General features: G+C 71.0%; 41 protein-coding genes (1 of these 41 cut by a window edge). 28 read left to right on the top strand and 13 right to left on the bottom strand.

Going from position 1 to position 57,671, the window contains the following annotated elements; translation table 11 throughout:
- Window positions 1-18 precede the first annotated feature (18 nt).
- Window positions 19-639 (top strand): hypothetical protein, encoded by a 621-nt coding sequence (locus LDL49_RS29640; RefSeq protein ID WP_225295624.1) that lies wholly within the window; start codon window positions 19-21, stop codon window positions 637-639.
- 8 nt (window positions 640-647) lie between these two features.
- Here the strand turns inward: LDL49_RS29640 and LDL49_RS29635 are convergent, their stop codons facing one another.
- The gene (locus LDL49_RS29635) at window positions 648-1,856 is read right to left on the bottom strand and encodes an ice-binding family protein (RefSeq protein WP_225295622.1); all 1,209 of its coding nucleotides are present in this window, start codon (window positions 1,854-1,856) and stop codon (window positions 648-650) included.
- 391 nt (window positions 1,857-2,247) lie between these two features.
- On the opposite strand from LDL49_RS29635, the gene LDL49_RS29630 reads away from it, so the two are divergent.
- Genes LDL49_RS29630 through LDL49_RS29600 form a run of 7 tightly spaced genes read left to right on the top strand, consistent with a single transcriptional unit; the run spans window position 2,248 to window position 9,755 of the window.
- The gene (locus LDL49_RS29630; RefSeq protein ID WP_225295641.1) at window positions 2,248-3,423 is read left to right on the top strand and encodes an ROK family transcriptional regulator; all 1,176 of its coding nucleotides are present in this window, start codon (window positions 2,248-2,250) and stop codon (window positions 3,421-3,423) included.
- Window positions 3,423-4,208 carry an ABC transporter permease gene (locus tag LDL49_RS29625; RefSeq protein ID WP_225295620.1) on the top strand — a complete coding sequence of 262 codons (786 nt, stop codon included), beginning with the start codon at window positions 3,423-3,425 and terminating at the stop codon, window positions 4,206-4,208. Before LDL49_RS29630 ends, LDL49_RS29625 begins: the two co-directional genes overlap by 1 nt.
- The gene (locus tag LDL49_RS29620) at window positions 4,205-4,990 is read left to right on the top strand and encodes an ABC transporter ATP-binding protein (RefSeq protein WP_225295618.1); all 786 of its coding nucleotides are present in this window, start codon (window positions 4,205-4,207) and stop codon (window positions 4,988-4,990) included. The genes LDL49_RS29625 and LDL49_RS29620 overlap by 4 nt, the downstream gene beginning before the upstream one ends.
- A complete protein-coding gene (locus LDL49_RS29615) occupies window positions 4,987-5,958 on the top strand; it encodes an aliphatic sulfonate ABC transporter substrate-binding protein (protein ID WP_225295614.1) in 972 nt (323 codons plus the stop codon). Before LDL49_RS29620 ends, LDL49_RS29615 begins: the two co-directional genes overlap by 4 nt.
- Window positions 5,955-7,424, top strand: coding sequence for a sulfatase family protein (locus LDL49_RS29610; RefSeq protein ID WP_308016206.1), 1,470 nt, complete (start codon window positions 5,955-5,957; stop codon window positions 7,422-7,424). The genes LDL49_RS29615 and LDL49_RS29610 overlap by 4 nt, the downstream gene beginning before the upstream one ends.
- Window positions 7,421-8,836, top strand: coding sequence for a sulfatase family protein (locus tag LDL49_RS29605; protein ID WP_225295612.1), 1,416 nt, complete (start codon window positions 7,421-7,423; stop codon window positions 8,834-8,836). The genes LDL49_RS29610 and LDL49_RS29605 overlap by 4 nt, the downstream gene beginning before the upstream one ends.
- 1 nt (window position 8,837) lies before the next feature.
- Complete coding sequence (locus tag LDL49_RS29600) at window positions 8,838-9,755, top strand: formylglycine-generating enzyme family protein (RefSeq protein WP_443689890.1); 918 nt, start codon at window positions 8,838-8,840, stop codon at window positions 9,753-9,755.
- A 25-nt stretch (window positions 9,756-9,780) separates the two neighbouring features.
- On the opposite strand, the gene LDL49_RS29595 is transcribed toward LDL49_RS29600, so the two are convergent.
- Together LDL49_RS29595 and LDL49_RS29590 are read right to left on the bottom strand one after the other, a co-directional pair.
- A complete protein-coding gene (locus tag LDL49_RS29595; protein ID WP_225295607.1) occupies window positions 9,781-11,145 on the bottom strand; it encodes a sulfatase family protein in 1,365 nt (454 codons plus the stop codon).
- Between the two features lie 31 nt (window positions 11,146-11,176).
- Entirely contained in the window at window positions 11,177-12,178 is a 1,002-nt protein-coding gene (locus LDL49_RS29590) for a LacI family DNA-binding transcriptional regulator (protein ID WP_225295606.1), read from the bottom strand.
- 281 nt (window positions 12,179-12,459) lie between these two features.
- On the opposite strand from LDL49_RS29590, the gene LDL49_RS29585 reads away from it, so the two are divergent.
- The 3 genes from LDL49_RS29585 (at window position 12,460) to LDL49_RS29575 (ending at window position 14,374) form a co-directional block, all read left to right on the top strand.
- Entirely contained in the window at window positions 12,460-12,957 is a 498-nt protein-coding gene (locus LDL49_RS29585; RefSeq protein WP_225295604.1) for a DUF5994 family protein, read from the top strand.
- A gap of 51 nt (window positions 12,958-13,008) precedes the next feature.
- A complete protein-coding gene (locus tag LDL49_RS29580; protein WP_225295602.1) occupies window positions 13,009-13,791 on the top strand; it encodes a GAF and ANTAR domain-containing protein in 783 nt (260 codons plus the stop codon).
- A gap of 223 nt (window positions 13,792-14,014) precedes the next feature.
- Complete coding sequence (locus tag LDL49_RS29575) at window positions 14,015-14,374, top strand: hypothetical protein (RefSeq protein ID WP_225295600.1); 360 nt, start codon at window positions 14,015-14,017, stop codon at window positions 14,372-14,374.
- Between the two features lie 40 nt (window positions 14,375-14,414).
- Here the strand turns inward: LDL49_RS29575 and LDL49_RS29570 are convergent, their stop codons facing one another.
- Window positions 14,415-15,683, bottom strand: a complete 1,269-nt coding sequence (locus tag LDL49_RS29570; RefSeq protein ID WP_308016205.1) for an alpha/beta hydrolase — start codon at window positions 15,681-15,683, stop codon at window positions 14,415-14,417.
- A 223-nt stretch (window positions 15,684-15,906) separates the two neighbouring features.
- Here LDL49_RS29570 and LDL49_RS29565 point away from each other — a divergent pair, with 223 nt between their 5' ends.
- Window positions 15,907-17,946 carry a M14 family zinc carboxypeptidase gene (locus tag LDL49_RS29565; RefSeq protein WP_225295598.1) on the top strand — a complete coding sequence of 680 codons (2,040 nt, stop codon included), beginning with the start codon at window positions 15,907-15,909 and terminating at the stop codon, window positions 17,944-17,946.
- Between the two features lie 51 nt (window positions 17,947-17,997).
- Here LDL49_RS29565 and LDL49_RS29560 read toward each other — a convergent pair whose 3' ends face one another.
- Together LDL49_RS29560 and LDL49_RS29555 are read right to left on the bottom strand one after the other, a co-directional pair.
- Window positions 17,998-19,428: a PepSY-associated TM helix domain-containing protein gene (locus tag LDL49_RS29560; protein ID WP_225295597.1), complete on the bottom strand. Its 1,431-nt coding sequence runs from the start codon at window positions 19,426-19,428 to the stop codon at window positions 17,998-18,000.
- Window positions 19,429-19,717: 289 nt separating this feature from the next.
- A complete protein-coding gene (locus LDL49_RS29555) occupies window positions 19,718-20,266 on the bottom strand; it encodes a hypothetical protein (RefSeq protein WP_225295595.1) in 549 nt (182 codons plus the stop codon).
- Between the two features lie 163 nt (window positions 20,267-20,429).
- Between LDL49_RS29555 and LDL49_RS29550 the strand changes: the two genes are divergently transcribed.
- Window positions 20,430-21,269, top strand: a complete 840-nt coding sequence (locus LDL49_RS29550) for a universal stress protein (RefSeq protein ID WP_225295593.1) — start codon at window positions 20,430-20,432, stop codon at window positions 21,267-21,269.
- 11 nt (window positions 21,270-21,280) lie between these two features.
- On the opposite strand, the gene LDL49_RS29545 is transcribed toward LDL49_RS29550, so the two are convergent.
- A complete protein-coding gene (locus LDL49_RS29545) occupies window positions 21,281-22,120 on the bottom strand; it encodes a L,D-transpeptidase (RefSeq protein WP_225295590.1) in 840 nt (279 codons plus the stop codon).
- A 268-nt stretch (window positions 22,121-22,388) separates the two neighbouring features.
- On the opposite strand from LDL49_RS29545, the gene LDL49_RS59315 reads away from it, so the two are divergent.
- Window positions 22,389-23,555, top strand: coding sequence for an ice-binding family protein (locus LDL49_RS59315; RefSeq protein WP_225295589.1), 1,167 nt, complete (start codon window positions 22,389-22,391; stop codon window positions 23,553-23,555).
- A gap of 166 nt (window positions 23,556-23,721) precedes the next feature.
- Here LDL49_RS59315 and LDL49_RS29535 read toward each other — a convergent pair whose 3' ends face one another.
- Window positions 23,722-24,684: a 2-hydroxyacid dehydrogenase gene (locus tag LDL49_RS29535; protein ID WP_225295587.1), complete on the bottom strand. Its 963-nt coding sequence runs from the start codon at window positions 24,682-24,684 to the stop codon at window positions 23,722-23,724.
- Between the two features lie 163 nt (window positions 24,685-24,847).
- Entirely contained in the window at window positions 24,848-25,708 is an 861-nt protein-coding gene (locus LDL49_RS29530) for a phytanoyl-CoA dioxygenase family protein (RefSeq protein ID WP_225295585.1), read from the bottom strand.
- 72 nt (window positions 25,709-25,780) lie between these two features.
- On the opposite strand from LDL49_RS29530, the gene LDL49_RS29525 reads away from it, so the two are divergent.
- The 3 genes from LDL49_RS29525 (at window position 25,781) to LDL49_RS29515 (ending at window position 29,633) form a co-directional block, all read left to right on the top strand.
- On the top strand, window positions 25,781-26,653 hold the full coding sequence (locus LDL49_RS29525; RefSeq protein WP_225295583.1) for a helix-turn-helix transcriptional regulator: 873 nt from the start codon (window positions 25,781-25,783) through the stop codon (window positions 26,651-26,653).
- A gap of 129 nt (window positions 26,654-26,782) precedes the next feature.
- Entirely contained in the window at window positions 26,783-28,060 is a 1,278-nt protein-coding gene (locus LDL49_RS29520) for an ABC transporter substrate-binding protein (RefSeq protein ID WP_225295581.1), read from the top strand.
- A gap of 127 nt (window positions 28,061-28,187) precedes the next feature.
- Window positions 28,188-29,633, top strand: a complete 1,446-nt coding sequence (locus LDL49_RS29515; protein WP_225295579.1) for an N-acetylmuramoyl-L-alanine amidase — start codon at window positions 28,188-28,190, stop codon at window positions 29,631-29,633.
- A gap of 69 nt (window positions 29,634-29,702) precedes the next feature.
- Here the strand turns inward: LDL49_RS29515 and LDL49_RS29510 are convergent, their stop codons facing one another.
- On the bottom strand, window positions 29,703-30,476 hold the full coding sequence (locus LDL49_RS29510; protein WP_225295577.1) for a FadR/GntR family transcriptional regulator: 774 nt from the start codon (window positions 30,474-30,476) through the stop codon (window positions 29,703-29,705).
- A 101-nt stretch (window positions 30,477-30,577) separates the two neighbouring features.
- On the opposite strand from LDL49_RS29510, the gene LDL49_RS29505 reads away from it, so the two are divergent.
- Genes LDL49_RS29505 through LDL49_RS29490 form a run of 4 tightly spaced genes read left to right on the top strand, consistent with a single transcriptional unit; the run spans window position 30,578 to window position 35,658 of the window.
- Complete coding sequence (locus LDL49_RS29505; protein ID WP_225295575.1) at window positions 30,578-31,948, top strand: ABC transporter substrate-binding protein; 1,371 nt, start codon at window positions 30,578-30,580, stop codon at window positions 31,946-31,948.
- Window positions 31,949-31,959: 11 nt separating this feature from the next.
- Complete coding sequence (locus tag LDL49_RS29500; protein ID WP_225295573.1) at window positions 31,960-32,832, top strand: carbohydrate ABC transporter permease; 873 nt, start codon at window positions 31,960-31,962, stop codon at window positions 32,830-32,832.
- Window positions 32,822-33,712: a carbohydrate ABC transporter permease gene (locus LDL49_RS29495; RefSeq protein WP_225295571.1), complete on the top strand. Its 891-nt coding sequence runs from the start codon at window positions 32,822-32,824 to the stop codon at window positions 33,710-33,712. The genes LDL49_RS29500 and LDL49_RS29495 overlap by 11 nt, the downstream gene beginning before the upstream one ends.
- Before the next feature lie 14 nt (window positions 33,713-33,726).
- On the top strand, window positions 33,727-35,658 hold the full coding sequence (locus LDL49_RS29490) for a DUF8034 domain-containing protein (protein ID WP_225295569.1): 1,932 nt from the start codon (window positions 33,727-33,729) through the stop codon (window positions 35,656-35,658).
- Here LDL49_RS29490 and LDL49_RS29485 read toward each other — a convergent pair.
- The 3 genes from LDL49_RS29485 to LDL49_RS29475 all read right to left on the bottom strand — a co-directional run bounded on the left by LDL49_RS29485 (window position 35,575) and on the right by LDL49_RS29475 (window position 40,261).
- Window positions 35,575-37,500 carry a bifunctional copper resistance protein CopD/cytochrome c oxidase assembly protein gene (locus LDL49_RS29485; protein WP_225295567.1) on the bottom strand — a complete coding sequence of 642 codons (1,926 nt, stop codon included), beginning with the start codon at window positions 37,498-37,500 and terminating at the stop codon, window positions 35,575-35,577. The two genes, LDL49_RS29490 and LDL49_RS29485, sit on opposite strands and share 84 nt — an antisense overlap.
- A 104-nt stretch (window positions 37,501-37,604) precedes the next feature.
- Window positions 37,605-39,173 (bottom strand): M28 family peptidase, encoded by a 1,569-nt coding sequence (locus LDL49_RS29480; protein WP_225295565.1) that lies wholly within the window; start codon window positions 39,171-39,173, stop codon window positions 37,605-37,607.
- Window positions 39,174-39,322: 149 nt separating this feature from the next.
- Window positions 39,323-40,261 carry a methionyl-tRNA formyltransferase gene (locus tag LDL49_RS29475; RefSeq protein ID WP_225295563.1) on the bottom strand — a complete coding sequence of 313 codons (939 nt, stop codon included), beginning with the start codon at window positions 40,259-40,261 and terminating at the stop codon, window positions 39,323-39,325.
- Between the two features lie 82 nt (window positions 40,262-40,343).
- On the opposite strand from LDL49_RS29475, the gene LDL49_RS29470 reads away from it, so the two are divergent.
- The 7 genes from LDL49_RS29470 to LDL49_RS29435 all read left to right on the top strand — a co-directional run.
- Window positions 40,344-41,669: a lysine N(6)-hydroxylase/L-ornithine N(5)-oxygenase family protein gene (locus LDL49_RS29470; RefSeq protein ID WP_225295561.1), complete on the top strand. Its 1,326-nt coding sequence runs from the start codon at window positions 40,344-40,346 to the stop codon at window positions 41,667-41,669.
- Between the two features lie 23 nt (window positions 41,670-41,692).
- Window positions 41,693-42,751, top strand: a complete 1,059-nt coding sequence (locus LDL49_RS29465; protein WP_225295559.1) for a FecCD family ABC transporter permease — start codon at window positions 41,693-41,695, stop codon at window positions 42,749-42,751.
- 98 nt (window positions 42,752-42,849) lie between these two features.
- On the top strand, window positions 42,850-43,914 hold the full coding sequence (locus tag LDL49_RS29455; protein ID WP_225295556.1) for a FecCD family ABC transporter permease: 1,065 nt from the start codon (window positions 42,850-42,852) through the stop codon (window positions 43,912-43,914).
- A 95-nt stretch (window positions 43,915-44,009) separates the two neighbouring features.
- Window positions 44,010-44,255: an MbtH family protein gene (locus tag LDL49_RS29450; RefSeq protein WP_225295555.1), complete on the top strand. Its 246-nt coding sequence runs from the start codon at window positions 44,010-44,012 to the stop codon at window positions 44,253-44,255.
- Between the two features lie 53 nt (window positions 44,256-44,308).
- Window positions 44,309-46,198, top strand: a complete 1,890-nt coding sequence (locus LDL49_RS29445; protein WP_225295553.1) for an ABC transporter ATP-binding protein — start codon at window positions 44,309-44,311, stop codon at window positions 46,196-46,198.
- Window positions 46,195-48,063, top strand: a complete 1,869-nt coding sequence (locus LDL49_RS29440) for an ABC transporter ATP-binding protein (RefSeq protein WP_225295551.1) — start codon at window positions 46,195-46,197, stop codon at window positions 48,061-48,063. Before LDL49_RS29445 ends, LDL49_RS29440 begins: the two co-directional genes overlap by 4 nt.
- A 5-nt stretch (window positions 48,064-48,068) precedes the next feature.
- On the top strand, window positions 48,069-57,671 hold the start of the coding sequence (locus LDL49_RS29435; protein ID WP_225295549.1) for a non-ribosomal peptide synthase/polyketide synthase. The gene runs 14,136 nt beyond the window's last position; the window shows 9,603 of its 23,739 coding nt (coding positions 1-9,603); it begins with the start codon at window positions 48,069-48,071; its stop codon lies off the right edge, out of view.

Genomic DNA, 57,671 nt, shown 5'->3' with positions numbered 1-57,671 from the left:
ACAACGGAGGAACGAACGATGTCCAGTCACGTAGTGCCCAGCAACGTCAACCCCAACGAGCCCGTGGCGGACCGGCGCACCGTGAACCCGGCTCGCATCCGGCTCTCCGGGCTGTTCCTGGCCGTCGGGGCCACGGCCTGGGCGGCCGGCACCGTCATCGTGGGGGACAAGATCCAGGAGGGCGTCCAGACGCTCGACACCATCACCGGGATGCTGTTCGTCCTGGGGCTCTTCGCCTATGTCTGGACGGTGCTGTCCACTCGCGGTGCCGGTGACGGGTGGACCCGGGTGATCCCGGCGGGGCTGCTCGTGCTGCTGCCCGGCGCGTTTCTGTTCAACGCGCTGTCCTTCGGCTACGTCGGCTACGACGACATCCCGCTGCCGCTGATGATCCTGGACGCCTGCTGGCCGCTCAGCCAGCTCGGCACGCTGGTCCTGGGCATCACCATCGCGGTCAAGGGCCGCTACCAGGGCGCGTTCCGCTGGCTGCCGCTGCTCATGGGGATGTGGTTCCCGGTGGCCATGGTGGCCCAGATCTTCGGCGGCTCCACCTTCTCGGTGTACGTCAGCGCGGCCTGGCTGCTCGGCATGCACACACACCTGGGCGTACGGCTCGCCGCCCGGCCCATCAAGCTGTGACGAAGGCACTAGGCGGCCGAGTGGGTGATGGCGCCGGTGTAGGTCCCGGCGACGACATCGGCCGGCAAGGCCACGGTGATCGTCGGGTTCCAGGTGGCGGAGTTGTTCCCCGCGCCGTCGGCGGCGGAGAAGGCGATACGCGCGGAGCCGAGGCTGCCGGACGTTCCGGGAGTGAATGTCGCGCTACCGGTCGTGTTGATGGCCGGGCCCGGGGAGTAGTCGACGGATCTCTTCGCGATGGTCTCGGCGGCGGTGGTGCCGCCAGTGGTGAAGTCCGTGGAGTCGACGGTCGCGGTCCAGACGGCGTTCGGGTCACCGCGGGTGTCGGTCACAGTGATCTCGCCGAGCGGGCCCGACACGTTGGCGGCGCCGGCTGCCGCGGAACCCGGGTCCGCGCTGCCGGGCACGTTGATGGACAGTCCGCCGGTGGACCGGCTGATGGCGTTGGTGTCCAGGGTGACGGCGCCGTTGCGGGCCAGGACGCGACCGTTCACGTTCACGCCGGTGGTCACGGTGATCGAGGTCAGCGCGAGGACGTTCCCGGCCAGGCTGGAGCCGGTGCCCAGCGTGGCCGAGCTGCCGACCTGCCAGATGACGTTGGCGGCCTTGGCGCCGCCGGTGAGGATCACCGCGCTGGATGACGCGGTGATAAGAGTGGAGGCCGCCTGGAAGATGAAGACCGCGTCCGGGTCTCCCTGCGCGTCGAGGGTCAGGTTTCCGGTGATCCCGAAGGTGCCCGCGGCGGAGTTGTAGACCCCTGGTTTCACGGTGGTCCCGCCGAGCTCTGTCCCGATGGTGGTGGCGGGAGTACGAGAGGCGGCGTCGTTGTAGGCGGCGGTCAGGTCGACCTGGGCGTGGGCGGCGGCGGTGTCGGCCACGTGGATGGCACCGCCGACCACGGTGCCGGGCGGGAAACCGGTGACCGACGTGCCCGGGCTCAGTCCGAGGTCGCCGGTGATGACGGTCTCGCCGGTGTTGGTGACGGTGCTCGCACCCAGAACCGCGAAGTTCGCGGCGCTGCCGAGCCCCACCGGCTCGTCCGGGGTGCACGCCCTGGCTTGCGCGGTTAGGAGCATGGTCATGACGGGAATGAGCGCGAAACCGGCCGCCAGCCGGGAAGAGCCGGGGAAGCCGATCTGTGGCGGGGCGGCCACACCGGTGGTCGCGAAGGTCGAACCCCTGGCATATCGCAGCATCGCCGAGACAAGTCTGTTCATACGTCCCTCACTTATGGACGGAGTTGTGGATAGTGATCTTGTAGTCCCCACATCGGCCCGGCGCGGGGGTGGCGTGCCACGTGGATGACAAGACTTCTTTCCTTGATCACTGACACGGGATACAAGACAGTCGGGGTTCACCGGGATCAGCCCAAACCTTGGGATGGCTATGATGCCGAAGCCGCCCGCTGGTGGGCCGATCTTGACGGGTCCGGTGGACGGGGGAGGCGATAGGTTCCTCCATCGAGGCGCCGACAGATCCCCGTTGCCAGTAGGCCCGACCCGTAAGCGCTGGTCAGAGGTTTTCGTCGGTCCGATGACAGATTTCCGGATTCTTTCTGCCGGAAGGTTGACGGAAAAAATGGACGAACCATAAGTTTCCAGCGTGTCAATGCCCCCTGGAGCGCACGCACTCGTCCGCCGGTCCCACGAGGAACGCGTGCTGCGCCTGCTGCGCCAGCACGGCGCGCAGAGCCGTAACGAGATCGCGACGCGGGTCGGCCTGTCGCGGACCACGGTCTCCGAGATCACCAGCGACCTGCTCGGCCGCGGCGCGATCCGGGTCGTGGCCACCGACGCCGTCGAGCGCGTCGGCAGCGGCCGGCCGGCCGAGCGGCTCGCGCTGGATCCGGGTTCGGGGCAGTACATGGGCGTCGACTTCGGCCACCGGCGGGTGAACGTCCTGGTGGCCGACGCGGCGCACGACATCATCGCGTCCGGCACCTCGCGCTACGAGGAGTCGGCGCAGTGGCCTGAGCGGGTCCAGGCCGGGCTGGCGCTGATCGACCGGCTGAGCGCCGACACCGGCGTCCACTACGGCGCCCTCCAGGCCATCGGGATCGGCGTGCCGGGCTGGGGGGACCGGTCGCGCGCCGACGGGGTGGCGGAGCTGTTCGCCGGGCGCTTCCACACCGCCGTGATCGTCGACAACAACGTGCGCTTCGCGGGGCTGGCCGAGGCGCTGCACGCCCAGTCGGACTCCGTACGCGACCTCATCTACCTGCGCCTGTCCGACGGCGTCGGCGGCGGGCTGGTGGTGGGCGGCCAGCTCGTCCGAGGCTCCAAGGGCTACGCCGGAGAGCTCGGCCATGTGACCGCCGTGCCCGGCGGCGCGCAGTGCCGGTGCGGCAAGCGCGGCTGCATGGAGACCGTCGCGTCGGTCCCGGCGATCCTCGGGCGCTGCCGCGAGCTGGGCCTGCCGATGGAGACGCTCGACGACCTGCGGGCCGCCGTGGAGATCGCGCACCCGGTCGTCGACCAGGTGCTGCGCGCGGCCGGAGCGGCGGTCGGCCGGGTGCTCGGCACCGCCGCGATGACGCTCAACCCCAGCGAGATCGTGCTCGCCGGCGAGATCGTCGCGATCGCGCCGACGCTGGTGCAGCAGGTCGCGGCCACCATCACGTACGAACTGTCGTGGCTGACCGACGCGGCGCCGGTGATCCGCACGGCCCTCCTGTCGGACGACGGCGGGGCGCGCGGCGCCATCGCGGCCCTGTTCCACGAGTCCCCGCTGCTGGCCGGATACGAAGCGAACGTCACAACGGACGGAGGCCGAAGGTGGCCGTGATGACTACGGAAGCCACGGAGACCACGAAGGTTCGGCCCCGAAAGAGCCGGACCCTGCTGATGCTCAACATCGGCTCGGTGGTGGCCGGGCTGGCGATCTGGTGGGTGCTGTCCCTGACCGGGATGCAGTTCCCCACCCCGGGCGAGGTCGTCGCGGCCGCCTGGCGGATGCTGCTGGACGGCACGCTCGTCACCGACGTCGGCGCCTCGCTCGGCCGGGTGCTGGCCGGGTTCGCCCTCGGCTCGGTCGCGGCGGTCCTGATCGGCTTCCTCATGGGGTGGTACACGGTCGCGCGCGGCCTGTTCGAGCCGTGGATCCAGTTCTTCAGGACCATCCCGCCGCTGGCGATGCTGCCGCTGGTGCTGGTCCTGATGGGCATCGGCGAGAGCCCGAAGATCTTCGTCATCTTCCTGGCGGCGTTCCTGGCCTGCGTCATCTCGACCTACCAGGGCGTGGTGAACGTGGACCGGACCCTGGTCAACGCCGCGCGGGTCCTCGGCGCGGGGGACGGGACAATCTTCGCGCGGGTGGTGGTGCCGGCCTCGACGCCGTTCATCCTCGTCGGGATGCGGGTCGGGCTCGGCTCGGCCTGGGGCACGCTGGTGGCCGCCGAGCTGCTGGCCGCGCAGGCCGGGCTCGGGCACCGGATGCAGAACGCGCAGCTCTACTACGACCTGCCGACGATCTTCGTCGGCATCATCGCGATCGGGATCCTCGGCCTGATCATGGACCGGCTGCTCATGCTGGCCGGCAACAAGCTGACGGCCTGGCAGGAGAGCCGATGACCACCCCCAAGATCTCCGTACGCGACATCCAGAAGGTCTACCCCGTCGGCAAGGAGGACTTCGTCGCCCTCGGCGGCGTCTCGCTCGACATCGCCGACAACGAGTTCGTGACCGTCGTCGGGCCCTCCGGCTGCGGCAAGAGCACGCTGCTCAACATCCTCGCCGGGCTGGAGGAGCCCACCGGCGGCACCGCGCTCGTCGACGGGGTACCGGTCTCGGGTCCCGGTCCCGAACGCGGCGTGATCTTCCAGCAGTACGCGCTGTTCCCCTGGCTGACCGTCCGCGAGAACGTCGAGTTCGGCCTGCGCACCGCCAAGGTGCCCAAGGACGAGCGGCGCCGGCGGGCCGAGCACTTCATCGGCCTGGTCGGCTTGGAGCGGTTCGCCGACGCGCTGCCCAAGACGCTGTCCGGCGGCATGAAGCAGCGCTGCGCCATCGCCCGCGCGTACGCGGTCAACCCGTCGATCCTGCTCATGGACGAGCCCTTCGGCGCGCTGGACGCGCTGACCCGGGTGCGGCTCCAGGAGCAGCTCCTGGAGACGTGGAGCCAGGAGCGGCGGACGGTCATGTTCATCACCCATGACGTGGACGAGGCGGTGTTCCTCGCCAACCGGGTGATCGTCATGGCCGCGCGGCCCGGCCGCATCGCCGACGTCATCGACGTCGACCTGCCCTATCCACGCGACGAGGACATGCGGCTGAGTCCCGAGTTCGGGAACCTGCGCAACCGCGTCTGGCATTCGATGTACCACCAGCGGCAAGCCAAGGAGCCCGCGCAATGAGGAAGACATCCATCGCCGCTGCCGCCGTCATGCTGGCGCTCGGCACGGCAGCCTGCTCGTCGGGCGACGCCGGCACCCACGTCGACTTCGGCTACATCGGCGACTTCAACGGCGCCAGCCTGCTCGCCGTCGCCGACGAGCAGGGCCTGTGGAAGAAGCACGGCATCGACGCCAAGGCCAGCGTCTTCACCAACGGCCCGCTGCAAATCCAGGCGCTGGGCACCGGCGACCTCGACTTCGGCTACATCGGGCCGGGCGCCATGTGGCTGCCCGCCACCGGCAAGGCCAAGGTCGTCGCGATGAACACGCTCGGCAACGCCGACCGCGTCATCGCCCAGGCCGGCACGGGCACGATGGCCGATCTGAAGGGCAAGACGATCGGTGTGCCCGAGGGCACCTCCGGCGACATGATCCTCACGCTCGCCCTGAAGAAGGCCGGGCTGACGAAGACCGACGTCAAGATCGTCCCGATGGACGCGGCGACGATCGTCTCGGCGTTCACCTCCAAGCAGATCGACGCGGCCGGCTTCTGGTATCCGGCGATCGCCACGATCAAGAAGGCCGTCCCGGACCTGGTCGAGCTGGCCAAGAACGAGGACTTCGCCGACACGGTGTCGTTCCCGACCGCGTTCGTGGCCGGCAACGACGTCGTCGCCAAGGACCAGGGCAAGACGCAGAAGGTCATCGCCGTGCTCCGCGACGCGATCCAGTACCGCAGCGACCACCTCGACGAGACCATCGCCGCGACCGCCAAGATGCTCAACCAGCCGGCCGAGCAGGTGAAGGCCGACGCCGCCAACTCCAAGGTGCTATCGCTGTCCGAGCTGGACGGCTACACCAAGGACGGCACGATCGACAAGTGGCTGACCGGCATGAACGACTACTTCGTCGGCGCGGGCAAGCTCACCGGCGCCGTCGCCCCCAAGACCTACTACACCGCCGACCTGTTCACGGGCGTCGCCAAGTGAACATCCTGTTCCTGATGACCGACCAGCACCGCGTCGACACCCTCGGCGCGTACGGCAACCGGCTGGCCGCCACCCCCGTCCTCGACGAGCTGGCCAGGACCGGAACCCGGTTCGACCGCTGGTACACCCCCACCGCGATCTGCACGCCCGCGCGGGCGAGCCTGCTCACCGGGCAGGCGCCGTTCCGGCACAAGCTGCTGGCCAACCACGAGCGGAACGTCGGCTACATGGAGGACCTGCCCGACGGGCAGTACTCCTTCTCCGAGGCGCTGCGGGAGGCCGGATACAACTGCGGGCTCATCGGCAAGTGGCACGTCGGGCACCACCGGCGGGCGGCCGACTTCGGCTTCGACGGGCCGGACCTGCCGGGGTGGCACAACCCCGTGGACCACCCCGACTACCTGGACTACCTGGCGGAGGGCGGGCTGCCGCCGTACGAGATCCACGACCACATCCGCGGGACGCTGCCCAACGGCGGGCCGGGCAACCTGCTCGCCGCGCGGCTGCGCCAGCCGGTCGAGGCGACGTTCGAGCACTACCTGGCGACGCGGACGATCGAGATGCTGGAGCGGTACGCGGCCGAGCCTCAGCCCTTCTTCCTGCAGCTCAACTTCTTCGGGCCGCACCTGCCGTACATCGTGCCGGACGAGTACTTCGACATGTTCGACCCCGAGCTGGTCGAGCTGCCCAAGTCGATCGCCGAGACCTTCGCCGGCAAGCCGCCGGTGCAGGCCAACTACAGCGCGCACTGGACGTTCGACACCATGCCGCTGGAGGTGACGCGCAAGCTCATCGCCGTCTACTGGGGGTACGTCGCGCTCATCGACGCCCAGATCGGCCGGGTCATGGACGCCATGCGGCGCCTCGGGCTGGCCGACGACACGGCCGTGTTCTTCACCTGCGACCACGGCGAGTTCACCGGCGCGCACCGGCTGCACGACAAGGGCCCGGCGATGTACGAGGACATCTACCGCACGCCCGGCCTGCTCCGCGTCCCGGGGCAGCAGCCGGGGGTCGTCCGGTCGGAGTTCGTCAGCCTGCTGGACTGCACGGCGACCATCCTCGACCTGGCCGGGATCGACCCCGCACCCGCCGTCGACTCGCGCAGCCTCGTGCCGCTCGCCTCCGCGGACGAGGTGGCCTGGGAGCAGGACATCGTCTGCGAGTTCCACGGGCACCACTTCCCGTACCCGCAGCGGATGATCCGGACCGACCGCTTCAAGCTGGTCGTCAACCCGGACTCGACGAACGAGCTGTACGACCTGTTCACCGACCCGGACGAGCTGCTCAACGTCTACCCGCATCCCGAGATGGCGGCGGTGCGCGGCCGGCTGATGCGGCGGCTGTACCAGGTACTGCGGGATCGGGGCGACAACTTCTACCACTGGATGACGTCGATGTACGACGTCGGCGACGTCTCCTACGACCCGACGATGAGCGGGCTGGACGAGGCGACCTACCGGTGAGACGGCCCAACATCGTCATGATCCTCACCGACGACCACGCCTCGCACGCCGTCGGCGCGTACGGGTCGGTGGTCAACCGGACGCCGCGGATCGACGAGATCGCGGCGTCCGGGGCCCGCTTCGACAACTGCTTCGCGACCAACGCGCTCTGCTCGCCGAGCCGGGCCAGCATCCTGACCGGCACGTATTCGCACGTCAACGGCGTCTCGACGCTCGTCACGCCGATCGACGCCGTCCAGCCGACGTTCGTGAGCCTGCTGCGGGCCGCCGGGTACCGGACCGCCATCGTCGGCAAATGGCACATGGGGGACGGCCCCGGTCATGATCCGCAGGGGTTCGACTACTGGGACGTGCTGATCGAGCAGGGGGAGTACGTCGACCCGCGGTTCCTCTCGGCGGAGGGACTGCGGACCGTCCCCGGCTACGCCACCGACCTCATCACCGACCTGGCGCTGTCGTGGGCCGACGGGCTCGACGGCGACGACCCGTGGTGCCTGCTGATCTACCACAAGGCGCCGCACCGCCCGTGGGAGCCCGACGAGAAGCACGCCGGGATGTACGCCGAGCCCATCCCGGTGCCGGCGACGTTCACCGACGACCACGCGACGCGCTCGGCCTCGGCGCGGCGGGCGGCGATGCGGATCGCCGAGCACCTGAGCGCCGAGGACCTCAAGCGGGATCCGCCCGAGGGGCTGTCCTACGAGGAGCTGGCGCTGTGGAAGTACCAGCGCTACATGGAGGATTACCTGGCCGTCGTCGCCTCGGTCGACGACAACGTGGGCCGGGTCGTCGACTGGCTCCGGGAGCGTGGCGACTTCGCCGACACGCTCCTGATGTACTGCTCCGACCAGGGCTTCTTCCTGGGCGACCACGGCTGGTTCGACAAGCGCTTCATGTACGAGGAGTCGCTGCGGATGCCGCTCGTCCTGAGCTACCCGAGGCGCGTTCCGGCTGGTCAGGTACACACCGGTATCGTGACGAACGTGGATTTCGCGCAGACCGTGTTGGACGTGGCAGGGGTGGCGCACCATCCCCGTATGCAGGGGCGCAGCTTCCTGGCGGACCTGACCGGCGAGCCCGGCTCCGCTCCCGCGGCGGGGATGTACTACCGCTACTGGGAGCACGACGACGTCTTCCACAAGGCGCCGGCGCACTACGGTTACCGGACGGCCCGCTACAAGATCATCTACTTCTACAACGACGGCATGGGACTGCCCGGCACGGGCGCGTTCACCTACAGCGGGGAATGGGAGCTCTACGACCTGGAGGCCGACCCCGAGGAGCTGCGCAACGTCTACTTCGAGCCGGACTATCTCGCGGTCCGCGAGGAGATGACGGCCCGCATGTGGCAGGCGCAGGCGGCGCTCGGCGACGAGCCGCATCCGAGCCAGCCGGTTCCCGGTGGGGCCTGACATGTCGGGTAGCTGCTGCACGCCCGCGACGCCGGCGTCCCCCATGGAGCCGATCCGGTTCGCGGCGCGGGGCACGCACGCGATCGAGCAGGTGGACCTGCCCGGCGGCGAGTTCCGGATGGGCGACGCCACCGGCGACGGCAACCGGGGCGACGGCGAGACGCCCGTCCACCCGGTGCTCCTGGCGCCGTTCTCGATCGACGCGACCTGCGTGACGACGGCCGACTTCGCCGCCTTTGCCGAGGCGACCGGCTACCGGACGGAGGCCGAGGAGTACGGCTTCTCCGCCGTCTTCCACCTGGCCCTGCGCGCCCGCCCGGAAGACGTGATGAACCCCGTCCCAGGCACGCCTTGGTGGGTCGGCGTCCACGGCGCCGACTGGCGGCACCCCGGCGGCGCCCTGTCGTCGGCGGAGGCCGACCACCCCGTGGTCCACGTGAGCTGGAACGACGCGGTCGCCTACTGCTCCTGGGCCGGCCGTCGCCTGCCGACCGAGGCCGAATGGGAGTACGCCTCCCGAGGCGGCCTCGACGGCGCGCGCTACCCGTGGGGCGACGACCTGCCCGAGGACGAGTGGCGGGTGAACATCTGGCAGGGCGTCTTCCCCTCCCGGAACACGCGGGCCGACGGCTACCTGACCACGGCTCCGGTCCGTACGTTCGCGCCCAACGCGTACGGGCTCTGGCAGACGGTCGGCAACGTCTGGGAGTGGTGCTCGGACTGGTACGCCCCCGACTACTACGCCTACTCCCCGCCGGCCGATCCGCGCGGTCCGCTCCGTGGCACGGCGCGGGTGCTGCGCGGCGGCTCCTTCCTGTGCCACGACTCCTACTGCAACCGCTACCGCAACGCGGCGCGGTCCTCGAACACACCCGACTCCTCGATGGCCAACGCCGGGTTCCGCACCGTGGCGCTATGAGATGGCCGGAAAGCTGACCGTGGCGCTATGAGGCCGCCGGCTGGTGGCCGAACCTGACCGGTTCCGGGCCGCGCAGCCGTACGGCCGGGTCGGTCAGTGCCTGGTGCCGAGCGTCCACCTCGACGGCCGGCTCGATGACCGGCTCGGACTCGCCCGCCGCCACGATCCGGCTCAGCAGCCGCGCGCGCAGCCCGGCCGCCATCTCCAGATGGGACCGGTGCCCGGCCAGGTTGACCAGCTCGTGCGGGTCGCTGTCCAGGTCGTACAGGGCCTGCTCGCGGTAGCGGGCGGCGGCGGGGCTGGCCACCGGGTCGGCGCCCTCGGCGACGGCGTAGTACTTCCACCGCGAGGTACGGATGCCGCGGCCCACCTCCGACTCGCTCACCTGGAAGAACACCTCGTCCGGCCAGGGGGCGCGGGCGTCGCTGAGCAGCGGCAGGAACGATCGGCCCTGCATGTTCTCCGGTACGGGCAGCCCGGCGGCGTCCAGCAGCGTGGGCGGCAGGTCGATGACGCTGACCGGCCGGGCGATCGCGCCGCCCCCGTCGAACCCCGGCCCGCGCACGGCCAGCGGCACCCGCAGCGACGCGTCGTGGCAGGACCGCTTGTACTCGCCGTTGCGGGTCTTGAAGTGGTTGCCGTGGTCGGAGGTGTAGGCGACGATCGTCTCGTCGAGCAGGTCCATGCTCCGCAGCGCGTCGAGCAGCCGGCCCAGCCCCTCGTCCAGGCGCTTGACCTGGCCCAGGTAGCCGCCCAGGTGCCGCGCGGCCGTGCCGCCGAGCGCGGTCAGGTCCGGCGGCGTCCAGCGGCCCTGGTAGCGCTCCTCGTAGCCGTCGGGGGCCGGGTAGTTGTCCACCTCGTTCTGGTGGTGCGGCTCCAAGAAGGACAGGAAGAGGAAGAAAGGCTCGTCGTGGTGGTCGGCGACGAAGCGGACGGCGGCGTCCACCAGCGCGTCGGAGCGGTAACCTGGCAGGAAGACCGGGTCGTTCGCCTCGTCGTACACGATCGTGCGGTAGGCGTCGGAGGTGTGCTCCAGCGCGTTGGCCGCCAGCCACGACCCGTAGCCGCCGCGCAGCTCCTCGGGCACCGGCTCGGTGGCGGCCAGGTGCCACTTGCCGATGTAGCCGGTGGCGTATCCGGCCGCGCCGAAGTGGTGCGCCAGCGTGCGCTCCTCGGCGGGTAGGGCGCGGCCGTTGCGATAGACCCCGGTCGTGGTCGGGTAGCGGCCCGTCTGCAGGGCCGCGCGGGCGGGCGCGCACACCGGTTGCGGGGTCAGCGCGACCGTGGCCTGCGTGCCGTGCCGGGCCATCCGGTCGAGGTTCGGGGTGAAGGGGCCTACGGTGTCCCACCGCTGCTGGTCGGTGAAGACGACGATCACGTTCGGACGCAAGGAAGAGCTCCTGTCGAAGATAGGGCGGCTGTCAGGAGGAGCCGCGCCGCAGGAATGTCCAGGGGCGGACCACCTCGCGGGCGGGCAGGGGGCCATCGGCCTGGAGGCGGTCGAAGAGCAGGCGTACGACGTCGGTGTAGTCGTGTCTGAGCGGGCCGACGGTGCTCAGCTGCGGGCTGCTGATGAGACCCTCGTCGATGTTGCCGACCCCGATCACCGCGAGGTCGCCCGGCACGCTCAGCCCGGCGTCCCTGGCGGCGGAGAGCACGCTGATGGCCGCCCGATCGGACGCCGCGAAGATCGCGTCCGGCCGGTCGGGGGAGCGCAGGAGCTCCGTGGCGGAGTGGTAGGCCGCCACGCGGTCGTCCGCGCCGGAGACGATGATCCGCCGGTCCACGCCGTGCCGGTCGAGGGCCGTCGTGTAGCCCAGCAGCCTGCCGGTCGGGTGGTCGCGGTAGAGCTCGTGGCGGTGCGCCATGAAGGCGATGCGCGTACGGCCCTCGGCCAGCAGGTGCTCGACCGCCTCGGCGCTGACCTCGGTCTCCGGTGTCCGTACGACGTCGCAGCCGTCCGGCACGCTCTCGTTGCGGACCACGACCATCGGCAGCCCGCCGGCCACGATCTCGGCCAGCAGATCATGAGTGAGGTGCTCGCCGGTCAGATTGACCAGCGCGCCGTCGGCGATCCCGCTCCGCAGCACGTCGGCCGCGGCCCGCGCGCGAGCCTCGGAGTAGACGGCGAGCGTGATCACGGAGTAGCCGTGCCCGTCGGCCATCTCGTGGAGGTCCCTGGCCAGCCGCTCGTCGGTGGGCACCCCGCCGAGCGAGCCCTGGACCAGGCAGACCCGCTGGGTCCGGCGCTTGCGCAGGCTCCTGGCGGCCTGGTCGGGCGTGTAGCCGAGCCGCCTGGCCGCGTCGAGCACCCGCTGCCGCGTCTCGGCGGCGACGGGCCGGTCCCGGCCGCTGAGCACATAGGACACGGTCGCCACCGACACCTGCGCCAGCTCGGCCACCTGTCGCGCTGTGGGTCTCATGTGCACCGATGTTAAACGATTAACATCAGCAGGCTCTACTCTGACCCTCCTGATCGGATCAACCTTCTGTCGTTCGGACGCTCTTTACCGGTGAGGTAGAATTCAGGTACCGAGGACATTTCGTGCGTTGACACTCAGGTCGGCGTCGCCCACGGCGATCCGCGATTGTCGGCCTCCTCAGATTGGGCCGGACAGGTCAGGCGACCATGAAGGCGTCAGTTCTTACTCATCTCAAGCCGCTGAGCGCTGTCGCTTCCGCGGCTCCTGCCATCGACTCCGAAGTGCGGCTCAGCCTGAATCCCGTTCTGAGCCGGCGATCCGTGGTGGACGGGGCGTGGTGGCCCCACTCCCGTGGCGCGGCCGCGGAGCTGCCAGGGCTCATCGCCGCCGTCGATCAGCGGCTCGACCGGACCACGTTGCGGGTCGGCGTGCGCAAGGAGGCGTGGGACCACATCCCGCGTCGTATCCCGGCACCCGGGCGCCAGATCAAGGTCGGCTGGTTCCACAACACCGACCCTCAGGTGGTCACGTTGATCCTCGCGGGTGCCGAGCCGATCGTTCTGCTGGTCATCCCACCGGACACCGCGAGCGGGCCCGCTGAGGCCGCGCTCAAGCTCGGCGCTCAGGACACGAGCGGATTGTGGCCGGTCGACCTCCTCACCAGCGCCCGCCTGCCCGCCACCCGCGGTGCCCGGCGGGCGGGCCAGGAAGCCTCGGACGGCTGGGAGAACGAGGGTGGGCACATCGCCGACCAAGCGGCCGGTCCGCCGATCCCGTAGCCGGTAGTTCCAACCCGAGCGCCGGGGCGGCGGGGGCGTAGGCTGCTGGACGTGGACCTCCCCCCGTCTCGCGGCCCGACGTTGCAGGTCGCCCAGGCGTTCATCACCCTGGCCGACACGCTGGTAACCGGGTTCGACGTCATCGACTTCATGCGCGGCCTGTCCGAGCACTGCGTGCGACTTCTCGGCGTCGATGCCGCCGGGCTGCTGTTCGCCGCCCCCGGTGAGAAGTTGCGGTTGATGGGCGCCTCCAGTGAGCAGAGCCGGCTGCTGGAGCTGTTCCAGCTCCAGACCGACCAGGGTCCCTGTCTGGACTGTTTCGCCACCGGTCGGTCCGTGCATTGCGCCGACCTGGCTACGGCGGAGACCATGCGCCGCTGGCCCCGCTTCGCCGAGCAGGCCCACGTCAACGGGTTTCGCGCGGTCGACGCGCTGCCCATGCGGCTGCGGAATCAGGTGATCGGCGCGATGAACCTGTTTCGCCACGAGCCCGGCGAACTGCCGGCGCCCACCGTCGCGCTCGCCCAGGCCCTGGCCGACATCGCCACCATCGGGCTGCTCCAGGAGCGCGCCATCCGGGAAGGCCAGGTCCTGTCCGAGCAGTTGCAGCACGCGCTCGACAGCCGGGTGGTGATCGAACAGGCCAAGGGCATGCTCAGCGAGCGTTACACGCTGCCGATGGAGCAGTCCTTCGCCGTGCTGCGCCGGCATGCTCGCGACCACAGCCGCCACCTGACCGAACTCGCGCGTGAGGTGGTCGCCCGCGCCGCCGACCCCGGCCTCCTGCCCTTCCCTCCCGACCCCTCGGCCGAGGACGCTGACCCGACGCCGTGACACCCGGCGAGGCGTCAGCCTGGTAGCCGGACGGTGGTTCCGCCCGTGTCGCTGGAGAAGGCGACCGCGTCCCCGAGCTGCCGGATCGGCGGTGGGGTACAGGAGCGCCTGAAGTCCCAGGTCGGCGACAGGTGCTGTACGCCGGTAGCATGGGCCTCAGGCGCCGATTGTTCCTCCGATGTATCGGGGGACGTCAGCCACGATCCTGAGAGCGGGACGCAAGATGAGTAGTCCTCGCACAACCGAAGCCCTGGCCACGATGGAGACCGCCCCGACCACCGAGGTCGACGAGCGGGCCGAGCACGCGGCCAACGCGCAGTGGCTCAAGGACAACCCGGCTTCGATGCCGCAGGTGGCCGCGGGCCGCTGGGCCGTCTACAACCGCGCCGGCCACCTCCGTGGCCACCTCGTCGGCGATGGCCCGACCCGCGACACCCGCTTCAAAGCGACCAGCGCCGACAAAGCGGACAACGACCGGATGTCCGCCGGCAGCGCGCGCTTCGGCATCACCTTGCACGACGCCGGGGCGCATCTCCTCGACGAGGGCACGCACGGCGGCCTCGCCGAGGCGACGGGCAACTGAGCGCCGCTCAGGCACCGGCACACCGCGCGAGGCCGCTCGGTCACGCGTTGGGGCAGTAGGCCGGGGCCGTGCCGTAGGCGTACTGGAGGAAGTCGACCAGGTCGTCAGGCCAGGAGTTCCAGTCGTGGCCGCCGGTGCCGTAGCAGTAGCGGTGGTTCACCCCCAGGCTGGTCAGCGTCTTGTCGAAGTCGCTCGTGTACGCGCCGAGCATGGCCTCGCCGGCCATCGGGGCGTCGGCATCGGCGGTGGTGTCGTAGGCGCACTCGGCCGGCGCCGGCTGGTGGCCGTTGGCGTACTCAGGCCGGTCGGGAGGGCCCGGCAGGTCCGCGCAGCCGCCCGCGTACAGGCCGAACTTGCCGCTGTACGGTGCGTACTTGCCCTGCGTCACCAGTTCGGCAGGGTTGGCGGACGGCCAGTCGTCGATGGTCGTGCCGTTCACGACGGCGGTGGTGTGCGGCCCGAACAGGGTGTCCAGCCGATAGCGCCGCTGCTCGTCCTGGTCGAGCAGCAGAATGCCGTTCTCGTACTTGTTGACGCGGTATGCCCCCAGGTCCGCCAGGGTGATCGCCGCGCCGGCCAGCCACATGGAGTTGGAGATCGTCCGCTGGGCGGGCAGCGCCCGCAGTTCGGTGCCCGGGGAGAAGGCGCCGACGACGGAGAACACGTCGGGGTGCGCGGCGGCGTACTTGAGCGTGCCGAAGCCGCCCATCGAGATCCCGGCCAGCCCGCGCCCGGATCGGTTGGCGATGGTGTTGAAGTTGGCGTCGATCCAGGGGATGAGCTGCGAGATGTGGTACGTCTCCCACTTGGGTGCGAAATATCCGTCAGTGCGGCCGACCCAGTCGCTGTACCAGCCGGTCATCCCGCCGGTCGGCATCACCACGATGCCGTCATAGGCGGGCACGGAGGCCATCAGGGACATCAGGTCGGCCTTCGTCGTCCACTCGTCGTAGTTGTCCCCGCCGCCGTTGAGCAGGTAGAGCGAGCGGTAGCGGGTGCTCCTGGCCGGGTCGTAGTCCTTGGGCAGGTAGATCCGTACGGTGATCTGACGGGTCAGCGGGTCGATCGCCGGAGTGCCGCCGGATGCCTGGAAGATCGCCGTGGAGGTCATGGTGATGTCCCGCAGCTCGGACCCGTTGTCCTGGAGGTGCCGGTCCACGCTCACACAGGTGATGCCGTAGTCGTCGGGGTGGGGCAGGGACGTCGAGCAGGTCTGCGCCTGCGCCGCGCCGGCCGGGACCACGACCGCTCCGGCGATCATCAGCAGCCCGGTCAGTGCGCGCGATATCCACTGTGGGGACCTTCGCATCACTCCTCCTCCAAGTGAGAAACCGGGCATCAAGGTACAAAGCGGCGCCGGTTTCCACGTCAACCGCCGGGTGGAGAATGTGGTCAACCTTCACCTTGCGTACCGGGACCGCGTACAACTCCTGCGGTAGGTCGCCTGGCGTATTGCGGCTTTCGACTGGGTCTTGCCTGTTTCGTCATGTCGGCTTTCACTGATCTCCATACCGGTGATCCAGGAGGAGCCGATGCGTGGCTTACGGGCGTCCGCAGTCGTTGTGGCGATCGTTCTTCTCACGACGTTCCTGACCGCGGGGCAATCCGTCCCGGCGGTCGCCGGGCCGTCCGATCCGGAGCCGGCCTCTCTGGTCACGCTCTCCGTGCCGGACCAGGCCACGATGGAGCGGCTGACGGCCTCGGGGGCGGACCTCACCGAGCGGGTACGCCCACAGGCGGACGGCAGCGTCCAGGTCGACGCGGTCGTCACGCCGAGCCAGCTGACGGCGCTCGCCACGCTCGGCGCGACCCTGGCGCCTGGTACGCCGTCCCGCTCCCAGACGACGCCGAAGGGCGCCGCCGCGCCGGATCAGCTGGTCATCGAGCGGGCGGTGTGGTTCAGGAGCCGCGACGGATACTTCCTGTCGGTCGAGGCGTCCAGCAGTGCGGGGGCGGCGGCCACGCTCAGCGTGAACTGGACGGGCAGGGGCGGTTCGGCCGGTCAGGCGCCGATGGTGCCGTACGTCGACGCGGGCGCCTACCTGGGCCACCAGCTCAGCGCCCCCGTGCCGGCGGAGAGCCGCCCACAGTGGGTCACCGTCACGTCGGCGGCCGGTGGCAAGGCGGACGCGCGGGTCCAGGAGTGGCCCGACGGGGAGCGGCCCGATCGCACAGGTCCCGGCTACCAGAAGGACTTCGTCAGCCAGTACATGCCGCCGGCGCAGCTCAACGAGCGGATCAAGGCGCTGCACCAGCGCTTCCCCAAGCTCACCGACATCATCACACTGCCGAACCCGACCAACGGCTACCGGCGGCACGCCCAGGCCCTGATCGGCACCCCGCCCGGGGCCGCCGTCGTGGTCACCTCGAACGCCTACGGCTCCGAGGGCGGCAACGACCTGGCCATCGAGCTCGTCACCCCCGGCGCGCCCGACCGGCAGCTGCAGGTGACGGTGAACGGCAAGCAGATCACCGTCAGCCTGGCCACCGACGGCTCCGGCACGCCCACCAGCACCGCGGCCCAGGTGGTCGCGGCGATCAACGCGACGCCGGCCATCGCCGTCAAGGCCACGACCTACCGCACCGACGCGGGATCAGGCGTCATGGCGCCCGCCCCGCTCACCCAGCTGAGCGACTTCCTCAAGGCACCGGCCGACGTCTCCCGCGCGCCGTGGCGGGTGCTGGCCCTGCGCGTCGGCGTACACAGGGACGGCTCGCGCACCGGAGTGCTCGCCTACGCGCAGGAACACGCCAGGGAATGGGTGGCGCCACTGGTCACCATCGAGGCGGCGGAGCGGCTGCTGCGCAACTACGCGCGCGACGCGGCGACGCGCGAGCTGCTGAAGCGCACCGACATCTTCATCGTGCCCACGGTCAACCCCGACGGCGCGAACTACAGCTTCTACGACTTCAACTCCCAGCGTAAGAACATGACCAACCACTGCCCCGCGCAGCAGTCCGACCCGGCGCTCCGCAACACCTGGGGGGTGGACGTCAATCGCAACTACGCCGTGGGCTCGCTGTCGGACGGGTACTTCGGCGCCTCGGCCGGCTGCCAGAGCGGCACGTACGCCGGGCCCGCCGAGCATTCCGAGCCCGAGAGCCGCAACGTCATGTGGCTGGCGCAGCGGTATCGCAACATCAAGTTCGCGATGAACGTCCACAGCTACGGCGGCTACTTCATGTGGCCGCCGGGCGCCTACAAGCTCGACGGCCGCGTCACCCTGCCCCGGCCCACGCCCCGGCAGGAGGCGTACTTCCTGCGGTCGGCCCGCACCATCGAGCAGGCCATCGCCGCCGAACGCGGCACGGTCACCTGGCCCCAGCAGACCGGGCCGGTGACCGACGTGCTGTATTCGGCGGCGGGCAACTCCGCGGACGAGCTCTGGTACGACCATGGCGTCTTCGGGTGGGACTTCGAGGTCGGCAGCGACCTGTGGAACCCCACCACACGGATGTGGGCGGGAGTGGGGTTCCAGCCGCCGTTCAGCGAGGGGCACGCGGAGGCGATGGAGTTCGCCTCCGGCCTCATCTCGCTGATCGGGGTCGCCGCCGACTACCGCGAGCCGTGACGAGCACGTCTCGCCGGCCCGGCCGCAGCGGCGGCTGGGCGTGCCGGAGCGTCAGCCGATCACCCGCGCCACCGCCGGGATCCGCCGGAGCACCAGCCAGTCGAGCAGCAGCACGGCCGCCATGGTGACCCCCGCCAGCGGGAACAGCAGGCCGAGCGCCGCCATGACGGCGATCACTCCGTACGCGCTCCGCCTGTTGGTGGCGCGGGCGGGCGCTCCGGCGCGCCCGCGCGGGCGGCGCTTCCACCACATCCACGCGCCGGTGACCACGAGCGTGATCAGGGCCAGGCAGGCGGCGAGCATGACGAGCAGGTTGGCGGTGCCGTAGCGGCGGCCCTCGTGCAGGGCGATGCCCTGTTCGACGGCTTTGGCCATGACGCCGTACTCGGCCCAGCCGTAGGAGACGAGCACCCGGCCGCTGTACTGGTCGACGTGGAGCGTCTGCGCGGCGGCCGGGTCACGGCGGTTGTCGGTCACGATGGTGTAGACGCCCTTCGCGTCCTTGGGGAGCAGGACCTTGACGTCGCACTCGGCGGGCGCGCAGTCGCGCAGGACCGGTCGGGCGGCGGCCAGGGCCCGCTCGATGGGCAGGGCGCCCGGTTGCAGCACGCCGCCCGCCGTCTGGTGCGCGGCGTGACCTTCGGACTGCGGTACGGGGAGTCGTTCGGCGGACCAGGGCACCTTGGCGTCGGGGTTGGTGGACAGGTCTCCGGACAGCGTCGAGGTGTTCGGGAAGGAGTCCGCGCTGGGGGTGGTCGAACCGGTGCTGTCCTGGATGCGCTGCAGGCCGTCGCCCCACACGCCCGACCAGGGCAGGCCGGACAGGACGAGGAAGACGACCGCCGCCCCGGCGCCGACTCCGGTGAGGGTGTGCAGGCGGCGCAGCCGGCCGCGGCCGGACCGCTTGGCCCGCTTGTGGGTACGGCGGCCGCTCCACCACAGGTACGTGCCGGTGGCGATGAGGATCAGCGCCCAGCACGCGGCGATCTCCACGACCCGGTCGCCGATGGTGCCCGCCATCAGCTCACCGTGGATGGTGCGTACGACGCGCATGAAGGTGGTGCCGTCGTCGATCTGCCCCACCACGCGGGCCGTGGACGGATCGACGTAGACCGAGACGCCCTGAGCGAAGGGTCCGGTGTCGGCGCCCTGCAGGATGACCCGGGTGGTCCGGTCCGGGGCGGTGGGCGGGATGATCGACATGACGGCCGCCCCGGGCCGCGCCTGCCGGGCGGCGGCGACCTGCTCCGACAACGGCTTCGCCGCGGTCACGGGTGCGGCGAGCGTGCGGACGTCGGCGTAGTGCCACGCCTCGAACGGCTCCTTGAACAGGTAGATCGACCCGGTCACGGCGAGGACGAGCAGAACGGGCGCGACGAACAGCCCGGCGTAGAAATGCCAGCGCCAGATGATGCGATAGCGCTGGGACGAGGGGACCGGGGTGGGCTGGACGGTCTGCGGCCGTACCTCTACAGAGGTCATGGGTTCTCCATTCCGGAGACGCGCCCGTCTCGGGGCGCGCGAAACAGCGGGGGCGGTCATGACCGGGCGATCGGGGCTTCGACGCATGATCGGCGCTTCGATGCGCGATCGGGCGCAAAGCGCGATCGCGTGCGAACGCCGTGCGCATGCCGTGATCGTCGTGCGCATGCCGTGATCGTCGTGCGGTCATGACGGACCGGACGTGCGGCCTCCGGGTACGACGGCGATGCACGCGGTCGGTCCCGGCGGCACGCGGCGCCGGTAAATGGTCGGCTTCAGCAGGCGGCGCCTACTGAGGCGGCCCCCGGCGGCACAGCTCCCAGGCCAGCACCTGGGCGGTGGGCATCCCCGGCGTGACCTCCACGACCGGCGCCACGCGGCGCGGCGTCGAGGGCGGCGCGAGCAGGTCGGTCAGCGGGCGCCACAGGTCGCGGAGCGAGCAGGCCAGCAGGAACAGCAGCGTGGCCAGCGCCGTCTCCCCGCGCTCCAGCCACCAGGCGGACACCGTGGCGACCAGCACGTGCGCCAGCAGCATCCCGATCCCCGCCGACAGCCCGCCGGCGTGGTGTCCCATCAAGGGAAGGCCCGAGCCGAAGAGGTGGTGCATGCCGTACTGCGCGGCGAAGGAGGCGACGAGCAGCGTCCCCATGCTCCGCCGCCGACGCGCGAGGACGTACGCCCCCGCGCCGGTCACGGCGGTGGCGGCGGCGACGATCCCCAGACCGGCGCCCGCGCCACCGGCGAGCACGTGCATGCCCAGGGCGGCGTACACGCAGACGACGGCGAACACCGCCGCGCGCACAATGCGTCCGGCGGCCTCGTTCCGATCGGCGCTCACGCGCGATCACCGCTCACATGTGCAGATACGGCCCGGCGGGCGCCTCGGTTCGATCACGCACTCAACCATGCGGCGGGCCGCCAGCTTCACAGCCTTGACCTGCGGAAACTTCGGATCGCCGGGTAGGGGTGTCGGGGAAGGGGATGTCGGACGGGGGCAGATCATGATCATTGTCGGGGTGGACGGCTCGCGGGCGGGGCTCGAGGCCGTCGGGTGGGCCGCCAGGGAGGCCGCGTTGCGCGAGGTGTCACTGACCGTGGTGCACGCCATGCCCGGATGGGCCTGCGAGACGGCGCCCGGCCGCTATGCCGCCGTGGCCCAGTGGATGCGCGACGGGGGCGCGATGACGCTGGCCGCGGCTGAGGACCGGGCGCGCGGCGAGCACCCGAAGATCAGCATCAGGACGATGCTGCTGCCCGGCGATCCCCGAGCCGCCCTGATCGGGGCCGCGAAGGAGGCCGAGCTGCTGGTCATCGGCAGCCACGGGCTCGGGGGAGTGCGCGGGCTGCTGGTGGGGTCCGTGGCGTACGGGGTGGCCGGGCACGCCCCTTGTGACGTGGTCGTCGTGCGGCAGTTGCCGTCCCTTCCCCGGGGCGAGCTGGTGGCGGGGGTGAACGGCTCGCCGCAGACCCGTCGCCGGGTGCTGGACTTCGCCTTCTCCGAGGCGGAGCTGCGTGGTGTGATCCTGCGGGCCGTACACGCCTGGAGCGGGTTCCAGCCCACGAGCGAGGAGGATGAGCGGGACGGGCGGCTCATCCTGCGCGAGGCGCTGGCCGGACACCGTCAGGATCATCCCGATGTCGAGGTGATCGAGGAGGCCGTGCACGGTCACCCCGTGGAGGTGCTGCGGCAGGCCGCTGAGGGCGCCGACCTGCTCGTGGTCGGCTCGCACGGGCAGGGGGCGTTCGCCGGCATGGTCATGGGCTCGGTCAGCCAGGCCATGCTGCACCACTCCCCGTGCCCGCTCGCCGTGGTCCGGAACCGGCAGGACGACCTGAATTGAGGGCCGGGCGTTCACGGGTTGATGACGACCGCGCTGCCCAACGGGACATGTGACAGGACGCGCAGCGCGGGGGCCGGGACCCGGACGCAACCGTGACTGATCTCCTGCCCGAACACGCTGTCGTCCGGCCAGCCATGCAGCCCGATCGTGCCGGGGCCGCCGTCGAAGGTCTGGAGGACGGCCGAGTGCGTGCCCAGGGCGAGCATGCGCGGGCTGTAGGTCGGATGCTCGGGGGTCAGCGAGGCGAGCAGGAACGTCCGTCCCGGTGGTGTGGGAGTCGAGGGGGCGCCGATGGCGACTTTCCACGTGCCCAGACTGCGGTCGGACTTGACCACCGTGAGTTGATGAGCGGCCAAATCGATGCGTACGTAATAGGCGCTGTAGGCATTCCGCAACCCGCCGCCCGCGGCATAAATCCACCCCGTTGACAGATTCGGCCGGCTGGGCAGCAGAACACGTACCCATCCCGGTTGCTCTTCCACTATGGGCACCCATACCGGGCTGCCCACTGAAGTGGTCGGCAATATCCCCACCGGTGCGCCGCCGGGGCTGGCATAAACCACCTGCGGTTGTGTGGGATGGGTCACGTGCCCATTTCCCGGCTCGAAAGGAGCGGTGTCTTTCGGCGTTCCGCGCAATCTCGTGTACGTCGTGGAGCGCGGCAGTCGCGCCCGTTGCGCGGCCGACACCGGCACCGGTGCGACCTGCTGGATCGGTGCGGCAGGAGGCGCGGCCGGTGGTGGCGGGGCGGTCGTTCCGCAGGCCGCGGCCAGGGTCATGACGGCCAGCGCCGTGGTCCATGCGATCGGCCGCGCATTGCCGTGCCTGTTCAGTCTCATGCGATCGCGCAAGGAAGCCTCCACTATGTCCGGGGCGAGCAAGGGCAGTTTACGGAGGCGCCTTGAGCGTCTTGGACCGAGAATTGGGATAAGTCGTTCTATTGGATGATCTCGGGTCTTGAATAACAAGTGGTGGAGGCTTTGTCGCGCCTTTACCGGTCGGGTGTGCGGGTTCGTTGATCTCCCCGAATATCATGCCGAGTTGCTTGCCGTTTCACCTCGCTGCGCGGGTGGAAGTCGGCTGTATCCAGCGCGCTCCCCTATAGAAAAGATTCACTACATGGAAGTAATCTCTGGTCGCGCTTCCCACCGGTCGCGATGGGTCTCTCTACTGGCGGGGGCCTTCGTGCTCGTCGTCGCCGGGGCTCTGCTGACCACATGGCCATCCGGTGCGAAGGCCGCCCAACCGCGGTCATGCCACCACAACGAGGACGTCTGCGATACCCCGGCCACCAGCATCTCGGGCGATCTCGAAGGCATGACCCTCGAACCCGGCGTCTACACGGCCGCGTCCTCGATCGAGCTGACCGGCACGGTCACCCTCGACGCTCAGGGCGATCCCGACGCCGTCTTCATCTTCCAGATCGGCACCGCGTTCTTCACCGGCCCGGACAGCGACGTCGAACTCGTCGGCGGCGCCCAGGACTGCAACGTCTTCTGGGAGGTGGGCAACACGGTGACGACCGGCATCATGCCTGACGTGACCGTACCGGTCGAGGAGGAGGTGAACGAGGTCAGGGACGACTGCCCTCTGGCGTATCTGGTCATGCCGCCAGCCCTCCCGCCATGCGCGGGGACTCCGCTGGTGCGGCCGGTACCGACTCCGACTCCTAGGGTGACGTCGACTCCTAAGGTGACGTCGACTCCTAGGGTGACGTCGACTCCTAGGGTGACGTCGACTCCTAAGGTGACGTCGACTCCTAGGGTGACGTCGACTCCGACGGCGACTCCTAGGGTGACGTCGACTCCGACGGCGACTCCTAGGGTGACGTCGACTCCGACGGCGACTCCTAGGGTGACGTCGACTCCGACGGCGACTCCTAAGGTGACGTCGACTCCTAAGGTGACGTCGACTCCTAGGGTGACGTCGACTCCGACGTCGACTCCCAGGGTGACGTCGACTCCGACGGCGACTCCTAGGGTGACGTCGACTCCCAGGGTGACGTCGACTCCGACGGCGACTCCTAGGGTGACGTCGACTCCCAGGGTGACGTCGACTCCGACGGCGACTCCTAGGGTGACGTCGACTCCTAAGGTGACGTCGACTCCGACGGCGACTCCTAAGGTGACGTCGACTCCGACGGCGACATCCACCTCCAGGACGACCACGCCCGATCACCACCGTGATCATCACCACCGCGACCGCCACAACTGCGGTCACCACTGCGGGCTCGAACCGGCGCCCGAGCCCGTCCCGGTCGGCTCGCACCTGCGCGTTGCCGGCTGACGATCCTGTCCGGCTGACTGTTTCGGGGCGATGCGCGGGATGACCAGCTCGCTGAGGCCATCCCGCACATCGCCGCCGCCGGTCGCTTCGCTGAGCATCGAGGCTGGGCGCGCAGGGCGTCAGAGGAACGCGCCAGAGGCCGGACGCGCAGGGCGTCGGAGACGCGTCAGGGGATGGGCGTCAGGGGTGGCTCGCCGTTCAGGACCGCGATGATGTTGTCCACGGCGAGATCCACCATCCGGGCCCGGGTCGCCTCGGTGGCCGAGCCGATGTGCGGGAGCGCCACCACGCGTTCGTGCTGGAGCAGCGGGTCGCCGACGCCGTTGCGCGGCTCGCGGTCGAACACGTCCAGACCAGCCGAATGGAGCCGCCCGGCCTGCAGGGCGGCGAGGAGCGCGGTCTCGTCGAGGACGCCGCCGCGGGCGGTGTTGACGAGTGTCGCGGTGGGTTTCATCATCGCGAGCTCGGCCGCGCCGATGAGGCGGCGGGTCTGCTCGGTGAGCGGTACGTGCAGGGACACCACGTCGCTGGTGCTCAGGAGCTTGGGCAGGGACACCGCCTGGGAGAGCGCGTCGTCGGGTTTGCTGGACAAGGTGTGCTGGACGGTCATGCCGAACCCGACCGCCCGCCGGGCGACGGCCTGCCCGATCTCGCCGTAGCCGATGAGGCCCAGGGTCGCCCCCGCCACGTCGAGCCCGAGGTAGGCGTCCAGCCTGCTCCCGGTCCACCCGCCGCTCCTGAGGCTGTCGGCCGCGGTGAGCAGCCGTCGCCGCGCCATCAGGATGAGGGCGAAGGCAGTGTCGGCGGTGGTCTCGTGCAGGACACCCGGGGTGTTCGTGACCACGACGCCGCGGGCCTGCGCGGTGGCGACGTCGGTGCCGTCGTAGCCCGCGCTGGGCAGGGCCAGCACCCGCAGCCGGTCGCCCGCTTCGAGCACCGCGGCGTCGACATGGTCGGAGTTCTGGCACAGCAGCGCGTCCGCCCCGGTGAGGAGGTCGCGCAGCCGTTCGGGCGGCGGCGGCGTGACCTCGGACCATTGGCGTAGCTGGGCGACGCGGCCGAGCCGTTCGAGACCCGTGCCCGGCAAGGTCGGCCGGGTGACCACCACGATCGGCGCCGTCGCCTGCATATCGTTCTCTCCTCCCGATGGGGTCCGGCCTGAGCACGGACAACATCCCTCCATCAACATAGATCACCGGGATGTTGACCAAGTCAGGGGGAGGGCGGGCAGACGAGGCTGGCGAAGTCGGGGGCGGGGTGGGGGACGAGCGGGCGGGGGAGGAGAGGTCGGGTCAGTGTGGCTCGCCGGCTCCGGTGAAGGGCATGTGCTCGCCTTCCACGTATGTCGGGAACGGCTGGTAGACGTTCGCGCCCGGCCGGCCGCGGAGCAGCAGCGCCGAGACGAACGGCTGCTCCTCGCTGGTGATCCGGGTCGAGGTCGGGATGTAGCGGATGGTCAGGCCGCAGCGGCGCTTGGGGGAGGTGTTGGCGGTGGAGGCGTGCAGGATGTTCGGATGGTGCACCTCCACGTCGCCGGGCGCCAGCACCAGGTCCACGGCCTGGGACTCGTCCACGGTCACGGCGCTCTCCGAGCCGAGCACGTTGGCGACGTCGTCGCGCTGCCGCAGCTCGTGCAGGGCCTCCTTGTGCGAACCGGGGATCACCCGCATGCAGCCGTTCTCCGGGGTGGACTCGTCGACGGCCAGCCAGAGCGTGATCACTCGCATCGGCTCCAGCGGCCAGTAGGCGCCGTCCTGGTGCCAGAGGACCGCCTTGCCGGAGAAGGGCGGCTTGCTGATGTAGTGCGAGGCGAACAGCGCGATGTCCGGGCCGACGAAGAGCTCGGCGATGTCCAGCAGCCGATCGTCGGAGATCAGCCGCACCCAGAACGGGTCGCCGGCCACCAGCTCGGTGCCCAGGTCCTCGCCGAGCAGCTCGGGGTGCTTGGCCTGAAGCCAGGCGACGTGCTCGCCGGCCTCGGCGATCAGGCCGGGGTCGATGACGTTCCGGAAGATCGTGTAGCCGTCGCGGTCGTAGTCCTGAAGGCGGTCGTGGTCCTGAAGGCGGTCGTGGTCCTGAAGGCGGTCGTGGTCCTGAAGAGTGCGGTCGGCTTCCTGGGTCACGATGTGCTCCTGTGCGGGGGCGATGGACATCGATCCGGATTCTTCGGCCTCTGCGCCACGACTTACTAGCACTCGCCGCCCCATAACTATTAATTTCCTGACATGCCGACTGTGCTGCGCTGGGTGGATTTCGCGTACGGCCTGCCGTACCACGCGGCGCTGGTGCCGGTGAGCGGCGGCCGTCGCGACCGGCCCGAGCCGCACAGCCATGCCGATTTCCATGAGTTCGTCTTCGTGACCGCCGGGGCCGGCGCGCAGCGCGTCGGCGAGGTGGAGATGCCGCTGCGCGCGGGCGACGTGGTGCTGGTCCGGCCGCACGACCGGCACGAGTTCGCCGGTACGGCGGCCGACGGGATGCGCTTCATCAACATCGCCTTCCCCAGCGAGCGCTGGCGCGCCTTCGCCGACCTCGCCGGGCTGGCGGGCACGGCGGAATGGGACCGGCGCGAGCTTCCCCTGGCGGCGCGCACCGACCTGGACGGGCCGGTCGCGGCGGAGTTCGCCCGCGTGCTGGCCGCCTGTTCCGGCGTGCCGCGCGTGCTCGACCTGGTCGGACTGTGGACGGCGGTCGTCCCGCTCCTGGAACGGGCCGACGGCACGGCCGTGGACCGGCGGCCGGGCTGGCTGGTGGCGGCCTGTGTGGCGATGAGCCGCGAGGAGAACCTGCGTGACGGGCTGCCCCGGCTGCTCGCGATGGCCGCGGTCAGCCCGGGGCATCTGGCCCGTTCCATGCGTACGCACTACGGGTGCACCCCGATCGCCTTCGTCGCCGGGCGCCGCCTGGAGCACGCCGCGCTGCTGCTCACCACGACGACCGAGGGCATCGGCCGGATCGCCCAGCGCTGCGGATTCTCCGGCCAGTCGTACTTCGGCAGGCTCTTTCACGAGAAATACGGCCTGGCGCCCCGCGACTACCGGGAGGCCACCCGGCGGGCGGTGGTTCCGGCGGCCCTGGACACCCCACACATCAAGTGATTAGATGACTTCACTTGGGCGAAGGACGCATGGTGCGGCCGCCCGATCCACCCCCGGCGGCCGCGAGCATGCCCCTCCCACTCGACGCCCACGAAGAGACACCCCCCAAGATCGAACAGGAGGCCGGGCATGATCCGGTCGCGTTTACTGTGCATGGCCGCCATCTGCGCCGTCGTCACCCCGCTCGCCCTCACGGGCTGCTCCTCCGGCGGCGACACGGCGAAGCAGGCGGGCAAGACCGAGCTGAAGCTGTACAACGACAAGGGCGCCTGGAGCAAGTACTTCGACCAGATGGGCGCCCTGTCCAAGCAGCAGATCGGGCTGTCGATGAAGCCGGTCGGCTACACCGACGAGCCGACGTACCAGGCGTTCATCAAGGCGTCCTTCCGCACCAACGTGAAGCCCGACCTGTTCACCTGGACGACGGGCGGCGGGCTGGCCGAGGTCGTGGCCCAGAAGCAGCTGGCGGAGACGACCGCGCTCTGGCAGGAGGCCATCAAGAACGGCGACCTGTCGGCGGACCTGGCGAAGTACTACACCGTGGGCGGGAAGCAGTACTGCGTGCCGCTGAACGCCGCCTACTGGGGGATGTTCTACAACAAGAAGGTCTTCGACAAGTACGGTCTCAAGCCGCCCACCACGTGGGACGAGCTGATCAAGATCGCCGACACGCTGAAGAAGAACGGTGTGCCCGCGTTCTACCACACCTCAGTGCTGTTCTCCTTCGTCTGGTTCGAGCAGCTGCTCGCCGGCACCGATCCCGACCTGTACGACCGCCTCTCCACCGGCCAGGCGAAGTACACCGATCCCGGCGTGGTCGAGGTGATGAAGCGGTGGAAGTCGATGATCGACGCCGGCTACTTCAACAACGCCGGCGACAAGACCGACCCGGGTGACGTCCTCAAGACCGGCAAGACCGCGATGGTGTCGTTCGGCACCTGGTTCAACACGAGCATGACGCAGCGCGATCTGAAGGCCGGCGTCGACTACGGCTACTTCACGATCCCGAACGTCAACCCCGCGCTGCCCAAGACCTCGATGATCTTCGAGAGCGGCCCGCTCTGCTCGCTGGCCAAGGCACCCGACCCCGAGGCCAGTACGAAGTACCTCAAGTGGTGGGTGACGCCGGCCGCGCAGGAGAAGTGGGCGACCGCCAGGGGAGACGTCTCGGCCAACCCCAAGGTCACCATCACCGACCAGGCGATCGCGGAGGTCAGCAAGGCGGCGGGCAGCGGGCAGTACCGCCTGGTCAACCGCTACTTCGAGGCCACGCCGCCGCCCGTGCTCACGGCCGCGCTGGACGGCTTCGGCGCCTTCCTCGTCAAGCCGGACAGCTACCAGAAGGTGCTTGAGGACATCCAGGGAGCCGCCGACGAGTACTGGAGCAGTCACCAGCCCGGCAGCTGAGATTCGAGGGCGCACCGGCACCTGTACGAATTCTGTACGCCGCGCTTGCAGGCTGATCAACAGCGGGTGCCGCGTGCGGCCTCCACTCCTTGCGATGCCCCCCGGAACTGTTCTTGAGGAGAAACCTGTGCAGGTCCGACTCCGTCGTTCGGCCGCGCTGCTCGCCGGTGCGCTCATCCCCCTCTCGCTGCTCACCGGCCAACCGGCCGGAGCCGCGTCCGCCGATCCCATGACCGACGCGTTCGCCCGCGCGGCCGCCACGTACGAGGTGCCCCGCGACCTGCTGGTGTCCCTCGCCTACTCCGAAACCCACCTGGACGGTCACCGCGGCCAGCCCAGCGCGTCCGGCGGCTACGGGGTGATGCACCTGGTCAGCAACCCCGTCACGCACACCCTTGAGCGGGCGGCCACGCTGACCAAGCAGCCGGTCTCGGCCCTGAAGGCGGACGCCGCGGCCAACATCACGGGCGGCGCCGCCGTGCTGCGCGCCTACGCCGACGAGCTGGGGCTGGACGCCAAGGCCCGCAAGGACGCCGGTAAGTGGTACCAGGCGGTGGCCAAGTACGGCGGGGCCTCCTCGGCGCCGGTTGCCCGGCTGTACGCCGACACCGTCTACGACCTGCTGGCCCAGGGGATCCGCGCCACCACCCCGGAGGGCGAGAGCCTCACGGCGGCGCCGCAGGTCGTCGAGCCCGAGCGTGGCTCCTACGCCAAGGCGCAGGAGCTGGGCAAGACCGGCACACTCGCGGCGGCGGTCGACTACCCGGGGGCGACCTGGGCGGCGGCGCACAGCTCCAACTACGCCGTCTCCAACCGCCCGACCAGCGACGCGATCGACCGCATCGTCATCCACGTGACGCAGGGCTCCTACGCCGGGACGATCGACTGGTTCCAGACCGGGCCGCGGCCGAACCCCACGTCGGCGCACTACGTCATCCGTTCGTCGGACGGCGCTATCACCCAGATGGTCAGGGAGAAGGACCGGGCCTTCCACGCCGGTGACTACAACAGGCGCTCGGTCGGCATCGAGCACGAGGGATTCGTCGACAACGCCTCCTGGTTCACCGACGCGATGTACCGCTCCTCGGCCGCGCTCACCCGCAACATCGCCGACCGGTATGGCATCCCCAAGGACCGGACGCACATCATCGGCCACGTCGAGGTGCCCGGCTCCGACCACACCGATCCGGGTCCGTACTGGAACTGGACCACGTACATGCAGTACGTCACCGGCGGCAGCGGCCCGACCAATCCGCACACCGCCGAGTCGGTCTGCGGCAGCGGGTTCAAGGTGATCGACTCGGCGGCTCTGGGCACGGCGGGCACCGTCTACCTGACGTACAACTCGACCACCGGCTACAACTGCGTGGCCACGATCAAGAAGACCCAGCTCGGCACGGCCTCGGCCACCAGCGCCTACCTGGAGGTGGAGGGCCAGACCCGCGTCACCGACAGCGGTAACTTCGCCTACTACGCGGGCCCGGTACGCGCCAACGCGGCCGACAAGTGCGTCCGATGGGGCGGCAAGGCCGGCACGTCCACCTACGACAGCCCGTCCGAGCACTGCGGATAGCCGGAACATCTCGACAGCGACATCTGGGCCCCGACGCATCGCCGTCGGGGCCTTCGTGCTGTCAGGTGATCACTGGGCCGGCGTGGGGCGCCGCCGGTTCCAGGAGTCGAGGATGTGCGTGCGCATCGCCGCGGCCGCGGCCTCGGGATCGCCGGCCGCGATCGCGTCGCTGATCGCCTGGTGCTCGTCCAGCGTCTGGCGCATGACCTCCTCGTTGTACTGGCCGTGGTAGCGCATGCTGGTGCGGGCCTTGTCGTGGATGCTGCTGACGATGGCGCGGCCGAGCCGGTTGCGGGAGGCCGCCATGATCACGTCGTGGAAGCGGACGTCGGCGGCGCCGAAATCGGGGGGAGAGGCGAGGTTCGACCGCATGACGCCCAGTGCCTCGGCGATGCGCTGATCGTCGTCGGAGGTGTGGGCCAGGGCCGCGGCGGCGGCCATCTCGGCTTCGAGCGCGGTGCGTACGGTGACCAGCTCGTCGAGGAAGGCCGCGTTCTCGTCGTGCGCGATCACTGAGGCGAGCACGACGTCGTCGAGGAGGTTCCACTGCCTCGGCTCGGTGACCTGGGTGCCGCGACCGTGCTCGATCCGGACCAGGCCCTTCTCCTGGATCACCTTGACCGACTCGCGGATCACCGTGCGGCTGACGCCGAACTCCTCGCACAGGTCGGCCTCGGGCGGCAGCGTCGCACCCGGGCGCAGCGTGCCGCGGATGATGTCGTCGACCAGCTGCTCGACCACGGTGGTGCCCAGCTTGGGGGCCCGCGCGCGGCGAGGTCGTTTCGCGGGTGGTCGAGGCCGCACCGCGTCGTCCGTCCACGGACCCTCCGCGTGCTGAGTCAACGTGCCCTCCCTTGATCACGACAGCGCCTTGAGTATAGGCCATTGTGTAGACGTCATTCGTATGATGTCATATCTCGAAACATGGCGTTAACGGAGGCCCTATGAGACGACGCAGTCATGCCGCGTACCGCCGTGCGGTGCCTGCGGCCACCGCTGCCGCGGCGGTTCTTCTCGCCGTCGCGGCCTGCGGTCCCCCCAACCCCACGGCTTCGACGAAGCCCACCGGCGCCGCTTCCCCGTACGGATTCACCACGGCCGAGCAGAAGGACGGCAAGCTCGTGGTCTGGGTGGACTCCACCCGGCTCGACGCCGCGAAGGCCTACCAGACGGCGCACCCCGGCGTGCCGCTGGACATCGTCACCTACGACGGCAACGCCAACGGCTCCAACACCCTCAAGACCAAGGTGCAGCTGTTCAACCGGGCCGGCGAGGGCTGGCCCGACGTCGTGTTCACCACCGACAACAACACCGCCTCCTGGGCCTCGCAGGGCGACGACGCCTTCGTCGCCCCGCTGAACAAGGGCCTGCTCGACGACGCCACACTCGGCGGCTTCGCCAAGGGCGCGCTCGACGTGTGCGCCGTCGACGGCACGGTTTACTGCCTGCGCAACGACCTGGCCCAGGTGGTGCTCTGGTACAACAAGAAGCTGCTCGACAAGTTCGGCTACCCGGTGCCCAAGACGTGGGAGGAGTACGCGGCGCTGGGCGAGAAGGTGGCCGCCGAGCACCCGGGATACATCATCGGCACGGCCGGTGACGCGTGGGCGCCGGAGATCTACATGTGGGGCGGCGAGTGCCCGGCCAACCAGGTCACCGGCGCCAAGGCGATCACCGTCAAGGCGACGGACGCCAAGTGCGTACGGACCGCGCGGATGCTGGACAAGCTCGTCGCGAACAAGACGATGTCCATGCTGCCGCTGTTCGGCCCCGACTTCGTCAAGAACCAGGGCGACAAGGTGCTCATGCTGCCCGGCCCGGCCTGGTACGGCGGAGCGGTGTTCCAGGGGACGATCAAGACCCCGAAGGGCGAGCTCGCGGTCGGCGACGCGCTGCACTGGGCGGACCAGGCCCAGCCGGTGACCGGCAACGTCGGCGGCGGCACCTGGTGGCTGTCGCGGCACACCGCGCGCCTGAAGGCGGCCAAGGACTTCATCAGCTGGGTCGCCACCGCCGACGAGTACCAGGTCGCCCTCTCGCCGGGCTACCCCGCCTTCTCGGCCGCCGCGGCGAAGTGGATCAAGAAGCAGCAGGACAGCGGTTACTACGCGGGCGACATCTCTGCTCCGATCGCCGCCGCGGCCGGACAGGTCTGGTCCGGCTGGGGCTCGCCCGAGTTCAGCCAGGAGGCGATCTGGGCCAAGACCGTCATTCCCGGCCAGACCGCCGGTAAGACCATCGAGTCGCTGCTGCCGGACTGGCAGACGGCGATCGAGCAGCAGGCCCAGGTGTCCGGATACCAGGTCACCAAGTGAGCGTTACGCACGTGCGGAGTCGTTCCTGGCGGCCTGCCGCCGGGCACGTCTTCGTCTCCGGGTACGTGGTGCTCCTGGTCGCGTTCGGCATCGCGCCCACGGTGTACGCGCTCAATCTGGCGTTCACCGACGGCGAGGGGCGCTTCGCCGGGATCGGCAACTTCCTGCGTACCGCCCAGGACTACCGGTTCGTGGCCGCGGTCGGGCATGTGGCCACCTACCTCGTGCTGTGGCTGGTCACCCTGACCGTGCTCGTCCTGCTGCTCGCGCTCGTGGTGCACCGGCTCGCCTCGCGCTGGTCGCGGGCCGCGCTGCGGTTCGTCTACTACGTGCCGGGCGCGCTGGCCGGCGCGTCGAGCGTGCTGCTCTGGCTGTTCATGCTGGACCCCTCCGTGAGCCCGGTCGACGGCCTCGTCCGCTCGCTGTGGGGTGACACGTTCGTGCAGGTGATCGCGCCGGGGCACCTGCCCTGGATCTTCACGATCATCGCCTTCTGGACCGGCGCGGGCGGCTGGATCACGGTCATGTACGGCGCGTTGAACAGCATCCCGTACACGGTGATCGAGGCGGCGCGGGTGGACGGCGCCGGGCCGGTGAAGACGGCGCTGCGGGTGCAACTGCCGATGCTGCGCAAGTGGATCGTCTACATGCTGATCCTGTCCCTCGCCGCGGGCACGCAGCTCTTCGTCGAGCCGCAGCTCGTCTCGCAGGCCGGGTTCGGGGTGGTCGGGACCGACTACTCGCTCAACCAGCTCGCCTATCTGTACGCCTTCGACCAGAACGACTTCAACGGCTCGGCGGCGATCGCGATCGACCTGCTCATCGTGGCGCTGTGCTGCGCCGGGCTGTTCGTCGCGCGGGGAGGTCTCTTCGATGCGGACTGATCAACGGCCCGGCGTCGTCAGGATGGCCGGCCGGGCGCTGGTCGCCGTCCTGCTGCTGGCCTTCGCGCTGTTCTTCGTCCTGCCGATGGTGTGGCTGCTGCTCGCCTCGACCAAGAGCCCGGCCGACCTGATCCACGCCAACCCGCTGTCACCCGGCTCGATCGGCACGCTCGTCACGAACTGGCAGCACCTCATGTCCTTCCAGGACGGAGCGGTGCTGACGTGGATGACGAACTCCGTCGTCTACTCGGCGCTCTCGGTGGCGCTGACCCTGCTGGTCGGCATCCCGGCCGGCTACGCGATGGCGCTCATGCGGTTCGGCGGGCGCCGGCTGCTGCTCATCGTCACCCTGGTGGTGATGCTGATGCCGGCAACCGCTCTGGTGCTGCCGATCTTCCTGGAGCTCAGCTACCTCGGGCTGGTCAACAAGACGGCCTCGGTCGTGCTGCCGATGGCGTTCTTCCCCTTCGGCGTGTACCTGACCTACATCTACTTCTCCACCAGCGTCCCCGGCGACCTGCTGGACGCGGCCCGGCTGGACGGCTGCGGCGAGACCGCGACCTTCTTCCGGGTGGCGCTCCCGCTGGCCAAGCCGGTGGTCGCGCTGGTCGCCTTCTTCAGCTTCGTCAACAACTGGAACAACTTCTTCCTGCCGTACGTGATGCTGCCGAACAGCGACAACTACCCCATGCAGGTCGGCCTGACGCAGATGCTGGCCGCGACCCCCACCTTCAACCCCGTCGTCGGTGCCAACGCCGAGGTGCAGCCGCCCGAACTCGTGCTGGCCACCCTGGTCTCCATCGCGCCGGTGTTGCTGGTGTTCCTGTTCTCTCAGCGCTTCCTGGTCGCCGGGCTCACCGCCGGGGCGACCAAGGGATGAGGAGTACCCACCATATGACCGACAGCTCCGCCCGGCGCCCGCCCGTTGTCACGGCGAGCGTCCCCGTCATCGAGCCACCGGCCTGGGCGCTGTCCCAGCGCGCGCTGTTCGACCTGCTGGACAGCGGGTGGCGGCTGTTCTCCTCCCGCTACACCCGGCCTGACGGCTCGCTGCGCTACTCCGGCCGGCTGTCCAGCCGCGACGGCGCGGACGACTTCTTCGAACCGTTCTTCAACTGGCCCCAGCTCTACCTGCTGGGCGGCGCGGACGACCTGCTCCCGGCGTGCGCCCACCACTGGGAGGGCGTGGTGGCCCAGATGACCGAGCTCGGCATGTTCGCCGACGAGTTCGAGATCGGCTACGACTGGTTCCACCAGGGCGAGAGCCTGCTCTTCACCTACTTCCTCACCGCCGCCGACCCGGCGGCCTGGGCGGAGCGGGCGACCCGGTTCGCCGATCTCTATCTCCCGGACCGGCCGAACCCGGACAACTACGACCCGGTCCACCGCATCATCAAGGCCCCGCACAACGGCAGCGGGGGAGCGCGCGACGGGGTGTCCGACACGCCCGCCTATCCCTGGACCGAGGCCGAGGCCGCGCAGTACGGCTACCCGCTGGACTGGCTGGTCCCGGCCGACGCGCCGGTGCCGCCGCTCGCCGAGGATCCGCGGCTGGGCGCGGAGATGCGCGAGCGCCTGGGCCGTGGCGACGCGGCCGGCAACCTGAGCGTGGCCGGCCTGGTCTGCAACGCCTTCCTGGTCTCCGGCGACGAGCGATACGCCGGCTGGCTGCGCGAGTACGTCGGAGCCTGGCAGCGCCGGGCCGAGGAGAACGGCGGGATCGTCCCGGACAACGTCGGCCTGGACGGTGTGGTCGGCAGCCAGTTGGACGGGCGCTGGTACGGCGGGCACTACGGCTGGACCTGGCCGCACGGCATGTACAGCGTCGGCCAGGCGACCGCCGTCGGCGCGCTCAGCGCCGCGCTGGCCACGCGCGACGACCGCTACCTCGACCTGGTCCGGTCGCTGCTGGACGCGATCATCGACCTGGGCGTCCAGCTGCCGTTCAGCCAGAGCGACTCGGCCAACCAGGGCCGCTGGCGCGCTCATCTCGGCTCGGACGTGGACACCCCCACCCTGCTCGTGCCCTACCGGCACAGCGACAGAGGCTGGTTCGACTACAACCCGATCCAGACCTCGGTCCCGCTCGCGCTGTGGCACCACACCGGCGCGCCCGAGGACCGGGCCCGCCTGGACGCGCTGCGCGCCGCGGCCGGGTATGACTGGGCGACGGTACGGCCGTTCCGCGACAAGGAGGAGGCCGGGCACGAGGAGCCGTGGTACGCCTATCTCTGCGGCGACAATCCGGACTATCCCCAGCGGATCCTCGCCGCCGCGCACGCCCAGGCCCGGCGTCGCGTCGCCCTGCTGCTCGCCAACGCCGACCGGGATCTGCCGGAGGAGGCGATCCACCTGTGGCAGAACGTCAACCCGGTGGTGACCGAGGCGCTGGCGCAGACGATGTGGGGCGGCCCGCAGGTCATCTACAACGGCGGCCTGCAGCAGGCCAGGGTCCGCTACTTCGACGCCGAACGCCGCCGCCCCGGCGTGCCGGAGCAGGTCGCCGCGCTGGTCAGCGCGATCGAGCCGGAGGCCACCGTGGTCACGCTGGTCAACCTCTCGGCCACGGACGACCGGGTGCTCATCGTCCAGGCGGGGGCGTTCGGCGAGCACGAGATCGTCACCGCCGTCGCGACCGGGGCCGAGCCCGGCTGGACCGGCCGCGACACCGAGTACATCCACCACCAGCCGGTGCCGTCGACCACCGAGGTCACGGTCGGCGGCCCGCATCTCACGGTGGAGCTACCGGCCGGCACCACCGTCACGCTGACCCTGCGGCTGCGGCTGCACGCTTACCAGCCGTCGTACCGGCAGCCGTGGGACTGAGCCCGTCCCCGTGCTCTTCCGCGACCGGGTCGGCCGTACGGCCAGGAGGGCGAGGGCGGCCACGGGCAGGGCCAGGTAGATCAGGCCGGCCAGCCATTGCCCGGCCGCCACGCCCGGCGCGCCGCGCGGGGTCACCTGCGCGAACCAGTCCCCGGCCAGCACCGGCCCGTACAGCAGGAGCAGGCCGGCCAAGACCTGTGCCGCGACGACGGCGGCGAGCACCCGCGTGCGATCCCCCCGGGCGATCGGCCGGGGCAGCGGGTCGACCCCGGCCAGCACCCAGCAGCACAGCAGCCCGGTGCCGAAGAACAGGCCCTGGGTGAGCAGGTGGACCGCCTGGTTGGTGACCGACCAGGCCAGCCACCCGGTGCCGTACAGGACGAGGACCGGCAGGACGTAGATGGCCACGAGGGTCATCGGATGAGTGAGCCGCCTGGCCAGGGGACTGTTCAGGATGACCGAGGCGACGTCGCCGTACTGTGAGCCGGGTGTGATGGCCCGCGCGGTCAGCGTCAGCGGCGCCCCGAAGGCCAGCAGCAGCGGGCCGATCACGTTGAGCACCGTGTACTGCAGCGCGTGCGCCGACGGCATCGCCCGCGCGTAGGCGCTCACGCCGCCGGCGAGCACCACCGCCAGCACCGCCACCCCGGCGAACCAGGCGATCGTCCGGCTCACCGGCCACGGCACGCCGGCGCGGGCGAGCCGGCGCAGCCCGGCCAGATAGCCGATGACCGGCAGCGCCAGGGCGAGCAGGACCAGCGGGTTCGGCCGGACCTCGGTGATCAGGTGGCCGACCGAGTAGGGCGCCAGGTTGTAGCCCAGCAGGTCGTCGTGGCTGCCGGTGGTCGGCGGCGCGGAGCGCGACAGGCCGACGGCCAGGCCCATGGCCGCCGCCATCACCACGATCTCGCCGGTGGCCAGCCGGACGAAGGTGCCTCGGGTGGGGCGTTCGGCGATCCCGGCGATGGTCCGGCGGCGGTGGATCCACCCGATGACGCCCAAGGCCACCAGCGCGGTCACCTTGGCCAGGACGAGCGTGCCGTACCTCGTCGTCCACAGCTGCGGCACCGAGTCCAGCCGGACCCAGGCGCCGGCCACGCCGGACACGGTCACCGCGACGAAGCAGCACAGGGCCAGCGTGCTGAATCGGGCGACGACGCCGGCGAGCCGGTCCGAGCGGCGGAAGTGGACCAGCACGGCCGCCAGGCCGCCGACCCACACGGCCGCCGTGAGCAGGTGCGTCATCAGCGCGGAGACCGCGACATCGTGATCTCCGGCCGAGGCCGCGTGACCGACGTAGGCGGGCGGCAGCAGGCCGAACGCGGCGGCCGCGAGCAGGGCCCCCGCCCACCGGGGCCGCCGGCCGTCCTGTACCCGCGAGGAGCCGAGCACCACGACCGTGGCCGTGCATGTCACCACGAGCATGGCCTGCGTCTGGGGGAGGGTGGTGCCGAAGTTCAGCAGGGTGAAGTCGCCGGCCACCTGGCTCGCCGGGAGGCTGAGGATGTTCGCGAGCGTCAGGAGGTAGGTCAGCAGCGCGCAGACCGCCCATCCCAGTGCCCAGCCGCCCGCGGCGCGTACGCAGGCGCTCGCCTCCGGCGCGTCGCGCGGGGCCAGGATTGCCCCGGCGACCAGCGTCCCCACCGTGGCGACGGAGCACAGATCCAGCGCCAGCCGGGCCAGCGGCACTCCCCAGACGGTCAGCGGATCGGGTGTCGGCAGCCCCTTGATCGGCGGCGGCGGTCCGCCTCCGCCGACCCATAACGCGCCTACCAGCGCCAGGACGCCGACCGCGATGGCTACACCGGCGTATAACAGGGCCCGACGCCCGGATGACAGCACCAGCGTCCTCCTTTGTCGGGGGACGTCCCTCTGCTGGGCAAGCGTCCCCCTATGGACGGGTACGTCCGCGTACCTGAGGTGGTTCGATGGCCGCGGGGGCCGATTTATCGCTTTGTTCTTCCGCGAAGCTCGGCGCCGGGGTCGGCGATCGCGGTGGCCGCCGAGCTCGCCGCGGTTTCGGTGGCGGCGGCCGGGCCGGGCAGGATGGGCTTGAAGGCGTAGATCAGGGCGGCGGCGGCGATGGCGCCGGTGTTCAGCGCGAGAGCCCGGTCGTTGATGTTCGCCGTGGTGTCGCAGGCCTTGTGGTAGCACGCGTCGTACGGCTGACCGGCCGTACCACCGAACATGGCCGCCTCCTGGGCCGTCTTGATGCCCTCGGCCCCGGTGAACAGGCCGCCGGAGGCGATGCCGGCCGCGATGAACGGGCCGTAGTCGGAGCGGCCGTCGAAGTCGGTGCCGTTGTGGCCCTGGCCCAGCAGGTCGTAGTAGTGCTCGAACAGCTTCTCGATCTCGGCAGAACCGGGCGGGCCGGCGGGCTCACCCGTGGCGTCGGAGTCGTCACCGTCGTAGATCTTGAAGGCGTAGTTCGGTGAGGCGATCATGTCGTAGTTGAGGTAGAGCTTGATCTGGCTCCGCCGGGCGGGGCTCAGGTGGTCCACGTAGAACTTCGAGCCCAGCAGGCCCAGCTCCTCCGCGCTCCACCAGGCGAAGCGGAGCTTGTTCCGGGTGGGGATCTTGCCGAGCGCCTCGGCGACGGCCAGGAGCGCCGCGCTGCCCGAGCCATTGTCGTTGATGCCCGGTCCCTCCAGGACGGAGTCCAGATGCGCCCCGGACATGACCACCTTGTTCGGGTTGCCCCACGGGGAGTCGGCGATCACGTTGGAGGTGGTGCGTACCTCGCTGATCGTGTCGGTCTTGAGGTGGACCGTCGCCCCCGTGGCGAGCTCCTGGCCGACCGCGAAGGAGGCGCCGACGACCGGGATGGAGACCGGTTCGCCGAGGTTGCCGCGCGGAGTCTCGGTACGGCCCGGCTGGCCCTCGTTGAAGATGATCGCGGCCACGGCGCCCGCCGCCTGGGCGTTCCGCGCCTTGACGTGGAAGGTGCAGGTGCCGCGCTGCAACAGCGCGATCTTGCCCGGCGTGAAGCCGGCGAAGTCGGCGGCCTCGCAGCCGGACGTGGAGGTGCTCGGCGCCGGGCCGGGCGGCAGGACCAGGTCGACGTTCTGCAGGGCCGCGATGACGTCGCCGCGCCCGGAGTAGCTCATCGTGGCGAACTCGCCGAGGGTGGAGCCGTCGGGCGGGGTCGGGGTGTAGACCTTGCGCGCCGGGGCGACCCGCTCCATCAGCGCGGTGGATCTCTCCTGATAGAAGGGGAACTCGAACGGCTGCACGGTCACGTGGTAACCGGCGGCCCTCAGCTTGGCGGCCACGTAGTCGCGCGACGCCTCGTGGCCGCGGGTGCCCGCCGCGCGGGTGCCGTGGTGGATGTCGGCGAGGAGCTGCAACGCCCGCAGGTGCTCCTTGACCGCCGCGAGGGCCCGGAAGCCCATCAGCCTCCCCTCGGCAGGGCCGGGGGCGGCGTCGGCGTGGGCGGCGACGGGGACGGGGACGAGGGTGAGTGCCGCGACCACGGTGAGGGCGCGGTAGACACCCCCGCGCATGACGGTACGCATAGGGCTCCTCCAACTGGCGGTGGATGTAGTGCGATTCGGACACCATCAGCCGGGAAGAACCTGGCGACCGCCAGTCAGATGATCACCCCATTCTAGGAGCGGGCCCCGCGAAAACCGGACACCCTCAGGCGCTCAGGCATGTCGTAGCGCTATCCGAGGTAGCCGCCCATGGTGCGGAAGTAGTCGGTGGCCGCGTGCTCGGCGCCGTCCGGTGTCCGCAGCCGTTCGACCACCAGCCCGCGCCGCCGCCCCGTGCGCGCGTCCGCGCCGGCGACGATGACGACCCCGTCCCCCTCCCGGATGAAGATCCGGCCAGGGGTGCCTCCGTAGCGGGCCCGCGACACCGCGGCCGAGACGATCTGGATCCGCTCCCCGCGATGGTGGGTGAACGCGTTGGGATACGGGTCGGACTGGGCGCGGACCAGCCGCTCCAGGTCCTCGGCCGGCCAGGACCAGTCGATCCGGCTGTCCTCGATCGACCGCTTGTGGAAGAAGGTGGCCTGGGTACGGTCCTGGGCGACCCAGCGCGCCCGGCCGGAGGCGATCAGTTCCAGGGACTCCCGCACGATCGGCTCGATCAGGTCCACCGTCCGGTGGAAGAGGTCGGTCACGGTGTCGCCGTCCGCCACGGATACGGCCCGTTGCAGCAGGATGTCGCCCGCGTCCAGCTCGGCGTTCATGCGGTGCGCGGTGACCCCGACCTCCTTCTCCCCGTTGATCAGGGCCCAGATCAGCGGGGAGAAGCCCGCGTACGCCGGAAGCAGCGAATCATGGATGTTGAGCGTGCCGTGCGGCGGCAGATCGAAGATCTCCGGCGGCAGCCAGGTCCGCCAGTTGTTGGCGACGATGATGTCCGGCGCGGCGTCCCGGAGCGTCTGGAGGAGGCCGGCGTCGTCGGGCCGGTTGCGCAGCAGCACCGGCACGTCGTGCTGCTCCGCGAGCTCCGCGACCGAGTCGTCCCAGATCTTCTCGTAGGCGTGCTCGCTCTTGGGATGGGTGACGGCGAGGACCACGTCGTGGCCGGAGTCGAGCAGGGCGCGTAATGTCCGATGGCCCCATGTCTGGTACCCGAACATGACCACTCGCATGATCGATCCTCTCTGCCCATGATTCTTGAAAGGTTAGCCTTACCTTATCTACTATTGCCCCGATAAGGGAGGCGATGCCGCGGTGGAGACCCTGCCGAGTGGTCCGGACACGATCTACGACATCCTGGGAGTCGGATTCGGGCCATCCAACCTGGCGCTGGCCATAGCCGTCGACGAGCACAACGCGCGGGTCCCGGAAGCGGACCGGCTGCGCGCCGGGTTCCTGGAGAAGCAGGCCGCCTTCGGCTGGCATCGGGGCATGCTGCTCGACGACGCCACCATGCAGGTGTCGTTCCTGAAGGACCTGGTCACCATGCGGGACCCAGCGAGCGACTTCAGCTTCCTGTGCTACCTGAAGGAGCGCGGCAGGCTGGTGGACTTCCTCAACCACAAGACGCTGTTCCCGTTACGCATCGACTTCCACGGCTACTTCGAGTGGGCCGCGGCCCGGATGCGGGAGATGGTCGAGTACTCCGCCGAGGTCGTCTCCATCGAGCCGGTCGTCACAGAGGACGGCGCGGTCCCCCTGTTCGACGTGACCAGCCGCGACCCCGGCGACCCGGAGCGCTTCATCGTCCGCCGGACCCGCAACATCTGCGTCGCCACCGGCCTGGAACCGCACCTGCCGCCGGGCGCCGCCCTGTCCGACCGGGTGTGGCACAACAGCGAGCTGATCCCGCGCGTGGCCGCCCTCACCGAGGCCGGCGTCCCGGTGCGCCGGATCCTGGTGCTCGGGGCCGGGCAGAGCGCGGCGGAGACGGCCGACTATCTCCACCGGACCTTCACCGGCGCCGAGGTGTGCGCGGTGTTCGCGAAGTACGGCTACACCCCGGCCGACGACAGCCCCTTCGCGAACCGGATCTTCGACCCCGAAGCCGTCGACACCTTCTTCCAGGCTCCGCCCTCGGTCAAGCAGGCGCTCCACGAGTATCACCGGGGCACCAACTACTCGGTGGTCGACATGGACCTCATCGAGTCCCTGTACGCGACCATGTACCGCGAGAAGGTCCAGGGCAACGAACGCCTGCGCATCCTCAAGGTCTCCCGCATCAGGGACGTCAGCGTCAACGGCGACCGCCTGGACGTCACGGTGGAGTTCCTGCCCACCGGCGAGCGGGAGGTGCTGGCCACGGACATCCTCGTGCACGCCACCGGCTACCGCCCTCAGGACCTCGGCGCCGTGCTCGGCGAGACGGCCAAGCTCTGCCTGCGCGACGAGGAGGACGAGGTCCGGATCGGCCGCGACTACCGCGTCGAGGTGCCCTGGCACGTGTCGGCCGGCATCTACGTACAGGGGGCCAGCGAGCACACGCACGGCATCACCTCCACCCTGCTGTCCACCACGGCCGTCCGCGCCGGCGAGATCCGCGACTCGCTGCTCGCCAACCGCGCGCGAGCCACGAGCTAGTGGTATCCCTGCGCCCACAACCTTTGCCGAAGCAGCCCAAGCAGCCGAAACAGACGGAGCGGCAGCCGGCCGGCGGCGTCGCCGCGACGAACGCGGGCCGGAGCGCGTGGCTGGCGGTGTGCGTGGCGCTGCTGGCCGTCGCCTGCGTCCTGAGCATCGTCATCGGCACCAGGAACATCGCGCCGGGCACGGTCTGGAACGCCTTCGCCCACTTCACCAACACCGACGACCAGGTGCTCGTACGCGAGCTGCGTGTCCCCCGGACCGCGCTGGGCCTGCTCGTCGGCGCGGCGCTGGGCATCGCGGGCGCGCTCCTCCAGGCCGTGACCCGCAACCCGCTGGCCGACACCCAGATCCTGGGCGTCAACGCGGGCGCGGGCCTGTTCGTGGTCTTCGCGATCGGGGTGCTGGGGCTCACCGGGATCTGGTCGTACGTGTGGTTCGCCTTCCTCGGCAGCGCCGTCGCGATGGTCCTGGTGTACGCCCTGGGCTCGGCGGGGAGCAGGGGCGCGACGCCGATCCAGCTGACGCTCGCCGGTGTGGCGCTCGGCGCGGTCATGGAGGGCGTCTCGGCCGGGATCCGGCTGCTGAAGCCGCGGGCGTTCGACTACCTGCGGTTCTGGGACGTCGGCACGCTGGCGGGCCGGCCGCTGTCGATCGCCGGAGCCGTCGCGCCGTTCGTCGCGGCGGGGCTGGTGCTGGCGCTGGCCGTCGCGCGTTCGCTCAACGCCATCGCCCTCGGGGACGATCTCGCCCGGTCCCTCGGCACGAACATCGCGCGGGCCCGGGCGCTGTCCATGATCGCGGTGACCCTGCTGGTCGGCGCGGCCACCGCGGCAGTCGGCCCGATCGGGTTCGTGGGCCTGATGGTGCCGCACGCCGTCCGCTGGGTCGTCGGCCCGGACCAGCGGTGGATCTTCGCGTACACGATGGTGTGCGCGCCGGTCCTCCTGCTCGCCGCCGACGTCGCCGGCCGGGTGGTCATCCGGCCGGCGGAGCTGCAGGCGGGGATCGCGACGGCGTTCGTGGGCGCGCCGGTGCTGATCTGGCTGATCCGCCGCAGAACGGTGAGCGGCCAGTGACCGGCCCGGTGGGATCCGGCCCGGTGGGATCTGGTCCGGTGGGATCTGGTCCGGTGGGATCTGGTCCGGTGGGATCTGGTCCGGTGGGTTCCGGTCCGGTGGGTTCCGGTTTGGCGGGTTCCGGCCTGGACTTCGGTCGGCGGGTCGTGGTCGTGCGTGGGGCGTCGGTGTCGCTGCGGTTCGGCGTGCGGACGGCGGTCGTCTGCGGCGTGCTGGGTCTGGCGGCCCTCGCGGTGGGGGTGCTCGCTCTCGGCACCGGCGAGTTCGAGGTGCCCGTGGGGGAGGTGGTCCGCACCCTGCTGGGCGGCGAGCCGGGTCCCGCCCGGCTGGTGATCGTGGAGTGGCGGCTGCCACGGGTGCTGCTGTCCCTGCTCATCGGGATGGCTCTCGGGTTGAGCGGTGCCGTGTTCCAGTCGTTGATGCGCAATCCCCTGGGCAGCCCCGACGTGATCGGCTTCAACACCGGGGCCTACACCGGAGTGCTGGTCACGATGATGTTCGTCGGCCGCGACTACTACCAGACGGCCGCGGGCGCGCTCGCGGGCGGCCTGCTCGCCGCCGCCGTGGTCTACCTGCTGGCCTACCGGAAGGGCGTCCAGGGGTTCCGGCTGATCATCGTGGGGATCGCGGTCAGCGCGATCCTCGGCGCGGCCAACCAGTGGTTCGTCATCAAGGTGAACCTGCAGACCGCCGTCGCCGCCGCGATCTGGGGCCAGGGCAGCCTGAACACCCTGACCTGGGACCAGTTCCTGCCCGTGGCCGTCTCGGTCGCGCTGCCGACCGCCCTCCTGGTGGCCCTCGGGCCGCGCCTGTCCCTGCTGGCCATGGGGGACGACGCCGCCGCGGCGCTCGGCGTGCGGACGGAGCGGTCGCGCCTGGCGTACCTCGTCATCGGGGTCGCCCTGACGGCGGTGGCGACGGCCGCCGCCGGGCCGATCTCGTTCGTCGCGCTCGCCGTTCCGCAGCTGGCCCGTCTGCTGACGCGTACGGCCGGCATCGCGATGGCGCCGTCCGCGGTCACGGGCGCGCTGCTGCTGGCCACGAGCGACTGGCTCGCGCAGCGGGCCTTCGCCCCCACCCAGCTCCCGGTCGGCATCGTCACGGTGTCGCTGGGCGGCGTCTACTTCGCCTGGCTGCTGGCCGGGCACGCGCGCAGCCGATGAGGAGGGTCATCGCCGTCGTGGCGCGGGGCGACCCTGCGACGAACGTCCCGCGTTACCCCCCGTTCCTCACTCACCCCCGATGCCGAGGAGGCACAGTGTCCGACAATCCCTTCGACGACGAGAACGGCACCTTCTACGTCCTGGTGAACGACGAGGAGCAGCACTCCCTGTGGCCGACCTTCAAGGAGGTGCCCGGCGGCTGGCGGATCGTCTTCGGCGAAGGCGGCCAGAGCAAGCGGCAGGAGTGCCTCGACTACGTCGACGCCAACTGGACGGACCTGCGCCCCAAGAGCCTGCGTGAGAGCATGGCCCGCGCGTCGGCCCAGGTGAACGACAGCTGAACGCGTCAGCCACGGCGCGGCCCCGGACGGGGTGGCGCGTTCTCCTGCGTACGGTGACCCGCAACCGGCGGCGGCTGGGCCTGGGAACCGCTCTCATCAGCCTCCACCAGGTGTGCGAGTCACTCGTGCCGATTCTCATCGGGGTCATCGTCGACCGGGCCATCGGCCCCGGCGACGGTGGCGCCCTCGTGCTGTGGGTGGCGGCCCTGGCGGTGCTGTTCGTCGTGCTGACGACGGTCTACCGGTTCGGCGCCCGGCAGCTCATGTTCGCCATCGCGGTGGAGGCCCACACCCTCCGGGTCGAGGTGGCGGAGAAGATCACGCATCCGCGCGGCATCCGTACCGATCAGCGTGCCGGGGACCTGCTCACCGTCTCGACCACCGACACCGACAACACCTCGTACCTGCTGGACTATGTGCCGCGCGTCGCCGGCGCGGTGACGGCGACCGTGGTGAGCGCCGTCGCGCTGCTCGTGATCGACTGGCGGCTCGGGCTGGCCGTCCTCGCCGGGACACCCGTGGTGCTCCTCGCGCTGCAGGCGGGCACGCCGTTGATCACCAAGCGGGTCACCGAGCAGCAGGAACGCGCGGCGGAGGCCACATCACTGGCGACCGACCTGGTCAGCGGGCTGCGCCCATTGCGCGGCCTCGGCGCCGAGGAGGCGGCCGCCCAACGCTACCGGGAGGTCAGCCGCCGGTCCTTGCGGGCCGTCGTGCGGGCGGCCCGCACTCAGGGCGTGTACGTGGCCGCCTCGACGACCTGCGGCGCGCTGCTGGCCTGCGGGATCGCGATCCTGGCCGGGTGGTTCGCGCTGACCGGGCGGATCAGCGCCGGGGAGCTGATCACCGTGATCGGGCTCGCCCAGTTCCTGATGGAACCGATCGGGCTGCTCGCCATCGTCCCGAGTTGGGTGGCGGAGGCACGGGCGTCAGCCGAGCGCGTGGCCGTCGTCCTGAACGCGACCCCACTGGTGCCTGACGGCACCGAGCCACTCGGCGACGGGGTGCCCGGCGACGGGGTGCTCGGCAGCGGGGCGGTCGGCGACGGGGCGTCCGCAGACGGAGCGCCCGGTCTGGAGGTGCGCGCCCTCAGATACGGCACCCTCGACGGGGTGGACCTCCTCGTGCGTCCCGGCGAGTTCGTGGGCGTGGCGGCGCACCGCTCCGCCGACGGAGAGGCGCTGGTCAAGGTCCTCTCGGGGCGGGTGGCGCCGGAGGAGTACGGCGGCCGGGTCCTGGTCGGCGGCCGGGATCTGACCCGGATACGGCTGGCACACGCCCGTCGGACGATGCTGGTGGAACCCCATCACACGGACCTGTTCACGGGCACGATCCGGGACAACCTCACCGTCGGCGCACTGGCGGCGGGCCGGGGGGTACCGGCGGACCCTGTGAGCGCGGTGAGTTCGGCGGATCAGGCGGGCTCGGTGGGCTCGGCCGGTCAGGCTCTGCTGGGTGGGGTGCCGGATGGGATGTTGACTGAGGTGCTGGCTGCCTCGGCCGCCGACCAGGTGCTCTCCGCACATCCCGACGGTCTGGAGCACGTGGTCACCGAGCGGGGTGCCAGCCTGTCGGGTGGGCAGCGGCAACGGGTCGCGCTCGCCCGGGCGCTCCTGGCCCGGCCGCCGATCCTCGTGCTGCACGACCCGACGACGGCCGTGGACGCCGTCACCGAACACGCGATCGCCCAGGGCGTACGGGCGCTGCGGCACTCGCAGGATCCCGGCCAGGGCGTACAGCTTCCTGGCCAGGACGTACAGCCTCCGCGGCACCCGCGCGGCGAGGCGGGGCCGTTCACCACCGTCGTGGTCACGAGCAGCCCCGCGATGCTGGCCGCGACGGACCGGGTCGTCGTCATCGACGGCGGCCGGGTGGTCGCCGAAGGCAGCCACGCCGAACTGGCCGCAACCGACAGCGACTACAACCGGGCGGTACTGAGATGACCGGATCAGCAGGCGTCGGGACGGGCGCCGGGCCCGCTCGCGATCTGCTCCCCGAAGCCGGGCCCCCTCGCGAGCTGCTCCCGGTCGCCGGCGCGCGCCTCACGTGGTCATGGCTGTGGCGGGAACTGCGCGCCCGGTGGCCGAGCCTCACCTTCGCGCTGCTGGTGGGCCTGCTGGGGGCGGTCGCTTCCGTGGTGCCGGCGTACGCGCTGGGCAATCTCGTGGACCGGGTCCGGGAGCACGCCCCCGGCTCCGCGATCGTGCCCATCACGATCGTGATCACCGTCGCGGCCGTGGTCGGAGGGCTGGCCACCGGCCTGGCCACGTACCTGATCGGCCGGTTGTGCGGGCAGATCCTCGCGGTGCTGCGGGAGGCGACCGTCGCCCGGGCGCTGACCCTGCCGGCCACGACGCTCGAACGGACGGGGAAGGGCGACCTGCTCTCGCGGGTGGGCAGCGACGCGGCCGCTATCGGCAAGGCGGCCTCCGACGTGATCCCCACGATGATCTCGGCGTTCCTGCTGGGTGTCCTGAGCGTCGGCGCGATGGCCGGGATCGATTGGCGGCTCGGGCTGGCCGGCGCGGTCGCGGTGCCGTTGTACGCGGTGGCGCTGCGGTGGTACCTGCCGCGCGCGGCGCCCCAGTACGCCCGGGAGCGGCAGGCGGTGGCGGACTCCTCGCAGCTCCTGGTGGAGAACATGCAGGGTGTACGCACGGTGCACGCCTACCGTCTGGAGCAGGCGCGGCTGCATGACATCGGGATCGCCTCCGGGCGGGCCCGGGACATCTCGGTCTCGGTCTTCACGCTGTTCACGCGCTTCGTCGGCCGGGTCAACCGGGCGGAGTTCTTCGGATTGGCCGCGATCCTGGTGGCGGGGTTCCTGCTGGTGCGCGGGGGTTCGGTGACGGTCGGTGAGAGTGCCGCCGCGGCGGTCCTCTTCCATCGGCTGTTCAACCCGATCGCGATGCTGCTGTTCACCTTCGACGAGGTACAGGCGGCGGGCGCGAGCCTGGCCAGGCTCGTCGGGGTGGTCGAACTCCCTCCGCCACCCCGACCGGTCACCGGCCACGGCCCGGATCGCGCGCCACGCGTACCTGCGGACAGCTCGCTTGAGTTGTCCGGTGTGCGCTTCAGCTATGACGGTCAGGTCGATGTGGTTCACGGTGTGAGCGTGCGGGTCGCGGCGGGTGCGCGGGTGGCGTTGGTGGGGTCGACGGGGGCGGGTAAGTCCACCCTCGCGGCGATCGCGGCCGGGATCCTGCGGGCCGGGCACGGCGAGGCGCGTGTCGGCGGTGTACCGCTGGCGGAGCTGGCTCCGGCGGAGCTGCGTGAGCGGGTGGCGATCGTCACCCAGGAGACCCACGTCTTCGCCGGGCCGCTGATCGAAGACCTGCGCCTGGCCCGGCCGGGGGCCTCACCGGACGAGGCCGCCGCGGCGCTGGACACCGTCGGCGCGCTGGACTGGGCGCGGAGCCTTCCCGACGGCCTGGACACGGTGGTCGGTGAAGGCGGTCACGAGCTGACCGCGGCCCAGGCCCAGCAACTCGCCCTCGCGCGGCTGGTCCTCGCCGACCCCGCGATCGCCGTCCTGGACGAGGCCACGGCGGAGGCGGGCAGCCTGGGCGCCCGCGACATCGAGGCGTCCGCCGCCGCGGCGACCCGGGGACGGACCACCCTGATCGTCGCCCACCGCCTCACCCAGGCGGCGTCGGCCGACCGGGTGGTCGTCCTCGAACACGGTCAGGTCGTCGAGGAGGGGCCGCACGACGAACTGGTCGCCGCAGGTGGCCGGTACGCCGAACTGTGGCGGGCCTGGGAGACGCGCACGCCCACTTCCCTATCAAGTAAGGCTAGGCTAACCTAAATTTCGTGGCGAATACCGTGAACCCAGGGCGTCCGGACGGCATAGGCGAGCGACTTGAGGCACTGCGCAGGTGGAACAACGCGACCACTCCGGAGACGATCACCACGGTCGCCGACCTGTTCACCGCACAGGTACACCGCACCCCCCACGCCCTCGCGGTGGTGGCGTCCGGCGCCCGCCTCACGTACGCCGAACTGGGCACCCACGTCTTTCAGCTCGCGCACCACCTGCGCGGTCGCGGCCTGGGGGCGGAGGACGTCGTCGCCGTGTCCACCCCCCGCTCGGCGGAGCTGGTCGTCGCCGTGCTGGCGGTCATGGTCGCGGGCGGCGCGTTCGTACCGGTCGAGCCGTCCTGGCCCGCCGAACGCCGAGCCAAGGTACGCGCCGAGGCCGGGGCGGGCCTGGTCATCGCCGCCCCCGGCATGGAGACCGGTGACTCCGTCATAGAGGTGGACCTCGGCACCTGGCGCTACGGCCGCGAACCCGTCGAGCCGCCGCCGCTGCCGCCCATCGGCGGGGGACGGCTCGCGTACGTGATGTTCACCTCCGGTTCCACGGGCACGCCCAAGGGGGCGATGATCCGGCACGAGGCGATCAGCACCCGGCTGCTGTGGCAGGTCGAGGAGATCCTGGGATTCGGGCCGGGGGACGCTTCGCTGTTCAAGGCGCCGCTGTCGTTCGACATCTCGGTCAACGAGATCCTGCTGCCGCTCGTCTCCGGCGGTTACGTGGTCGTCGCCGAGCCCGGTGGCGAACGTGACCCCCAATACCTGCTGGACCTGATCGCGCGGGAGGGGGTGACGTTCGTCTATCTGGTGTCGTCGATGCTCGACACCCTGCTGGAGATGGCCGACGGGACCTCGCTGCTGGCCGGGCTCAAGCACGTGTGGTGCGGTGGCGAGGTGCTCACCCCGGAGCTGTTCGACCGGTTCCGGAGCCGGCTGTCCACCACCCTCTACCACGGCTACGGCCCGGCCGAGGCGACCATCGGCGTCTCGCACGTCATCTACCGGGACACCGCCGAGCGCATCGCGACCTCGATCGGCCGCCCCAACCCGCACACGCAGCTCTACGTGCTGGACGACAGGCTGGAGCCGCTGCCCGAGGGCGCGGTCGGTGAGTTGTACGCGGCGGGGTTCCTGCTCGGGCGCGGCTACATCAACGCCCCCGCGCTGACCGGCTCCCGGTTCGTGGCCAACCCGTTCGGCGACGGCGGTTCCCGGATGTACCGCACCGGTGACCTGGCGCGCTGGAACGCCGACGGCTCGCTGGAGTTCGTGGGGCGGGCGGACAACCAGGTGAAGATCCGCGGCATGCGGCTGGAGCCGGAGGAAGTGGAGGCCGTGCTCGCCACGTACCCGGGGGTCCGGCAGGCGGCCGTCACCGTGGGTACGAACGCGGCGGGCGTACGGCACCTCATCGGGTACGTGACCTCCCACGACGACCTGCCGGCGGCGGAACTACGGCGCTGGTGCGCCGACCGGCTGCCCGAGTACATGGTGCCGAGCGCCTTCGTCGTCCTCGACCACTTCCCGGTCACCGCCAACGGCAAGGTGGACCGCCGGGCCCTGCCGGAGCCTGAGGTGGCTCGTCGTGCCCTGCCGGAGTCGGGTGGGCAGGGCCCCAGCATGGGCGAGTCGCGGGCCGGGCGGGAACGTGCTCTCTGCGAGATCTTCGCGCGGGTCCTCGGCCTGGAGGAGGTGGGGGCCGAGGAGGACTTCTTCGCGCTGGGCGGTGACAGCATCGTCGCGATCGGCGTGGTCCGGCAGGCGCGGCGCGCGGGACTCATGGTGCGGGCCCGTGACCTGTTCGCCCATCCCACCCCCGCCGCGCTGGCGGTCACGGTGACCGAGGTCGCCCCGACCCCAGGACCCACCACCGGCGCCGTCGGTGAGGTGCCCGCGACTCCCATCACCGAGTGGCTCCAGGCCACCGGCCCATCGATGGACGGGTTCATCCAGTCGATGACGGTCCGCACACCGGCCGGCATGACGGCTGAACAGCTCGAACGCGTCGTCGACGCCGTACTCGCCACCCACGACCTGCTGCGGGCCCGGACCGACGGCGCGTCGCCCTGGACCCTGTCGGTCCAGCCGGTGGGCTCACCCCGGGCGGCACAGCTGATCACCCGCGTGGACGTGTCCGGCGGCAACGCGGCGCCGGTGGCGGCTGGCCCGGACGGCGAGATCACACCGGCGGCGCGGCAACTCGACCTCGTGGTGGACCGGGAGATCACGGCGGCGGCAGGGCGGTTGGATCCGGTCGGTGGCCGGATGGTCGATCTGGTGTGGCTGGATGCCGGGCCGCACGCGCAGGGCCGGCTCGTGGTGGTGATCCATCACGTGATCGTGGACGGGGTGTCGCTCCGTGTGCTCCTGGAGGACCTCGGCCACGCCTGGGCGGCGGTACGCGACGGGCAGGCGGTGTCGCTGCCCGGCGTACCCACCTCGTTCAGGCAGTGGGCGACGCTGCTGCGCGAACGCACCCGCGCGGGCGCGTTCGCCGATGACGAGGCGTACTGGCTGCGGGCCGCGGCCACGCCTGACCCGATGCTGGGGGAGCGGCCCCTGGACCCGCGGCGTGACGTGGTGGCCGCCGAGGAGTCGCTGACGGTCGCGGTCCCCTCACCCGTGGCCGCCCGCCTGCTCGGCGCGGTGCCCGCGGCCGTTCACGGTGGCGTGCACGACGTGCTGGTCGCGGCGGCGGCGATCGCCCTGGGCCGGTGGCGGGCCGGACACCGTCCGGATGCCGGTTCCGAGGTGCTGCTGGAGCTGGAGGGGCACGGGCGCGAGGAAGACGCCGTGGGGGACGTCGATCTCTCCCGTACCTTCGGCTGGTTCACCACGCTCTTCCCGGCCGTACTCGATCCGGGCCCGGCCGACGCCGCGTACGGCGATGCGGTGAAAGCGGTCAAGGAGCAGCTTCGCGCGGTCCCTGGCCGCGGGCTGAGCTACGGCGCTCTGCGTTATCTCGGTGACGAACCCCGTCCCGACCTGGTGGTGGCGCCGCAGGTGCTGTTCCACTACCTCGGGCGGTTCGCGGGCGGGTCCACCGAGGCGTGGGCGGCCGTCGGTGACACCGAGATCGTGGTCGAGCGGCGCGACCCGCGCATGCCGCTGCCGCGCGTACTGGAGATCAACTCGGTCGCCGTGGACACGGCCGGTGGGCCGGTGCTGGAGACGCGGTTCAGCTGGCCCGGCGGTGTACTCGACGCCGGCCGGGTGCGGGCGCTGGCCGACCTGTGGACCGAGGTGCTCACCGGCATCGCCACGAGCGAGACGGTCGCCGGGCATACCCCCTCGGACTTCCCCCTCCTCGCCCTGGAGCCCGGCGACGTGGCCGCCATCGAGGCCGCCGCACCCGATCTGCGGGAAGTGCTTCCCCTGTCGCCGCTGCAGCTCGGCCTCTACTTCCATGCCACCTTCTCCCGCGACGCCGACCCGTACGTCGTCCAGCAGTCCATTGAGCTGACCGGCCCGCTCGACGGCGACCGGTTACGGCTGGCGGCGGACCGGCTGATCGACCGGTACCCCAACCTGGGCGCGGCCTTCCGTACTGTCGGCGATGGGCGGGTCGTGTCCGTGATCGCCGGCCGTCCGCGGGCGCCGTGGCGAGTGGAGGATCTCACCGGCTTTGGTGGCGAGGACGTCGCAGCGCGGGTGGCCGCCATCGCCGCGGCGGAGCGGTCCGTGCCGTTCGATCTGGGCCGGCCTCCGTCCATGAGGTACGCGCTGCTCAGGCTCGGCGAGCGACGGCACGTGCTGATCCACACCGTGCACCACATCCTGGCCGACGGCTGGTCGGTGCCGCTGCTCCTGCGCGACCTGCTGGCGCTCTACAAGGCCGAGGCGCTGCCCGCGCCCGCGCGGTACCGGGAATTCCTGCGGATGCTGGCCGCGCAGGACCCTGACGTGGCGACGGAGGCCTGGGCGGACGTCCTGGCTGACGTGCACGAGCCGACCAGGCTCGCCGACGCGCTGGGCGCCCCGCAAGCCGCCGGGCTCATCGATGAGGTGGGCCAAGGGTTCGGGCGGGTCGAGCGGGAGTTGCCCGCGGACGTCGGCGACCGGGTGCGTGACTGGGCGCGGGCGCACGGGCTGACGGTCGGCGCCGTCATCGCCGCCGCTTGGGGGATCCTCGTCGGGCGGTTGGCCGGTCGGACCGACGTGACGTTCGGCTCGACCGTGTCCGGTCGCGGGGCGGCCGACGTCGCGGGCATCGACTCCATGGTCGGGCTGCTGATCAACACCGTTCCCGCGCGGGTACGGTGGGTGCCCGGGGACTCGATCGCCACCGTGGTACGGCGCTTCGCCCGCGACCGGCGTGAGGTCGTGGAGCACGAGCACGTCTCGCTGGCCCGGCTGCAGCGGCGGCTGGGCGTGCCGGAGCTGTTCGACACGCTGGTGGTCATCGAGAACTACCCGGCCGAGCCCACCCCGGCGGGCGAGGTCCGGATCGCGGCGGTGCACACCGTCGAGGCGCCGCACTACCCGGTGACCCTGATGGCCAAGCCGGGTGCGCGGATCGCCGTCACGCTGACCCACGACCGGCGGGTGGTCGGGGCGGCTGCCGCGGCCCGGCTGGCCCGCCAGTACGAGATGGTGCTGACCGCCCTCGCCGACGACCCCGAACGGGCCTGCGAGCGGCTGGAGCTGGTGACCGAGGAGGAGCGCGAGCGGCTGACGGCCGTCGGTTCCGGTGCGCCGGCTCGGGTGGGCGGCACGGTGGTGGAGTTGTTCGCGCGGCAGGTGGCCGGGCATCCGGAGCGTACGGCCGTCGTCTGCGGGGAGCGCGTGCTCACCTACGCCGAGCTGGACGATCGCGCCCGGAGGGTGGGCCGGACGCTGACCCGGGCGGGGGTGCGGCGCGGCGACGTCGTCGCGGTGGCGACGAGCCGCTCGGCGGACATGGCCGTGGCCCTTCTCGCCGTCATGCGCGCCGGGGCCGCCTACCTTCCGGTCGACCCCGGCTATCCGGCGGCCCGGATCGAGTTCATGCTCGGGGACGCGCGTCCGGTGTGCGTGCTCACCGACGAGGCGAGCGCCAGGTCGCTGCCACCGCACGATCTGCCGACGCTCACCGTACGAGCCGCGGCCGACGCCATCGCCGAGGTGGAGGCCACCATCGACGTGGCTACCGGCCCGGGGGATGCCGTTTCGGTCGTGTACACCTCCGGCTCGACGGGTCGGCCGAAGGCGGTCGTCGGGACGCAGGAGGCGCTCGCCAACCGGCTGGTTTGGGCCGCTCGGGAGTGGGGGTCCGGCGTCCGGGTGGCGAAGAGCTCGCTGAGCTTCATCGACGGCACCACGGAGCTGCTCGGCGGCCTGGTCGCCGGGGCCACGACGGTCATCGCCGACGCCACCGAGGCCACCGACGGCGCCGCGCTGGCCAGGCTCGTCGAGCGGTCCGGGGCGACCCAGCTGCTCGCCGTGCCCAGCCTGGCCGGTGCGCTGGCGGACACGGAACCGGCGCGGCTCAGCGCGCTCAGACGCTGGATCTGCAGCGGGGAACCCCTCGATCGGGCCTGCGTGAACGCGCTCCGGCAGACGTCTCCCGGTGCCCGGATCGTCAACTCCTACGGGTCTTCGGAGGTGGCGGGTGACGTACTCCAGGGCGAGGTCGAACCGGCGGGGCCGGTGACGCTGGGCAGGCCCGTGCCCGGCACGCGGGTCTGCCTGCTGGATGCCGCTCTCGACCTCGTTCCGCCCGGCGCGGTCGGGGAGATCTATGTCGGCGGGGTTCAGCTCGCTCTCGGGTACCTGGGTCAGGGCGGCGGGACGGCCACCCGCTTCGTGGCCGACCCGTACACCGACGGCGCCCGGCTCTACCGCACCGGCGACCTCGGCCGGTGGACGGCTGACGGCCGGGTCGAGTTCCTCGGCCGGGCCGATGACCAGGTGAAGATCAACGGCTATCGGGTGGAACCGGGTGAGCTGGAGGCCGCCCTGATGCGCCGTCCAGGCGTGGCCGACGCCGTGGTCGCCGTACGCGCTACAGGCAAGAGCACGCGTTCCCTGCACGCGTACGTGGTGGCCGCTCCAGGTGAGGAGCTCGACCCCAACGCCCTTCGCGCGACCCTGCGAGCTGAGCTGCCCGCCTACCTGGTCCCCGCGACCGTGACCGTCCTGGACCGCCTGCCGACCCTGCCCAACGGCAAGCGGGACCGCCGGGCACTGCCGGACCCCGAGCCCATCGCCAGAGGCGGACTGCCGCGTACCACCAGGGAGGCGCTGGTCTGCCGGCACTTCGGTACGGTGCTCGGCCTCGACGGCATCGGTGCCCACGACGACTTCTTCGCCGCCGGGGGCGACAGCATCCTCGCCATCCGCGTCGTCAGCCTGCTCGCCAAGGACGGGATCGAGCTGACCACGGAGGACGTCTTCCGCCTGCGCACTCCCTCTGCCATCGAGGCGCACCTGACAGGCGGCGAACCGGTGACCTCCCTGGTCCCGGCCGAGCTGACGACCGTGTCGCTGACGCGGGCGGAGATTGACCACGTCGTGGCGAACAGCCAGGTTCCGGTGGCCGACATCTGGGCGGTGTCGCCCCTCCAGGAGGGCGTCTACTACCAGGCGGCCTACTCCGAGGGTGCCGGCACCTACATCGCGCAGAACGTGTTCGACTTCGACCACCGGCTCGACGTCGAGGCCATGACCACGGCGTTCGCGGCGCTGCTGCGGCGCCATCCCACGCTGCGGGCCGGATTCACCGGCGACGGCGTGCCCGGTGTCGTGCAGTACATCGGCGCCGATGTCCCGGCCGAGGTCGCGGTCGTGGACCTGTCGCACGGCCCCGGGACGGACCGGGCGGATGCCCTCGAGGAGCTGCTGCGGTCCGACCGGGAGGAGCCGTTCGACCTCGGCCGACCGCCCCTGGTCCGACTGACCGTCATCCGCCTCCCCGGCGGCCGGGACCGGTTGCTGCTCACCGCGCACTTCCTGCTCTGGGACGGCTGGTCGCGCGAGCTGGTGCTGCGCGAGCTGTTCGCGCTGTACGAGTCCCGAGGCGAGCGCGGCGCCTTGCCCCCGGCGCAGGCGGCGTTCACCGACCACCTCGCCTGGATCGCCGCCCGCGACCGCGACGCCTCCACCGCCGCCTGGGCCGCCGCGCTCGTCGGCGTCTCCGGGCCGACCATCCTGGTCCCGGAGGCGGTCGGCCGGGAGCCGATCCCCTCCGAACGCGTCCTGGCGGCGCTCCCCGCCGAGGTGACGACCCGGCTGGGGGAGCAGGCCCGGCGCGGCGGGGTCACGCTCAACTCGCTGCTGACCGCCGCGCTCGGCCTCCTCCTCGGGTACGAGACCGGGCGCACCGACGTCGTGTTCGGCACGACGGTCGCGGGACGGCCCGCGGGCCTGCCCGGGATCGAGAACGTGATCGGCCTGTTCCTCAACACCGTCCCGGCCCGCGTGACGGCCTCGCCCGACCTGACGGTGATCGAGCTGGCGCGCCGGGCCCAGGAGGACCGCATCCGGCTGGCGCCGCACGAATACCTGGGACTCGGCGGCATCCAGCGCGCCGCCGGTCAGGAGCAGCTCTTCGACACCCTGTACGTCCTGCAGAACTTCCTGTCCGACGCCACCTTCACCGACCTGGAGCGCGAGCAGGGCATCGTCGGAGTGGAGTACGTCGACACCACCCACTACCCGTACACCTGGGTCCTGACCCCCGGCGCCAACCTGCGGATCAAGCTCGAATACCGCCCCGACGCGGTGACGGAGGCGGACGCGCGCCGGCTGGTCCGGCGCTTCAGCCGCCTGCTGGAGTCGCTCGCCGACGGCCTGCCGGTCCAGGCGGGCGCGCTCGACCCCCTGCTCGACGAGGAGCGCGCCGAGCTGGCCGGGCAGTGGGCGGCCACGGAGCACCCGATCGGCGAGGCGACCATCGCCGACCTGCTCGCCGAGCGGGCCAAGGGTTGCCCGGACGAGGTCGCCCTGGTGTTCGGGGAGCTGTCGCTGACCTACGCCGAGCTGGACGGCCGGATCAACCGCTGCGCCCGGCTGCTGCTGGCCAAGGGCGCGGGGCCGGGCCGGATCGTGGCGCTGGGGCTGCCGCGCGGCGTCGAGATGGTGGTCGCGCTGTTCGCCGTCCTGCGTACTGGTGCCGCCTATCTCCCGCTCGACCTCGATCACCCGGTGAACCGGCTCGCCGAGATGCTCGACGACGCCCGGCCGGTGCTGCTGGTGTGCGCCGACGCGGGCACACCGCTGGCCGAGCGGCAGCGGCGGCTGGGCGGGGAGTGCCTGGTGCTCGACGGCGCGTCGGCCACGCCGCCCGCACCTCCGCTGAGCGACGCCGAGCTGGGGACTTTTGCCAGTACGGCCCCGGGCAGGCTGGAGCATCCGGCGTACGTCATCTACACCTCGGGCTCCACCGGCCGGCCCAAGGGCGTGGTCACGCCGTACCGGGGACTGACCAACATGCAGCTCAACCACCGGGCCGAGATCTTCGAACCGGCTATCGCCCGCGCGCGGAGCGCCGGGCGGGAGCGGCTGCGCATCGCGCACACGGTGTCGTTCTCCTTCGACATGTCGTGGGAGGAGCTGCTGTGGCTCGTCGAGGGCCACGAGGTGCACATCTGCGACGAGGAGCTGCGCCGGGACGCCGCCGCGCTGACCGCCTACTGCCGCGCGAACCGGATCGACGTGATCAACGTGACTCCCACGTACGCCCACCACCTGTTCGAGGAGGGGCTGCTGGACCGGGACGGGCATCCGCCCCGCCTGGTGCTGCTGGGCGGCGAGGCGGTCAGCGAAGCCGTCTGGGACAGGCTGAGCGAGCCGGGCGGCGCCGAGGGCTACAACCTGTACGGGCCGACCGAGTACACGATCAACACCCTGGGCGCGGGCACGCGTGACAGCGCCACCCCGACCGTGGGCCGGCCCATCTGGAACACCCGCGCGTACGTCCTGGACGCCTGGCTGCGCCCGGTCCACCCCGGCGTGCTCGGCGAGCTCTACGTGACGGGCGCCGGGCTCGCGCACGGCTACCTGCACGCGCCGGGCCTGACCGCCGCGCGGTTCGTGGCGGATCCGTTCGTGCCGGGCGGGCGCATGTACCGGACCGGGGACCTCGTACGGCAACGCCCGGACGGCAACCTCGACTTCCTCGGCCGGGTCGACGACCAGGTGAAGATCCGCGGCTACCGGGTCGAGCTCGGCGAGGTGGAGTCGGCGCTGGCCGCGCTGCCACAGGTCCGGCAGGCCGCGGTCGTCGCACGTACCGACTCGGCGGTGACCGGCCTGAAGAAGCTGGTCGCGTACGTGGTGCCCGTGGACGGGTCCGACCGGGCCGCCCTCGTCGCGGACCTGCGAGCCGCGCTGGCCGAGCGGCTGCCCGGCTACATGGTCCCCGCGCTGTACGGCGTCGTCGGCGAGCTGCCGCTGACCGTCAACGGCAAGCTCGACGTCACCGCGCTGCCCGAGCCCGTGGCCCCCGTCGGCGGCGGTGACCGGCCGCGCGACGACCGCGAGCGTACCCTGTGCGGCATCTACGCCGAGGTGCTCGGCCTGCCGGAGGTCGGCATCGACGACGACTTCTTCGCTCTCGGCGGCGACAGCATCTCCTCGATCGCCGTGACCGGCCGCGCGCGCAAGGCCGGCCTGCACCTC

The sequence above is a fragment of the Nonomuraea aurantiaca genome (assembly GCF_020215705.1).
In the GTDB taxonomy this organism is placed as follows: domain Bacteria; phylum Actinomycetota; class Actinomycetes; order Streptosporangiales; family Streptosporangiaceae; genus Nonomuraea; species Nonomuraea aurantiaca.
Note: the sequence above shows the minus strand (reverse complement) of the source record. Positions and strands in the feature narration are given on the sequence as shown.

What these genes read in the sequence shown, in the direction of transcription:
- LDL49_RS29640 (WP_225295624.1), top strand. Translation starts at nt 19, where the DNA reads ATGTCCAGTCACGTAGTGCCCAGCAACGTCAACCCCAACGAGCCCGTG.
- LDL49_RS29635 (WP_225295622.1), bottom strand. Translation starts at nt 1,856, where the DNA reads ATGAACAGACTTGTCTCGGCGATGCTGCGATATGCCAGGGGTTCGACC.
- LDL49_RS29630 (WP_225295641.1), top strand. Translation starts at nt 2,248, where the DNA reads ATGCCCCCTGGAGCGCACGCACTCGTCCGCCGGTCCCACGAGGAACGC.
- LDL49_RS29625 (WP_225295620.1), top strand. Translation starts at nt 3,423, where the DNA reads ATGACTACGGAAGCCACGGAGACCACGAAGGTTCGGCCCCGAAAGAGC.
- LDL49_RS29620 (WP_225295618.1), top strand. Translation starts at nt 4,205, where the DNA reads ATGACCACCCCCAAGATCTCCGTACGCGACATCCAGAAGGTCTACCCC.
- LDL49_RS29615 (WP_225295614.1), top strand. Translation starts at nt 4,987, where the DNA reads ATGAGGAAGACATCCATCGCCGCTGCCGCCGTCATGCTGGCGCTCGGC.
- LDL49_RS29600 (WP_443689890.1), top strand. Translation starts at nt 8,838, where the DNA reads ATGTCGGGTAGCTGCTGCACGCCCGCGACGCCGGCGTCCCCCATGGAG.
- LDL49_RS29590 (WP_225295606.1), bottom strand. Translation starts at nt 12,178, where the DNA reads ATGAGACCCACAGCGCGACAGGTGGCCGAGCTGGCGCAGGTGTCGGTG.
- LDL49_RS29575 (WP_225295600.1), top strand. Translation starts at nt 14,015, where the DNA reads ATGAGTAGTCCTCGCACAACCGAAGCCCTGGCCACGATGGAGACCGCC.
- LDL49_RS29570 (WP_308016205.1), bottom strand. Translation starts at nt 15,683, where the DNA reads ATGCGAAGGTCCCCACAGTGGATATCGCGCGCACTGACCGGGCTGCTG.
- LDL49_RS29565 (WP_225295598.1), top strand. Translation starts at nt 15,907, where the DNA reads ATGCGTGGCTTACGGGCGTCCGCAGTCGTTGTGGCGATCGTTCTTCTC.
- LDL49_RS29560 (WP_225295597.1), bottom strand. Translation starts at nt 19,428, where the DNA reads ATGACCTCTGTAGAGGTACGGCCGCAGACCGTCCAGCCCACCCCGGTC.
- LDL49_RS29550 (WP_225295593.1), top strand. Translation starts at nt 20,430, where the DNA reads ATGATCATTGTCGGGGTGGACGGCTCGCGGGCGGGGCTCGAGGCCGTC.
- LDL49_RS59315 (WP_225295589.1), top strand. Translation starts at nt 22,389, where the DNA reads ATGGAAGTAATCTCTGGTCGCGCTTCCCACCGGTCGCGATGGGTCTCT.
- LDL49_RS29535 (WP_225295587.1), bottom strand. Translation starts at nt 24,684, where the DNA reads ATGCAGGCGACGGCGCCGATCGTGGTGGTCACCCGGCCGACCTTGCCG.
- LDL49_RS29530 (WP_225295585.1), bottom strand. Translation starts at nt 25,708, where the DNA reads ATGTCCATCGCCCCCGCACAGGAGCACATCGTGACCCAGGAAGCCGAC.
- LDL49_RS29525 (WP_225295583.1), top strand. Translation starts at nt 25,781, where the DNA reads ATGCCGACTGTGCTGCGCTGGGTGGATTTCGCGTACGGCCTGCCGTAC.
- LDL49_RS29520 (WP_225295581.1), top strand. Translation starts at nt 26,783, where the DNA reads ATGATCCGGTCGCGTTTACTGTGCATGGCCGCCATCTGCGCCGTCGTC.
- LDL49_RS29505 (WP_225295575.1), top strand. Translation starts at nt 30,578, where the DNA reads ATGAGACGACGCAGTCATGCCGCGTACCGCCGTGCGGTGCCTGCGGCC.
- LDL49_RS29495 (WP_225295571.1), top strand. Translation starts at nt 32,822, where the DNA reads ATGCGGACTGATCAACGGCCCGGCGTCGTCAGGATGGCCGGCCGGGCG.
- LDL49_RS29490 (WP_225295569.1), top strand. Translation starts at nt 33,727, where the DNA reads ATGACCGACAGCTCCGCCCGGCGCCCGCCCGTTGTCACGGCGAGCGTC.
- LDL49_RS29480 (WP_225295565.1), bottom strand. Translation starts at nt 39,173, where the DNA reads ATGCGTACCGTCATGCGCGGGGGTGTCTACCGCGCCCTCACCGTGGTC.
- LDL49_RS29475 (WP_225295563.1), bottom strand. Translation starts at nt 40,261, where the DNA reads ATGCGAGTGGTCATGTTCGGGTACCAGACATGGGGCCATCGGACATTA.
- LDL49_RS29440 (WP_225295551.1), top strand. Translation starts at nt 46,195, where the DNA reads ATGACCGGATCAGCAGGCGTCGGGACGGGCGCCGGGCCCGCTCGCGAT.